The 55,074-nt window shown below is 68.4% G+C and carries 53 protein-coding genes and 2 pseudogenes (1 of these 55 only partly in view); 35 read left to right on the forward strand and 20 right to left on the reverse strand.

Annotated features, from left to right (window positions below; genetic code table 11):
• Positions 1-201: 201 nt before the first annotated feature.
• Both D7Y15_RS10570 and D7Y15_RS10580 read left to right on the forward strand, forming a co-directional pair.
• The gene (locus D7Y15_RS10570) at positions 202-2,538 is read left to right on the forward strand and encodes an RCC1 domain-containing protein (protein WP_121752470.1); all 2,337 of its coding nucleotides are present in this window, start codon (positions 202-204) and stop codon (positions 2,536-2,538) included.
• Between the two features lie 210 nt (positions 2,539-2,748).
• Positions 2,749-4,884, forward strand: coding sequence for a WD40 repeat domain-containing protein (locus D7Y15_RS10580; protein ID WP_121752471.1), 2,136 nt, complete (start codon positions 2,749-2,751; stop codon positions 4,882-4,884).
• On the opposite strand, the gene D7Y15_RS10585 is transcribed toward D7Y15_RS10580, so the two are convergent.
• Entirely contained in the window at positions 4,881-6,125 is a 1,245-nt protein-coding gene (locus tag D7Y15_RS10585; RefSeq protein WP_121752472.1) for a hypothetical protein, read from the reverse strand. The two genes, D7Y15_RS10580 and D7Y15_RS10585, sit on opposite strands and share 4 nt — an antisense overlap.
• 129 nt (positions 6,126-6,254) lie before the next feature.
• Here D7Y15_RS10585 and D7Y15_RS10590 point away from each other — a divergent pair, with 129 nt between their 5' ends.
• The 3 genes from D7Y15_RS10590 (at position 6,255) to D7Y15_RS10600 (ending at position 9,477) form a co-directional block, all read left to right on the forward strand.
• Positions 6,255-7,388 (forward strand): sensor histidine kinase, encoded by a 1,134-nt coding sequence (locus D7Y15_RS10590; RefSeq protein ID WP_120580545.1) that lies wholly within the window; start codon positions 6,255-6,257, stop codon positions 7,386-7,388.
• Entirely contained in the window at positions 7,385-8,185 is an 801-nt protein-coding gene (locus D7Y15_RS10595) for a LytTR family DNA-binding domain-containing protein (RefSeq protein WP_121752473.1), read from the forward strand. Before D7Y15_RS10590 ends, D7Y15_RS10595 begins: the two co-directional genes overlap by 4 nt.
• A gap of 131 nt (positions 8,186-8,316) precedes the next feature.
• Positions 8,317-9,477, forward strand: a complete 1,161-nt coding sequence (locus D7Y15_RS10600) for a serine hydrolase (protein WP_121752474.1) — start codon at positions 8,317-8,319, stop codon at positions 9,475-9,477.
• A 3-nt stretch (positions 9,478-9,480) separates the two neighbouring features.
• Here D7Y15_RS10600 and D7Y15_RS10605 read toward each other — a convergent pair whose 3' ends face one another.
• Entirely contained in the window at positions 9,481-10,374 is an 894-nt protein-coding gene (locus D7Y15_RS10605; protein ID WP_169824472.1) for a LysR family transcriptional regulator, read from the reverse strand.
• Between the two features lie 104 nt (positions 10,375-10,478).
• Here D7Y15_RS10605 and D7Y15_RS10610 point away from each other — a divergent pair, with 104 nt between their 5' ends.
• Positions 10,479-11,084: a glutathione S-transferase family protein gene (locus tag D7Y15_RS10610; protein ID WP_120580549.1), complete on the forward strand. Its 606-nt coding sequence runs from the start codon at positions 10,479-10,481 to the stop codon at positions 11,082-11,084.
• Between the two features lie 4 nt (positions 11,085-11,088).
• Here D7Y15_RS10610 and D7Y15_RS44665 read toward each other — a convergent pair whose 3' ends face one another.
• Entirely contained in the window at positions 11,089-11,229 is a 141-nt protein-coding gene (locus D7Y15_RS44665) for a hypothetical protein (RefSeq protein WP_158629035.1), read from the reverse strand.
• Positions 11,230-11,270: 41 nt separating this feature from the next.
• On the opposite strand from D7Y15_RS44665, the gene D7Y15_RS10615 reads away from it, so the two are divergent.
• Genes D7Y15_RS10615 through D7Y15_RS10640 form a run of 6 tightly spaced genes read left to right on the forward strand, consistent with a single transcriptional unit; the run spans position 11,271 to position 14,032 of the window.
• A complete protein-coding gene (locus D7Y15_RS10615; protein WP_120580550.1) occupies positions 11,271-11,609 on the forward strand; it encodes a helix-turn-helix transcriptional regulator in 339 nt (112 codons plus the stop codon).
• Positions 11,606-12,172: an SRPBCC family protein gene (locus D7Y15_RS10620; protein WP_120580551.1), complete on the forward strand. Its 567-nt coding sequence runs from the start codon at positions 11,606-11,608 to the stop codon at positions 12,170-12,172. Before D7Y15_RS10615 ends, D7Y15_RS10620 begins: the two co-directional genes overlap by 4 nt.
• An 11-nt stretch (positions 12,173-12,183) precedes the next feature.
• A complete protein-coding gene (locus tag D7Y15_RS10625; protein ID WP_121752503.1) occupies positions 12,184-12,600 on the forward strand; it encodes a DoxX family protein in 417 nt (138 codons plus the stop codon).
• Positions 12,597-13,028, forward strand: a complete 432-nt coding sequence (locus D7Y15_RS10630) for a DUF1801 domain-containing protein (RefSeq protein ID WP_121752476.1) — start codon at positions 12,597-12,599, stop codon at positions 13,026-13,028. The genes D7Y15_RS10625 and D7Y15_RS10630 overlap by 4 nt, the downstream gene beginning before the upstream one ends.
• A gap of 51 nt (positions 13,029-13,079) precedes the next feature.
• Positions 13,080-13,574 (forward strand): hypothetical protein, encoded by a 495-nt coding sequence (locus D7Y15_RS10635; protein WP_120580554.1) that lies wholly within the window; start codon positions 13,080-13,082, stop codon positions 13,572-13,574.
• A gap of 11 nt (positions 13,575-13,585) precedes the next feature.
• Positions 13,586-14,032: a hypothetical protein gene (locus D7Y15_RS10640; RefSeq protein WP_120580555.1), complete on the forward strand. Its 447-nt coding sequence runs from the start codon at positions 13,586-13,588 to the stop codon at positions 14,030-14,032.
• A 33-nt stretch (positions 14,033-14,065) separates the two neighbouring features.
• On the opposite strand, the gene D7Y15_RS10645 is transcribed toward D7Y15_RS10640, so the two are convergent.
• On the reverse strand, positions 14,066-14,827 hold the full coding sequence (locus D7Y15_RS10645; protein ID WP_121752477.1) for an SDR family oxidoreductase: 762 nt from the start codon (positions 14,825-14,827) through the stop codon (positions 14,066-14,068).
• 163 nt (positions 14,828-14,990) lie between these two features.
• On the opposite strand from D7Y15_RS10645, the gene D7Y15_RS10650 reads away from it, so the two are divergent.
• On the forward strand, positions 14,991-15,719 hold the full coding sequence (locus tag D7Y15_RS10650) for an AraC family transcriptional regulator (RefSeq protein WP_233604885.1): 729 nt from the start codon (positions 14,991-14,993) through the stop codon (positions 15,717-15,719).
• Positions 15,720-15,733: 14 nt separating this feature from the next.
• Here D7Y15_RS10650 and D7Y15_RS10655 read toward each other — a convergent pair whose 3' ends face one another.
• Positions 15,734-17,638, reverse strand: coding sequence for a bifunctional UDP-sugar hydrolase/5'-nucleotidase (locus tag D7Y15_RS10655; protein WP_121752479.1), 1,905 nt, complete (start codon positions 17,636-17,638; stop codon positions 15,734-15,736).
• Positions 17,639-17,709: 71 nt separating this feature from the next.
• Here D7Y15_RS10655 and D7Y15_RS45625 point away from each other — a divergent pair.
• Positions 17,710-17,963: pseudogene (locus D7Y15_RS45625) on the forward strand (IS5/IS1182 family transposase); the annotation flags it as partial.
• An 18-nt stretch (positions 17,964-17,981) separates the two neighbouring features.
• Here D7Y15_RS45625 and D7Y15_RS10665 read toward each other — a convergent pair.
• Positions 17,982-19,412 carry an SH3 domain-containing protein gene (locus D7Y15_RS10665; RefSeq protein WP_233604886.1) on the reverse strand — a complete coding sequence of 477 codons (1,431 nt, stop codon included), beginning with the start codon at positions 19,410-19,412 and terminating at the stop codon, positions 17,982-17,984.
• A gap of 319 nt (positions 19,413-19,731) precedes the next feature.
• On the opposite strand from D7Y15_RS10665, the gene D7Y15_RS10670 reads away from it, so the two are divergent.
• Positions 19,732-21,579: a M48 family metallopeptidase gene (locus D7Y15_RS10670; RefSeq protein ID WP_121752482.1), complete on the forward strand. Its 1,848-nt coding sequence runs from the start codon at positions 19,732-19,734 to the stop codon at positions 21,577-21,579.
• A gap of 318 nt (positions 21,580-21,897) precedes the next feature.
• Complete coding sequence (locus tag D7Y15_RS10675) at positions 21,898-23,088, forward strand: hypothetical protein (RefSeq protein WP_121752483.1); 1,191 nt, start codon at positions 21,898-21,900, stop codon at positions 23,086-23,088.
• Between the two features lie 876 nt (positions 23,089-23,964).
• Here the strand turns inward: D7Y15_RS10675 and D7Y15_RS10685 are convergent.
• The gene (locus D7Y15_RS10685) at positions 23,965-24,600 is read right to left on the reverse strand and encodes an O-methyltransferase (RefSeq protein ID WP_233604887.1); all 636 of its coding nucleotides are present in this window, start codon (positions 24,598-24,600) and stop codon (positions 23,965-23,967) included.
• A gap of 52 nt (positions 24,601-24,652) precedes the next feature.
• On the reverse strand, positions 24,653-25,414 hold the full coding sequence (locus D7Y15_RS10690; RefSeq protein WP_158629036.1) for a siderophore-interacting protein: 762 nt from the start codon (positions 25,412-25,414) through the stop codon (positions 24,653-24,655).
• Positions 25,415-25,512: 98 nt separating this feature from the next.
• On the opposite strand from D7Y15_RS10690, the gene D7Y15_RS10695 reads away from it, so the two are divergent.
• Positions 25,513-26,406 carry a helix-turn-helix transcriptional regulator gene (locus D7Y15_RS10695; RefSeq protein WP_233604888.1) on the forward strand — a complete coding sequence of 298 codons (894 nt, stop codon included), beginning with the start codon at positions 25,513-25,515 and terminating at the stop codon, positions 26,404-26,406.
• Between the two features lie 150 nt (positions 26,407-26,556).
• Entirely contained in the window at positions 26,557-27,579 is a 1,023-nt protein-coding gene (locus D7Y15_RS10700; protein ID WP_120575049.1) for a deoxyhypusine synthase family protein, read from the forward strand.
• A gap of 67 nt (positions 27,580-27,646) precedes the next feature.
• Here the strand turns inward: D7Y15_RS10700 and D7Y15_RS10705 are convergent, their stop codons facing one another.
• Positions 27,647-28,915 carry an SBBP repeat-containing protein gene (locus tag D7Y15_RS10705; protein ID WP_233604889.1) on the reverse strand — a complete coding sequence of 423 codons (1,269 nt, stop codon included), beginning with the start codon at positions 28,913-28,915 and terminating at the stop codon, positions 27,647-27,649.
• 169 nt (positions 28,916-29,084) lie between these two features.
• On the reverse strand, positions 29,085-29,999 hold the full coding sequence (locus D7Y15_RS10710) for an NmrA family NAD(P)-binding protein (RefSeq protein WP_121752486.1): 915 nt from the start codon (positions 29,997-29,999) through the stop codon (positions 29,085-29,087).
• A 115-nt stretch (positions 30,000-30,114) separates the two neighbouring features.
• Here D7Y15_RS10710 and D7Y15_RS10715 point away from each other — a divergent pair, with 115 nt between their 5' ends.
• The gene (locus D7Y15_RS10715; RefSeq protein WP_217275937.1) at positions 30,115-30,657 is read left to right on the forward strand and encodes a TetR/AcrR family transcriptional regulator; all 543 of its coding nucleotides are present in this window, start codon (positions 30,115-30,117) and stop codon (positions 30,655-30,657) included.
• A gap of 88 nt (positions 30,658-30,745) precedes the next feature.
• Here D7Y15_RS10715 and D7Y15_RS10720 read toward each other — a convergent pair whose 3' ends face one another.
• Positions 30,746-33,676 carry a PQQ-dependent sugar dehydrogenase gene (locus tag D7Y15_RS10720; protein ID WP_121752487.1) on the reverse strand — a complete coding sequence of 977 codons (2,931 nt, stop codon included), beginning with the start codon at positions 33,674-33,676 and terminating at the stop codon, positions 30,746-30,748.
• Positions 33,677-33,876: 200 nt separating this feature from the next.
• Here D7Y15_RS10720 and D7Y15_RS10725 point away from each other — a divergent pair, with 200 nt between their 5' ends.
• Positions 33,877-35,616: a hypothetical protein gene (locus tag D7Y15_RS10725; RefSeq protein WP_121752488.1), complete on the forward strand. Its 1,740-nt coding sequence runs from the start codon at positions 33,877-33,879 to the stop codon at positions 35,614-35,616.
• 29 nt (positions 35,617-35,645) lie between these two features.
• Positions 35,646-36,038 carry a GFA family protein gene (locus tag D7Y15_RS10730; protein WP_120575055.1) on the forward strand — a complete coding sequence of 131 codons (393 nt, stop codon included), beginning with the start codon at positions 35,646-35,648 and terminating at the stop codon, positions 36,036-36,038.
• Between the two features lie 28 nt (positions 36,039-36,066).
• Here the strand turns inward: D7Y15_RS10730 and D7Y15_RS10735 are convergent, their stop codons facing one another.
• Positions 36,067-36,456, reverse strand: coding sequence for a TetR/AcrR family transcriptional regulator C-terminal domain-containing protein (locus D7Y15_RS10735; RefSeq protein ID WP_158629037.1), 390 nt, complete (start codon positions 36,454-36,456; stop codon positions 36,067-36,069).
• Here D7Y15_RS10735 and D7Y15_RS10740 point away from each other — a divergent pair.
• Positions 36,433-37,425 carry an NAD(P)/FAD-dependent oxidoreductase gene (locus tag D7Y15_RS10740; RefSeq protein WP_121752489.1) on the forward strand — a complete coding sequence of 331 codons (993 nt, stop codon included), beginning with the start codon at positions 36,433-36,435 and terminating at the stop codon, positions 37,423-37,425. The genes D7Y15_RS10735 and D7Y15_RS10740 overlap by 24 nt on opposite strands.
• Before the next feature lie 46 nt (positions 37,426-37,471).
• Here D7Y15_RS10740 and D7Y15_RS45630 read toward each other — a convergent pair whose 3' ends face one another.
• Positions 37,472-38,158: a hypothetical protein gene (locus D7Y15_RS45630; protein WP_233604891.1), complete on the reverse strand. Its 687-nt coding sequence runs from the start codon at positions 38,156-38,158 to the stop codon at positions 37,472-37,474.
• A gap of 261 nt (positions 38,159-38,419) precedes the next feature.
• Here D7Y15_RS45630 and D7Y15_RS10750 point away from each other — a divergent pair, with 261 nt between their 5' ends.
• Positions 38,420-38,881, forward strand: a complete 462-nt coding sequence (locus D7Y15_RS10750) for a hypothetical protein (RefSeq protein ID WP_233596689.1) — start codon at positions 38,420-38,422, stop codon at positions 38,879-38,881.
• 90 nt (positions 38,882-38,971) lie between these two features.
• Here the strand turns inward: D7Y15_RS10750 and D7Y15_RS10755 are convergent, their stop codons facing one another.
• On the reverse strand, positions 38,972-40,078 hold the full coding sequence (locus tag D7Y15_RS10755) for a helix-turn-helix transcriptional regulator (RefSeq protein WP_120575057.1): 1,107 nt from the start codon (positions 40,076-40,078) through the stop codon (positions 38,972-38,974).
• Between the two features lie 226 nt (positions 40,079-40,304).
• Here D7Y15_RS10755 and D7Y15_RS10760 point away from each other — a divergent pair, with 226 nt between their 5' ends.
• The 3 genes from D7Y15_RS10760 to D7Y15_RS10770 all read left to right on the forward strand — a co-directional run bounded on the left by D7Y15_RS10760 (position 40,305) and on the right by D7Y15_RS10770 (position 41,975).
• Positions 40,305-40,805, forward strand: a complete 501-nt coding sequence (locus D7Y15_RS10760; protein WP_139915017.1) for a hypothetical protein — start codon at positions 40,305-40,307, stop codon at positions 40,803-40,805.
• Between the two features lie 141 nt (positions 40,806-40,946).
• Positions 40,947-41,387, forward strand: coding sequence for a hypothetical protein (locus D7Y15_RS10765; RefSeq protein WP_199745913.1), 441 nt, complete (start codon positions 40,947-40,949; stop codon positions 41,385-41,387).
• 3 nt (positions 41,388-41,390) lie between these two features.
• The gene (locus D7Y15_RS10770) at positions 41,391-41,975 is read left to right on the forward strand and encodes a class I SAM-dependent methyltransferase (RefSeq protein ID WP_121752490.1); all 585 of its coding nucleotides are present in this window, start codon (positions 41,391-41,393) and stop codon (positions 41,973-41,975) included.
• A 137-nt stretch (positions 41,976-42,112) separates the two neighbouring features.
• Here D7Y15_RS10770 and D7Y15_RS10775 read toward each other — a convergent pair whose 3' ends face one another.
• Positions 42,113-43,012 (reverse strand): LysR family transcriptional regulator, encoded by a 900-nt coding sequence (locus tag D7Y15_RS10775; RefSeq protein WP_121752491.1) that lies wholly within the window; start codon positions 43,010-43,012, stop codon positions 42,113-42,115.
• A gap of 145 nt (positions 43,013-43,157) precedes the next feature.
• On the opposite strand from D7Y15_RS10775, the gene D7Y15_RS10780 reads away from it, so the two are divergent.
• The 3 genes from D7Y15_RS10780 (at position 43,158) to D7Y15_RS10790 (ending at position 45,676) form a co-directional block, all read left to right on the forward strand.
• Positions 43,158-44,078, forward strand: a complete 921-nt coding sequence (locus D7Y15_RS10780) for a pyridoxal-phosphate dependent enzyme (protein WP_121752492.1) — start codon at positions 43,158-43,160, stop codon at positions 44,076-44,078.
• A gap of 90 nt (positions 44,079-44,168) precedes the next feature.
• On the forward strand, positions 44,169-44,765 hold the full coding sequence (locus D7Y15_RS10785) for a carboxymuconolactone decarboxylase family protein (protein WP_120575062.1): 597 nt from the start codon (positions 44,169-44,171) through the stop codon (positions 44,763-44,765).
• The gene (locus D7Y15_RS10790; protein WP_121752493.1) at positions 44,762-45,676 is read left to right on the forward strand and encodes an RNA polymerase sigma-70 factor; all 915 of its coding nucleotides are present in this window, start codon (positions 44,762-44,764) and stop codon (positions 45,674-45,676) included. The genes D7Y15_RS10785 and D7Y15_RS10790 overlap by 4 nt, the downstream gene beginning before the upstream one ends.
• Before the next feature lie 11 nt (positions 45,677-45,687).
• Here the strand turns inward: D7Y15_RS10790 and D7Y15_RS10795 are convergent, their stop codons facing one another.
• A complete protein-coding gene (locus D7Y15_RS10795; RefSeq protein WP_121752508.1) occupies positions 45,688-46,266 on the reverse strand; it encodes a TMEM175 family protein in 579 nt (192 codons plus the stop codon).
• A gap of 69 nt (positions 46,267-46,335) precedes the next feature.
• Positions 46,336-47,208: an aldo/keto reductase family oxidoreductase gene (locus tag D7Y15_RS10800; RefSeq protein ID WP_121752494.1), complete on the reverse strand. Its 873-nt coding sequence runs from the start codon at positions 47,206-47,208 to the stop codon at positions 46,336-46,338.
• Positions 47,209-47,313: 105 nt separating this feature from the next.
• Between D7Y15_RS10800 and D7Y15_RS45635 the strand changes: the two are divergent.
• Positions 47,314-47,487, forward strand: a pseudogene (locus D7Y15_RS45635) (LysR family transcriptional regulator); the annotation flags it as partial.
• Between the two features lie 51 nt (positions 47,488-47,538).
• On the forward strand, positions 47,539-48,216 hold the full coding sequence (locus D7Y15_RS10805) for a LysR substrate-binding domain-containing protein (RefSeq protein ID WP_233604893.1): 678 nt from the start codon (positions 47,539-47,541) through the stop codon (positions 48,214-48,216).
• Between the two features lie 3 nt (positions 48,217-48,219).
• Here the strand turns inward: D7Y15_RS10805 and D7Y15_RS10810 are convergent, their stop codons facing one another.
• Positions 48,220-49,293, reverse strand: a complete 1,074-nt coding sequence (locus D7Y15_RS10810) for a DUF3592 domain-containing protein (protein WP_121752496.1) — start codon at positions 49,291-49,293, stop codon at positions 48,220-48,222.
• 128 nt (positions 49,294-49,421) lie between these two features.
• On the opposite strand from D7Y15_RS10810, the gene D7Y15_RS10815 reads away from it, so the two are divergent.
• The 3 genes from D7Y15_RS10815 to D7Y15_RS10825 all read left to right on the forward strand — a co-directional run bounded on the left by D7Y15_RS10815 (position 49,422) and on the right by D7Y15_RS10825 (position 51,260).
• Positions 49,422-49,664 carry a hypothetical protein gene (locus tag D7Y15_RS10815; RefSeq protein WP_121752497.1) on the forward strand — a complete coding sequence of 81 codons (243 nt, stop codon included), beginning with the start codon at positions 49,422-49,424 and terminating at the stop codon, positions 49,662-49,664.
• Between the two features lie 13 nt (positions 49,665-49,677).
• Positions 49,678-50,706: a hypothetical protein gene (locus D7Y15_RS10820; protein ID WP_121752509.1), complete on the forward strand. Its 1,029-nt coding sequence runs from the start codon at positions 49,678-49,680 to the stop codon at positions 50,704-50,706.
• A 212-nt stretch (positions 50,707-50,918) separates the two neighbouring features.
• Positions 50,919-51,260, forward strand: coding sequence for a hypothetical protein (locus D7Y15_RS10825; RefSeq protein WP_120575070.1), 342 nt, complete (start codon positions 50,919-50,921; stop codon positions 51,258-51,260).
• Positions 51,261-51,287: 27 nt separating this feature from the next.
• Here the strand turns inward: D7Y15_RS10825 and D7Y15_RS10830 are convergent, their stop codons facing one another.
• Positions 51,288-52,766 (reverse strand): FAD-dependent monooxygenase, encoded by a 1,479-nt coding sequence (locus D7Y15_RS10830; RefSeq protein WP_121752498.1) that lies wholly within the window; start codon positions 52,764-52,766, stop codon positions 51,288-51,290.
• 468 nt (positions 52,767-53,234) lie between these two features.
• Positions 53,235-54,578 (reverse strand): PQQ-dependent sugar dehydrogenase, encoded by a 1,344-nt coding sequence (locus D7Y15_RS10845; RefSeq protein ID WP_120575073.1) that lies wholly within the window; start codon positions 54,576-54,578, stop codon positions 53,235-53,237.
• A gap of 160 nt (positions 54,579-54,738) precedes the next feature.
• Here D7Y15_RS10845 and D7Y15_RS10850 point away from each other — a divergent pair, with 160 nt between their 5' ends.
• On the forward strand, positions 54,739-55,074 hold the start of the coding sequence (locus D7Y15_RS10850) for a DUF2911 domain-containing protein (RefSeq protein ID WP_121752510.1). It continues 522 nt past the right edge of the window; the window shows 336 of its 858 coding nt (coding positions 1-336); the start codon lies at positions 54,739-54,741; its stop codon lies off the right edge, out of view.

Here is a 55,074-nt window from a genome sequence, read left to right on the forward strand (position 1 = left end):
TATTACCAAGCCATTCCCATGATGAAGGAGGAGCGATTGCGGCCTCTCGTCGAGCGCTTCGCCGAACTCCTCCACCAGCACCCTGTCTTCAAAGAAGCGCTCGGTTTCATATGAGGGGATGGCTCAGGTTCCGACCCGGAGCCGCAGTCCCAGCCGAAATCCCCCACGCTCGTCGAGAGCACACAGTCCGCCGTCAACCTGATGGCCAACGAGGCGGTGACGTTCCACGTCGCCGCGAAGGATGACGCCCAGCGGGCCCTGGGCTTCAGCTGGGAGGCCAGCACGGGTGTCCTGGAGCAGCCGCAAAGCACCGCGACGACCAGCGACGTGCGCTGGAAGGGCCCGGAATGTCTGCCCGCTGGAACGCGCGCCAGGGTGACGGTGACCATCACCAATCATGTGGCGCCCGCCATCACGCGGAGCTTCGCGCTCTCCGTCGTCGCGTGTCCCGCGGCGCCGGCCGTCGCCGCGGGCCGCTACCATTCGCTGGTGCTCCGCCCTGACGGCACGGTCGTGGAGTGGGGCCTCTCGTATCTCCGCTTCGACGGAGCCGCCCGCCCGGTGCCCGGACTGACCAACGTCCGGGCCGTGGCGGCGGGAGGCGACCATGCGCTGGCCTTGCGCGCGGACGGCACCGTCTGGGCGTGGGGGGGCAACAGTGCTGGACAACTTGGGGATGGAACGGAGACCTACCGCTCCACGCCGGTGCGGGTGGTGGGGCTGACGGAGGTCCTTGCCGTCGCCGCGACTGGCTACTCCTCGCTGGCCCTGTGCAAGGACGGTACGGTCTGGACGTGGGGGGATAACAGCGACGGCCAGCTCGGCGATGGAACGACGGAGGGACGTCTCACCCCCGTGCAGGTGCCGGGGCTGGCACGGGTCACTGGCATCGCCGCTTCCAGGGATCACTCGCTGGCCGTGCTCGCGGATGGGACGGTCCGGGCATGGGGTAACAACTCCTCGGGTCAGCTTGGCAATGGAGAGTTCAACTGGGAGGTCGGCAGCCTCCTCCCGGTGGCGGTGCTCAAGCTGACGGACGTGGTCTCCGTCGCCGCGAGTTATGGGCTCTCGTTCGCCGTGCATTCGGACGGCACCGTGTCGTCATGGGGCACCAACGTGGATGGGGCCCTGGGCGGTGATTCCCGGAGGAACGGACACATTCCGGGCAAGGTGCCGGGAATGACCGATGTGACCACCCTCTCCGCGGGCACCTTCTACGCGGTGGCCCTGATGGGGGATGGCACCGTCCGGGGCTGGGGAACCAACGACTCCGGCCAGCTCGGGGATGGGACGTACACCCGCCATGCTCCCAGGCAGGTGTCGGGCCTCGCGGGCGTCGCGGCCGTGGCGGCGGGTGACGAGCATGTCCTGGCCGTGCTCTCCGACGGGAGCCTGCGGGCCTGGGGCGACAACCGGTACATGCAGCTCGGCATCCAGCCGGAGACCGTGAATCGCGGCGGACCCGTGCAGGTGCCGGGGCTGACGGAGGCGAATAGCGTGGCCGCGGGTGAAGCCCATTCCCTGGCCCTGCGCGCGGATGGCACGGTCTGGGCCTGGGGCGACAACCGCGAAGGCAGCCTGGGGATTGGCGCCGCGCACGGCGGCAGCACGACGCCCGCCCAGGTGCCAAACCTCTCCGGCGCCAGGGGCATTGCCGCGGGCTGGGGCCTCTCACTGGCGGTGCTCTCCGATGGCACCGTCATGTCGTGGGGGGCCAGTAGCTTCGGGCAACTGGGGGTCGAGTCCTCGTCATACGGTTTTGCCCCCGAACCCATCACCGGGCTGAGCGGCGTCACGGCCGTGTCCGCGGGTCGCTGGTATGCGCTGGCCCTGCGTGAGGACGGCACCGTCTGGTCGTGGGGGTACAACAGCCAGGGCCAGCTCGGCGACGGGACGACCGCCGGACGCTCCACGCCGGGGCAGGTGGCGGGACTGACGGGAGTCGTCGCCATCGCCACGGGCGCAATCCACGCGCTGGCGCTGCGTGAGGACGGCACCGTCTGGGCATGGGGGGACAACGACTTCGGGGCCCTGGGGGATGGAACGAACACCTCACACGCCATGCCGGCGCAGGTGCCGGGCCTGACGGGAGTCGTCGCCGTGGCCGCGGGGAAATACCACTCCCTGGCCCTGCGCGAGGACGGCACCCTCTGGGCGTGGGGGTACAACGGCCAGGGCCAGTTCGGCGACGGGACGACTCTCAGCCAGTGGTCCCCGGTGCGGGTTCCCGGCCTGGCGGGAGCCCAGCGCATCGCCGCGGGTGACGGCCACTCGCTGGCCGTGACGAACGGAGGCCCCCTCGTCACCTTTGGGAGCAATGCCTCCGGGCAGCTGGGGCTGGGCGAGGGAACCGGGAACCAGTCGCGCGGAGAGATCGCCTCGCTTCGCGATGCCCGCGCCATCGCGGCGGGCAGCGCCTACTCCCTGGCTGTCACGCGCGCCGGGACGGTCTGGGCCTGGGGCGCCAATGTCGCGGGCCAGCTCGGCAATGGCGAGGCGGCGAACAGCCCCCGGCCCATCCCGGTGACGCTGCCGTAGGCGCTCAATCGAGCGGAGGCCCTCTCCGAGCTCATACGCGCGGGTCCGTCGCGCCTCGACGCCCGAGGGCCAGGTTCGCGCCTACATCCAGTGCAAGCTGGAGCAGCAGCGCCGGAAGCCGTTGGGGGAGCGCATTGAGATGTGCTTCACGGCGGGGGTCGTAGACGGCTGAATGAGCGGTATCCTCGCGGGAAGGAGTGATCCAGACCGATGCCAGAGTCCTTCGCGAACCTCACCCAGCTGGTCCAATGCTCCGACGCGGAGCTCGAAGCGTTGGTGGAACAGGCTGACTTCGGAAACTTCGAGCCTGGCCGGGACCTTCCGCCGCTGCGTGAACGGCTGCTCCGGTTGGAGCGCGAGCGCGGCCTCACGGAGGTCCACCGGCTCTTCTCCGAGAAGGTCCTGGCCGCGGGGGCACGGCTCGTGGAGACCCCGCGATACATCGGCGTGCAACACAGCTTCGCGCTCAGTCCGGATGGACGCCACCTCGCCATCGCGAGCGGCCGCCTCGACAAATTGCCCGGCGGAGACGTACGCATCTGGGAGCTGGCGACGGGGCGCGTGGTCGACGCCGTCGGGTTCGAGACGACGCAGGTCGGCTCCACGGGGGATCCCTCCTGCCTCCAGTGGTCGCCGTCAGGGGAGTGGCTCGGCGTCAACCTGGACGATGTCGTCGTGGGCGTGCTGAGGGCCTTCGCCGGAACCCCGCCTTCGTTCACCGCCGACGTCACCCGGCGCTGGGGCTCGCCGCCGGGGGCGGCTGTCATCAATCCCAAGACCGTGGAGAACAAGGGGCACCTGCCCGCATGGTGCTGGTCTCCGGATGAAACCCAGCTGTTCATCTCCACCCCTGGCCCGGACGGCGCGCTGGGCTGCATCATCCCGTTCCGGGAAGGGGCCAGGGTCAACGAGGACGGTGAAGGGCTTCGCTGGTGCCCGGCCCGGTTGGACGGACGGCCTTCGAAATCGCAGCCGCATGCCTGGGTGCGGTGGAGCCCGGATGGCTCCCGCATCCATGGCTATTGCAAATACGAGTACGTGTCCGAGCCGCACCCCGACTCGGGCCAGGACGCCCATCCGTCCGCCTCCGTCATCGACGTGGGGAGCGGCGACCTCCAGTACCGCTTCGATGAACTGAAGCTGCCGGTGGCGTTCTCGCCGGACGGCGCCCGCCTGGCCTACGGTGAGGAGCCGTCCCGGCTCGCCAACGGACACACTGGCCGCACGGTGTCCGACCTGAGCAAGGACTTCGGTGCGCGCATTCTCTCGGTCGCGGAATACGTCTGGTCCCGCGACGGCCGGCGTCTGGCCGTGCTCCTCAACGGCTACGAGTTCCCGCAGGTCCTCATCTTCGAGAACGGCAAGTTCCTGTGCCAGATGGACCTGAAGCGCCGTTCGTTCGGGTTGGCCCTCAAGAGCGGCGACCTGGGCCGCTGGGCCTGGTCGCCGGATGGCTCCATGGGCGCATGCCTGCTGCGCGAGGGAGGCATGGCCGAGCTGTGGAAGCGTGAAGGACTCAAGGTCGAGCTATGGAAGGTGGGGTCCTCGCCCAAGATGCTCCGGCGGCTCGAGGGCGCCAACGGCATCGACGGACTGGCCTGGGGCGCGGACGGCATGCTCGTGGGAGCGGGGCCCCATGCCATCGCCTTCTGGGACGTGAACACCGGAGAGCAGCGCTCCCGCTCCTCGTTGGAGTTGGAGCCGGGCCGCGTGCCGCCCCCGAGCGACTGGAACCCCTGGCCGGACGAAGTCGCACGGTTCATTCCGACCGAGCGCGGCTGGGACTTCACGCGAGCGCAGCCGGACGGCACCGTGGAGTGTCCTCCGGGTTCGCGGGAGAAGCTCGAGCCCCGGCTGATGTTCTCGGTGGGGGGACGCCATGCCTGGCCCTGGCGCTGGGCCGAGGGGACCCCGCATGCGCGCTGGGATTCCGGGGCACTTTCGCTCGTCGAGCCCCAGGCGGAGGCCGCGTTCGAGGAGCGGCGCGTCCCCGTGCCCGAAGGCGAGACGCTGGCGGCGAGAGACGCCCGGCACGGGACGTGGGGATTCCTGAAGCAATACGAGGCCCCCACGCGGCCCCTGGATCATTACAGGGCCGACCCGGTGTTCACGCACGGTCCCGCCATCAGCCGCGCCAACCTCACGCCGTATCTCGGCAAGGGGGTGATGCTGCGCCAGACGCAATATGGGACGTGGTACGCGCTCGGGGCCCTGCTCGAGGTCTCCGACGAGGGAATCCTCATCCACCCGCGCGCTCCCATCGGCTCGTACCGCGAGCGGCTCCTGTCCTTCCGGGACATCCTCTGGATTGGACCGGCGGTGCCGCTCGACACGCCGGAGGGCTAGTGCCAGGTGCCCGCGCCGAAGCCCCAGCCGAAGTAGCGGCGGGACACGTCGGCGAAGCCGCTGACGCGCCACGAGGTGTCGGGCGAGAACAAGCCGAAGACGGACCATTGGAACAGCCGCAACTCCGCGCTGGCGGTGCCATGAAGACGAGGCCCGACAGTGTCGAAGCGGCTGGGCTCCAGGTAGCTGCCCGCGCGCAGCTGCAGCCGGTTCTCGAGGGGCTCCAGCTCGGCGCCGACGCGGGGTGAAATCGAGAGGTGCCGCCCGGAGCGCTCCAACTGCTGCGACAGGAAGGAGTCGAAGCCGATGGCATTCGGCACGGAGCCGCTGATGAGCACGGATCCGGTCAGCAGCAGCTTCGAGCGTGGCAGGGCCCTGTAGCGTTCCGCGCGGTCCGGGCCCCACGGCATCTGGAGCGGGCGGTCGCCGAACTGCCAGGCGACGCCCGCTTCAATCTCCCAGGGGAGCCGGACGGAGGCGGGCAGGTAGAGGCCGGCGACCTTCACGTTGCCAGCCTCGTCCGCGGTGGTCGGGCCGCCAGGGGTGAGCCCTCCCTGGACGGGAGCCCGGAGGGTCAGCGCGGCACGCATTGGCAGCCCCATGGGCGTCCAGAGGGCACCGGCCTCCACGTTGCCGCCGAACATGCTGGCGAGCTTGTTGTTCGCGTCCTCGGCGGTGTTGATCTCCAGGGTGACCGCGCGCAGCCCCAAGCCCACCGTCAGTTCGCCATCCAGGAAGCCGCGAGCGAGCTGGAACTGGAAGCGGGTCATGCTCAGGTTGAGGAGCCGTCCATTCGCGTCCTGTCCCAAGGCATAGGTCTGCAGCGACGCGGCGCCGCCCAGTCCCCAGGGGCCCCACTGAATCAGTCCGCCAATCTGGGTGAAGATGAAGTCGTCATTGGCGAAGCCCACCGAGCCGTTGTTGTCGAAGTCGCTGGCGCGCAGCGAGCTGGGAAACGTGAAGGCCAGCGACAGGTCGTAGTCGACGTGCTTGGACGAATAGAGCGAGCGCACGGCCGGAGCCGCCGTGTTGACGCTGATGCCCTCGACGCCCTCGGCGATGGGGGCATACGCGCCGGCAAGGCCGGACACCCGCACCGGCGCCAGCACCGGGCCCTGGTACACGTCGATGGCGTAGTTCGAGCTGGTGAGCGGTGGGGTGTCCGCGAGCGCCACACCGCTGGAGAGCATGACGGCCACGGCCGCGAGCCGGGCGAGGGAGGAGGGACGGGGAGAGGCCATGGCGGAGCGAGCTCCCGCGAGAATACATGGCCCCTGGCGAGGCGCCGTCGTCCCGTTCGCTGCAACCCGGAGCCCTTTGGCTGCACCCGTCCGGAAGTGGACCCGCTTCGGGCGTAGACTCCACCGGCCGTGGAATCCACCTCTCCCGCCGCGCCGTCCGTGCTGCTGCCACTGCTGCGTCGCGTGCCGCTGCTGATGCTCGTCTGCGCGGTGCCGGGCGTCGTCACCGCGCTCCACACCTGGGTCTATGCCCAGGCCCGGGAGCCGGGCTACCCGCTCAGCCGGGCGCTGCTGGTGCAGGTGCCGCAATGGCAGTACTGGGCATTCGCCACGCCCTTCATCCTCGCGCTCGGACAGCGCTTCCGACTGGAGCGCGGCGTCTGGCCCCGGAGCCTCGCGGTCCTCCTGGCCGCGCTCGTCGCGGTCATGGTCCCCTACGTGAGCATCATCTACTTCGCCGCCCGGGCCACGGGAGAGACGTGGCTGCTGGAGAGCACCTGGGCGCGGATGCTGCCCTTGATGATGGCCAAGTACAGCGTCCTGTCCCTGCTCATCTACGGCGGCATCCTCGCCATCGGTTACGCCGTGGACTACCACCGCCGCTTCCGCGAGGGAGAGCTGGCCCAGGCCCACCTGGAGACGCGCCTCGCGCACGCGCAGCTGGACGCCCTGCGCGCGCAGCTCCACCCGCACTTCCTCTTCAACACGCTCAACGCCATCTCCGTGCTGGTGCGCAAGCAGGACACCGCCGGCTCCATCCGCATGCTCACCGGCGTCAGTGAGCTCCTGCGCATGGCCCTCCACACCACGGGCCGCCAGCAGGTCCCCTTCCACGAGGACGTGGACTTCCTGGAGCGCTACCTCGACATCGAGCAGACCCGCTTCCAGGACCGGCTCCAGGTGGTGCGCGCCATCGACCCGGCCACCCTTGGCGCGCTCGTGCCCAGCCTCATCCTCCAGCCCCTGGTGGAGAACGCCATCAAGCACGGCATCGCCACCCGCTCCGGTCCGGGACGCGTGGAGCTGCGCGCCGCGCGCGAAGGAGCCCGGTTGGTGCTGGAGGTGCTCGACGACGGCCCCGGGCTCGCACCCGGCTGGGACCGCCAGGACGGACGCATTGGCGTGGCCAACGTGCGCGACCGCCTGCGACAGCTCTACGGCGACCGCCACGTCTTCACGCTGGAGAACCGCGCCGGGGGCGGCGTGCGCGCCCGCCTGGAGTTGCCCTTCCAGGCCGCCGTGCCGGAGGCGCTCGGGGCATGAACGCGGCCGCCGCCATCCGCACGCTCGTCGTGGATGACGAGCCCCTGGCTCGCGAGGGCCTGCGCCTGCTGCTGGCCGCGGATCCGGAGGTCCGCGTGGTGGGCGAGGCCGGCAATGGACCGGAGGCGGTGCGCCTCATCCGCGAGCATCGGCCGGACCTGGTCCTGCTGGACGTGCAGATGCCGGAGCTCAACGGCTTCGAGGTGCTCGCGCGGCTGGATGCTGGCGAAGTGCCCGCCGTCATCTTCGTCACCGCGTATGACCAGTACGCGCTGCGCGCCTTCGACATCCACGCGCTCGACTACCTGCTCAAGCCCTTCCGCGACGACCGCTTCCACGACGCCATCGGCCGCGCCAAGGCGCAGGTCCGCATGGCGCGGATGTCCGACCTCAGCCAGCGGTTGATGTCCGTGCTCTCCACCTACGGCGAGCGAGACAGCACGCCCGCTCCGCCGCCCACGCCGCCCGAGCCGTGGATGCGCCGGCTGGCCATCCGCGACGCGGGCCGGGTGGTGTTCCTCGACGTGGACGAAATCGAATACATCGAGGCCGCTGACTACTACGTGCAGATCCACGCGGGCGGGAAGGCCTACCTCCACCGCGAGACGATGCAGAGCCTGGAGGAGCGCCTGGAGCCGGAGCGCTTCATGCGCATCCACCGGTCGGCCATCGTGAACGCGCGCAGCATCCGCGAGCTGCGCAGCGAAGGTCGCAGGGACCTGGTCGTGGTGCTCACCTCCGGCGCGGAGCTGCGAGTCGCTCGCAGCCACCGCGAGAAGTTCCAGCACCTGCGCTGAAAGTCGCGCTGCCCGTTCGCCGCACGGGCGGACCGGTTCGCCGCGAGGCAGTCCCCGCCGGCTGAACACTTTCCCCGCGAGCCATTCGCGCGGGCACGGTGCCGTCCGCTCACTCCCCACGGAGGCACTCCATGCCCGCGTCATCCGCCCTGGTCCCGCGCCAGAGCATCCTGAGGTTGTCCGCCCTCGTCCTGGGCACGCTGTTCGCGGTGGCACCCGCGAGCGCCGCGCCGAACGCGTCGTATCCGCTCCCGCCTGCCTCCTCGCGCCATGAAGCACAGGTCCAGCAGGCCCGGGCCTTCGCCCAGAAGTTGCTCAAGGACTTCCAGCTGCCGGGCCTCTCCGTGGCCGTCGCGCATCGCGGTCAGGTCCTCTGGTCCGAAGGCTTTGGCTACGCGGACCTGGAGCAGGGCATCCCCGTCACCCCGCTGACCCGCTTCCGCGTGGGCAGCGTGTCCAAGGTGCTCACCGCCGCCGCCGTGGCGCGCCTGGTGGAGGAGGGGAGCTTGAACCTGGATGCCCCCATCCAGAAGTACGTGCCTGCCTTTCCCGTGAAGCCATGGCCCATCACCACGCGCCAGCTCACCGGGCACCTGGCGGGCATCCGTCACTACCTGGACCGGGATGAAGCCATCTTCCAGGAGGCAAGGCACTTCAGCAGCCTCACCCGGGCCCTGGGCCTCTTCCAGGACGACGCGCTGCTGTCCGAGCCCGGAACGGCCTATGCGTATTCCAGCTATGGCTTCAACCTGGTAGGCGCCGTGGTGGAGGGCGCCGCGCACGAGGAGTTCCTCCGCTACATGCAGCGCGCCGTCTTCGAGCCGCTGGGCATGCGCCACACCGGGGCGGATCATCCCTACCAGCTGATTCCCCACCGCACGCGCTTCTATGCGAACGGCCCGGAAGGCAGCCACCAGCATGCCGCCCACGTGGACAACAGCTACAAGTGGCCCGGCGGCGGCTTCCTCTCCACCGCCGAGGACCTCGTCGTCTTCGGCTCCGCGCACCTCCAGCCCGGCTTCCTGCGAAAGGAGACGCTGGCCCTCCTCTTCACCTCGCAGAAGCTCAAGTCAGGCAAGGAGACAGGCGTGGGCCTCGGCTGGCGCATCGGTGTCTCCGCGCAGGGACGGCGCATCCTCCACCACCGGGGCGCCATCGAAGGCGGCCGCGCGATGCTGATGCTCTTCCCGGACTCCCAGCTCGTCGTGGCCCTGCTGGGCAACACCTACGCGGACTTCGCGGAGGAGCAGGCCGCGCAACTGGGGGAGATCTTCATGACCGCGCCCCGGTGAGCCCTACTTGCGCTTCCGGCCACGGGACTTCGATGGCGCCGGCTCGGCCAGGGTGGCCAGGGCATCCACGAAGAGCCGGACCTTGGGGGGAAGGTTCAGCCGGCTGGGATAGACGACGTGGATGGGCCGCATCGACGCGGGCCGGGGGCCGAAGAGGACCTTCAGCCGGCCGTCCCGGATGGCCTCCTGGCAGAGGATGTCCGGCACCCGCGCGATGCCGACCCCGGCGATGGCCGCATCGCACGCGAGCTCGCTGTCGTTCACCATCAGGACCGGATCGATCCGGGACTTCACGCCCTCGGCCTCCCACGTCTCGAACGCACTGAATCCAATGCAGCGCGCGGCCCCAAGCTCCCTGGCGGCCGGGATGCCGTGCTTCGACAGGAAGCGGGGGCTCGCCACGAAGCGGACCGCGCCCTCTCCCAGCTTTCGCGCCACGAGCGACGAATCATTGAGCGGGCCGATGTGGATGGCGACGTCGAACCCCTCTTCGATGAGGTGGACACGGCGGTCCGCCAGCACCAGCTCCACCCGCGCCTGGGGATAGCGGCCGAGGAACTTCGAGATGACCGGCGTGAGATAGCGCCGGCCATAGAGCACCGGCGAGGAGACCCGGATCAGGCCGGTGGGATCCGCCTTGCCCTGCTGCACCTCGCTGTTCGCTTCCTCGATGAGCGCGGCGATGGCGGCGCAGCGCTCGGAGTACGTCACGCCTGCCCCCGTCACGCGCAGTCTCCGCGTGGTCCGCTCCAGGAGCCGTACGCCCAGCCGCTCCTCCAGGTGGCGGATGCGCTCGCTGACGGTCTGCTTGGTGATGCCGAGCTTGAGCGCCGCGCGGGTGAAGCTCTCTTCGCGGACGACTGTCGCGAAGAGGAGCATGTCGGCCGGTGGAATCATGGCCGTCAAGATTAACCTGACAATGAGTTCGTCTGGGGCCGCATTGTCCGGGCACTCCGGCGGACGCATGGTGTGGCCTCACGCAACCCACAGGAGTGCCACCCATGAAGCTCTACTTCGCCCTCAGGACCCGAGCAGTCCGTCCCCGCTGGCTGCTGGAGGAACTCGGCGTGCCCTATGAGCTGGTCAGGCTCGACCTGGCCCGGCAGGAGAACACCACCCCTGAATACCTGGCGGTGCATCCGCTGGGAGACCTCCCCGCCCTGGTGGATGGGGACGTCACGCTGCTCGAGTCCCTGTCCATCTGTCTGCACCTGGCCGACCGGTTCCCGGAGAAGCATCTGGCGCCGCCGGTGGGGAGCGCGGAGCGCGGTCCTTATTACGGCTGGATGGTCTTCGCTGAGTTGAGCCTCGACCCCCTGGTGATGGAGTTCTACCGGGACGCGCAGTCGCCGGTGGCGCGCGAAGTCCCGGAAGGGGAGGCCGCGAAGCTCAGGACCCGGCTCACGGCCGCTCTCGACCTCATCCAAGAGGGACTCGGAGGCCGTGAATTCCTCGTGGGTGAGGCCTTCACCGCCGCCGACGTGGTGATGGCTTCCATCCTCCACCTGGCGAACACGCTGATGCTGCTCGACGGGTATCCGGAACTGGTGGCGTACGTCAGGCGCCACTCTCAACGCCCCGCGGTGCGCAGGGCGGTCTCTGGGTGATCCGCTACCAGGTCTTCGCGACCGCGAGCGCCTCGTTGAAGTCCAGGCCGTTGACCCGCATCACCGCGAGCCAGTTGGTGAGCGGTGGCGAGGCGCGGTGAGCGGTGGGGACACGACCGCACGCCTGCTTCCCAGGAGGTGTCATATGAATTGACAGGTATATGGCTTGATGGGTATATACGACCCATGGATTCAACGTTCGCGATCATCGCGGAGCCGAACCGCCGGGCCATCCTCAGCCTGCTGGCGGCGTCGGAGCACTCCGTCGGCGAAATCGAGCACCAGCTGCGGATGCCTCAGACGTCGGTGTCCAAACACCTCCGCGTGCTGCGCGACGCCGGCTTCGTGGAGTCGCGCGTCGACGCTCAACGGCGCGTCTATCGCATCCGGCCGGAGCCGCTCATGGAGGTCGATGAGTGGCTCACGCCATTCCGGCGCTTCTGGACGCTCCACGTGGACGCGCTCGAACGCCATCTCGACCGGATGGACCAGGAACCCGAACCCAAGAAGGGAAAGAAACGATGAGCCACCGTGCGAAGTACACGCCCGGCCCCGCGGCCGGAGCCAGTGTCCAGAAGGCAGGCGACAAGTGGACGCTCGTTCTCGTCCGGGACCTGCGTCATCCCCCGGCGAAGGTGTGGAAGGCGCTGACCGACCCCGCGCACCTGGCTGAATGGGCGCCGTTCGACGCGGACCGGAACATGGCCAGCGTGGGGCCGGTGAAGCTCTCCACGGTCGGTGCGCCGACGCCCATGGTCGCCGAGACCACCGTGAGGCGGGCGGAGGAGCCGAAGCTGCTCGAGTACAGCTGGGGGCAGCAGGACCTCCGCTGGGAGCTGGAGGCGACGGGCGTTGGCGGCACCCGGCTCACGCTCTGGCACAACATCGACCGGGGCTTCATCTCGTGGGGCGCCGCGGGCTGGCACATCTGCTTCGACGTGCTCGAGCAGCTCCTCTCAGGCGACCCCATGGGGCGCATCGTGGGGCCCGATGCGATGCAGTACGACTGGCAGCGCTTGAACTCCGAGTACGCGGAGCAGTTCGGGGTCCAGAGTCCCACCTGGAAGGCCAGCAACTCGAAGGAGTGAAGGAACACCCCATGGAATCGACCCTGCCGAAGCCGGCGCTCGTCGCCGCCAGGACGTCCCCCAAAGCCGTGACCATCACCTTCTGGATCGCCACCGCGCTCTTCTGCCTGGAGATGGGCTTCACCGCCTACGCGCAGTTGAACCTGCGGGATGCGGCGGAGGGGTTCACCCGGCTCGGCTTCCCCAGCTACTTCCGGGTGGAGCTGGCGTGGGCCAAGTTTCTCGGAATCCTGGTGCTGCTCGCACCGGTGCCGGCGCGCCTCAAGGAGTGGGCCTACGCCGGCTTCGCCATCAATCTGGTCTCGGCGCTCATCGCCCACTTCGCGGTGGGAGATGGCCCGGAGGCGTGGGCCTTCGCTGCGGTCACCGGCGTGCTCTGGGTGCTCTCGTACGGCTCCTGGCGCAGCTTGCAGGCGGGGCGGGCATGAAGAAGGCCGTCGCGACGGAGTCCGCGTCCAAGTTGATTGACCAGCGGATCCAGGACCTGGGGGACTGGCGTGGGAAGACGCTCGCGAAGGTGCGCGCGCTCATCCACGCAGCGGACCCCGAGGTCGTCGAGGAGTGGAAGTGGATGGGGACCCCTGTCTGGTCCCACGACGGCATCATCTGCACGGGCGAGTCGTACAAGGCCGCCGTCAAGCTGACGTTCATCAAGGGGGCCGCGTTGAATGACGCTTCAGGGCTCTTCAACTCCAGCCTCGACGGGAACGTCCGGCGCGCCATCGACATCCACGAAGGCGACAAGATCAACGAAGCAGCCTTCAAGGCGCTCATCCGCGCCGCGGTGGTGCTCAACCTCGAAGGCAAGAGCAAGCCGAAGGCCTCGCGCGCGAAGCGCAAGCCAACTCCGAAGTAACTGTGAGAGGCTTACCGGACGGCCGCATCCCCCTCCGCAGGAGAGCCTCCGATGCTTCGTCCCGCTGTCCGGAAGCCTTTCATCCCGTTGACCCTGGCCACCGTGCTGATGGCGCTCGGTGTCCTGCTCATCGCGCCGCCCGCCTGGGCGGAGAAGCCCGCGAAGCCCACGTCCCGGCCCGCGGACCGGCACTACATCCGCAAGGTCGACCAGTCCTCCGTCGCCAAGGACAAGAACACCGTCATCGAGTCGCGGGTCGATGTCAGCCGGGATGTGAAGGACATCAACGACGGCAAGGCCAAGAAGGGCAGCGATTCGGGGACCGTGACCTGGACGCTTGGCGGGCGGACCTATGGGGCCCACGACAATGGTACGCTGTATCCCATCCGTGGCACCGGGTTCCATGAGCTGAACCGCTCGGCCTTCAAGGCATTGGGGGTCTACAACAAGTTTGACGACACCCCGCGCGCCAAGGAGATCCTGGACAAGATGGGCACGTCCCAGGGCGACAGGAACGCCGCGCTCAAGGCGCACAAAGCGGGTTGAGAGGGAGAGCCATGCAGCCGGAAAGACAGGTTGTCGGATTCATCGCGCGGGGCGCCGTGGAGGAAGGACGCCTCTTCGACAGCATCGGCCGCGCGCTCGGTCTCCCTCCCGAAGGTGTGGCGCGCTTCGACGTGGACGGCCCCTCGGATGCGGCGGTGCTCGTTGAGACCGCGCTCCGGTCCAAAGGCTTCCGCACGGATGTGACCCTCTACGTCGATGTCTCCCGCACTCGAGAGTCCTCGGGGCTCACGTCGGTGGAGGTGGCCACCCGGGTCGCCGCACTGCTTGGCGAGGAGCTCCTTGTCTCTCCTCCCGCGGACGACCCGGCGGTCGCCACCTCCTGGTTCCTCGTCACGCCCGAAGGCAATCGCTTCCGGGCCAGTGAAGCCTCTTCCGGCCATGACGAGGACGACGAGGACTCCGTCGATATCGACCGGGCCTCCCTGCGTCCCCTGTAGTGGGCGCGGGTGGACCGGGTTGGGGAGCCCGTTTCACCACGGGATGACGCCCTGGTCGTCCGAGTAGGTGCCCGTGGGGCCGTCCGGTCCGAGGAGCGCCATGCGCACGGGCGCGCGCGCGGCCTGCTCGACGGTGCGGGTACCCTGGAAGTTGTTGAGGTCCGTGGCGGTGAAGCCCGGGCACACCGCGTTCACCTTGATGCGGGTCGACTCCAGGTCCAGGGCGAAGGCGAGCGTGATGGCGTTGAGGGCCGACTTCGACGACGAGTAGACCCCGTACATCGCGCGGTACGGGTTCGCCGGGTCCGAGTTGTTCGTGAGCGAGCCGACCCCGCTCGAGACGTTGACGATGCGCCCCGCCGGCGCTTCCCGAAGGAGCGGGAGCATCGCTTGCGTGACGGCGATCACTCCGAACACGTTCGTCTCGAACACCGCGCGGAACTCGTCGAGCGGCGCGACGGTCGCACGGCCCGCCTTCGCGCGCTCCGCCAGCGGCTGGCCCGGCTTGGGCGCCTGCCTGCCCGAACGGGCGATGCCCGCGTTGTTCACGAGCACGTCCAGGCGACCCAGCTCCTGTCGGATGCGCTCCGCCGCGGCGGAGATCGACTTCGCGTCCGTGACGTCGAGCGCGAGCGCACGGGCGTCACCGGCGATGGTCTTCGCCGCCGCCTCGCCACGGGCGAGGTCACGTGAGCCGACGAGCACCGTGAAGCCGTGCGCGGCGAGGTCCTTGGCGATCCGCAGGCCGATGCCCTTGTTTGCCCCGGTGACGAGGGCGACTTGTTTGTCGTTCATGCCCGGGGAGATACGGGGGCAGGTGCCACGCGCGCTTGGCGCTTCTTGGCGGAGATTTCGTGCCAAGAAACGCCAAGCCAGGGCCGCCGGAGCTCCTTACACTGAGGGGATGTTCACCCTCGACGCGATCCCGGTCTCGGTCCCTGGCCTGCGGGCCGTGCGCATGACGACCGACCTGCTTCGCGTCGGCATGAAGGAATTCCACGCGTCCATGCGCATCGAGCGCGGGCGCAGCGAGTGGTGGGGGCGTGGCCGGGTCTGGACTGGCGGGCCCGGTGAGATCCACCTGAAGCAGCCGGGCGACGTGCACCGCGACGTCGCGCACGACGGGACAATGACCTACCAGGCCGTCGTGCTGCCCGAGCGCGACATCGAGCGCATCCGCCATGAGGGGAAGGTCGTCGCGCATCCCCACTTCATGCTCGGCGACGAGCGGGGCCTTCCCTTCCAGCGTCTCCACGACGCGGTCGCCGCGGGCGCGGATCGCCTTACGCTGGAGGTCGCGGTGGTCGAAGCCGTGGAGGCGTTCACGGTCTTGAGGGGCGCCACGCCGGACCACACGCGGCCGGTGCGACGGGCGATGGAGTACCTCCGCGAGCGCGTGGGGGACGCCATCACGCTGGATGACCTCGCGGACCATGCCGGCTACGACAAGTTCCATCTCTGCCGCGCGTTCCGCGCCCAGGTCGGGATGCCGCCGCACGCGTACCTCACGCACCTGCGCATCGCATGGGCGAAGGTGTTGCTCGAAAGCGGCCTCCGGGCGTCGGAGGTCGCGACGCGCGTCGGCTTCTACGACCAGAGTCAGCTGAACCGCCACTTCCGGCGCATCGTCGGAACGACTCCAGCGCGATACGCGAGCACGAGGCCGGAGTGGCGCATCCAGGCGTAGCCGCTCGATGAGCCCTAGGGCAGCAGGGTGATGCGATTGAGCGCGGGGGCGGGCAAGGGGCTCGCCATACTGCTGTGTGCCTTCAGGTATGCCTCCAGCGCGTCGCTGTCCACGGCGCCACCCAGCCGGTTCGTCCCCTCGGCGAACACCGGGAAGCCATCACCCCCACTCGCGAGGTAGTTGTTCGCGGTGACGCGGTACTCCGCCGTCGGGCTCACTGGCACGCCGTTGATCCGGATGGACGCCGGGTCGACGCGGCTTCCGATGGGCGCCGACGCGCTGAACGCATAGGTGAAGCCCGCCGACGGAAGCAGCATGAGGGTGGCTCCCGACGGCCGCCACTGCCGCTCCAGCAGTTGCTCGATTTGCGCGCCCGTCAGCGTCAGGGTGACCAGGCTGTTGCCGAACGGCTGCGTGGTGAAGGCCTCGCCGTAGGTGACCTCGCCCTGGGCGATGTTCGCGCGCATGCCGCCCGGGTTCATGAAGGCCACCTGCGCCCCACCCAGGTTCGCGGGCTTCGTCGCCTCCAGATGCGAGTCCGCGATGACGAAGCCCAGGGTGGACTGGCCCGCGGAGTCCGTCTGTGTCCTGAGCGTCTGCGACACCCATCCGATGACCCGGTTGGCCCTCGGCGTGACGAGCTCCTGGTACCTCGTCACCAGCTCCTTCACCGCGCCGACCTCCTGCACGTCGCGAGTGACGATGACGTTGTTCGCTCGCGCCTCCACGACGTCGCCCGTCGCCTTGCTCAACGTCAGGTCGATGTCCGTGACGAGCTGCCCCATCGACGAGGCGCTCGTGACGACCTTGCCATCGATGACGCAGTTGTAGGCCTGATGCGTGTGGCCGCTGACGATGACATCCACCGCGTCGTTGAGGCCCTTGGCCAGGCCCACGATGGCACCTGAGATGAGGCCGTCCGCACCCGCGCCCTTGCATTCGTTCACCAGCGAGCCCGAGGTCGGAATTCCGCCCTGGTGCACCACCACGATGATGGCTTCGACGCCCTGCCGCCGCAGCTCCGGCACCAGCGCGTTCACCGTCTGCACTTCGTCCTTGAAGGTGAGCCCCGCCACGCCCGTGGGTATGACGCTTTCCGGCGTGTCCTCCAACGTCATGCCGATGAAGGCCACCTTCACGCCCTCGAACTCGCGCACGTCGTAGCGGGGGAACAGCGTGCGGTCCACGCCCGTGGCCACGTTGGCCGCCAGGAACTTGAACTTCGCGCCCGGGAAGCCATCCCCGTCCAGGCAGCCATCCACCGGGTGGCAGCCGCCCGACTGCATGCGCAACAGCTCCGTGCTGCCCTCGTCGAACTCGTGGTTGCCCACCGCGACCAGGTCCAGGCCAATCAGGTTCATTGCCTCGACGGTGGGCTCGTCGTGGAAGAGCCCCGACAGCAGCGGGGAGGCGCCGATGAGGTCTCCCGCCGCTACCACCACCGTGTTCGGATTGGTGGCCCGCAGGGCCGCGATGTGCCGGGCGAAGTACGTCACGCCGCCCGCGTTCACCCGCACCGGTCCACCGTCGGGGGCCACGCCCGTCAGAATCTGGCCCGCGGGCTCCTCGAGCTGCCCGTGGAAGTCATTGAACGCGAGCACCTGCACGCTCACCGTGGTGGGACCCGCGTCGGGCGTCCCCGAGTCGGGCATCCCCGAGTCGGGCGTCCCCGCGTCCGTGCCGGAATCCGGGGGCGGCACCTGGACGGAATGCTGCTCACAGCGCTTGTCCTCGCAGACCCACGCCGTGTTCGAAGCCGGCGGTCCCTTGTCTTCACGGCAGTCGGCGGCGTCCTGGCACTCGTCACCTCCGCAGCCGCCATGGACGAAGAGGAACATGCCGGTGACGAACGCTCCGGCGAGCAGGAAGACGCTGGGACGCGCTCCTTGAAGTGACGAGCGCGGTGTGGCTTGTGGCATCGACGGAACTCCAACGAACAGGGAGGGGGAACCTACTCTGGTTCGTGGACGATGGCGCGACTTCATGGCGGCACGGCGCATCCGGCAAGGGGCGCAGCGTCACGATGAGCGGCTCCATCAGGGCCTTCGCTCACGTCTGCAGTCGCGCGCGGGCCGCGCACAACTCCGCGAGCGTGTCGGCGTCGAGCATCGCCTGGCTCATCTCGCCAACCGCAAGGGCCCGAAGGCCTGTTACAGAGGCACGCGCCGCAACCTCTTTGACCTCAGGCGACTCTCGGTCGTCCAAAACCTCGAGGTCGCCGCGCGTTATCAACTCGCAGCGTGACCTGACCTGTTCGGCGCTCTAGGGCCGCGTGACGTGCACGAGGCTCGTCATCGCGTCCACGTACAGGGTCGTGTCGTCGGCGTACAGCGGCAGCAGCGGGGTGACCGACACCTGGTTGAGCTTCGTCTTGCGGACCTGCTGCGTGGCCGGGTCCTTGAACACGGCATACGGGACATCCTGGATGACGTAGGGCTCGCCGTTCACGTGGCCGATGATCATCAGCACATGGCCGGGGACGACGACGAGGTCACCCACGTCCGCCTGCTCCAGCGCGCGCACCCGTTCGGCGTGCGAGTCCTGTGCCGTGAAGAGGCGGTGTTTCAGCGCCGCGCTCTTGCCCTGCATCCCGGAGTTGGGCGGAAGCAGCAGCCCCATGCTGCGGTACACCTCGCTGGTCAGGCCGCTGCAATCACGCGCATTGAACTGGTGCCCCCAGCCGTAGCGCTCGCCGAGGAACTTGAAGGACTGGCGGAGGATGTTGGCGCGGGTCAGCGGCAGATAGCCGGGCGCGGTGTCGGCGGTCCGGCGCAGCAGGGCGCTCCGGAAGGCCAGTGAGCCGTCCTGCTCGCGCACCGGCAACTGCACCGGCCACGAGGCATAGCTGCTGGCGCCGTTGACGGGCTCGCCGGGCGCCACGTCGGCCCGCGGCAGCGCGACCCCCATGTCGAGATCGAGCTCGGACACTCCCGGCGCTTCCGGCGTGAAGACCGTGCGCACCTGATCACCCGTGACGACGCGCCCGGGCGCCTTCGCCACGTAGGAGAACACCGCGTCCGCCGTGCCTTCCGCGATGTCGCCGCGCTTGACCCACGCGGGCCCCTGCGTCGTCTGGACGAACAGCCATTGCTGGTCCGCGCTCTGGTGCGCGATGGCGACCGGCTCGCCCGGGAACAGGACGCCGGCCTGAAGGCTCTCGTAGTCGCGCAGGTCTTCCGAAGCGAAGAATCGCTGGCTGGAGGGCAGCGACCGCAGGTGCGTGCGCCGCACACTGAGGCCATGGCGCGCGGTGAATGTCTCAGGGATGCGCTCGGCCGCGGCGTTCTGGCGGAGTTCGCCGAGCATCGCCTCCGTCACCGGCTGGCCCTGTTCGTCGATGACCGCCTGGATGGGCGTCTGCTGCGCATCCCTGACCCAACCGGCGACCTGTGCCCGTGTCAGCGTGGCCGGGATGCCCTTCAGGTCGACCAGGCCGCCCTCCGGGCCGAACGCGCGCAGGCGCTTCGCCGCAACCTGGTCGGCATCGAGCAGCACCGCATCGGGAGACGGCGCGCGGCGGATCCAGAACTCAGGCGACAGCATGTCTTCGCTGAATGCCGGCACCCCGGACGAAGACACCGCGAGCGCGGACGGCGTGGCGCACGCGCCAAGGCTGGCTGCGGCCCCCATCACCGCGAGCGAGAGTGCCCGCATGCGCCACGTACGACGAGAAGGGAAGGCCAGGCGGCTCATGGGTTCTGCTCCCGCTTGAGGGTCGGTTGCTCTCCTATCGGGAGAACGAACTCTCAGTGGGGGCTATTTCGCAGGGTGGAGCAATCAGGGGGACTCCAGAAGGTGGCCGAGATCGCGGTCCACCACGGTGAATTCGGGGGACTGGTAGCGGACGCCGAGGTGTCTTCGAAGGCGTGCACGATGGCGCGCCTGGCGCCCATCCCGTGCATGCGCCCGAGCCATGAGGTGCTCCATGGCTTCGAGTCGGCCATGTCGCGATGGAGACGGAGCAGGGGATGGGGCGGAGCGCGCGCCGCGCTATGCTGCGTCACCTGTCCCCATGGCCTCTTCTCGCAAATCCCCTGGTTTCGTCCGCAGCCTCGTGTTGCCCGCGCTGCTGCTCTTCGCCCTGCCGCTGTTCGGGCTCTGGTTCTCCGGTCATGCCTCCGACCGCTTCGACGCGCAGGTGTTCGAAGTCATCGAGAAGCAGATTGGACGCGACACGGAGTTGAGCGCGGAGGATCGCCAGGAGGCGCTCGCCTTCTACCGCGAGGTCCCCGCGTCGGCGGCCTGCACGAGCGACAGCGAGGACCTGGCGCGCTACCGCAACAGCCTGGGCGAAGCGTGCTCGGACGCGAAGCAGTTCGGGTGGGCGTACCTGGCCTCCTGGGTCCTGCTGGCGCTCGGGCTTGCCTCCACGGGGGTCGCGCTCCTGTGCGGCCTGGCTGCGTTCATCTCGCGTCCCTTCCAGTACGGCAGCTTCGTGGTGGGCTGGCTCGTGCTCCGCATCACCAGCGCGCTCCAGGTGCTGGGCCAGGGTGTGCTGCTGGTGTGGCTCTCCTACTGGGTGACCGCGCTCTGGGCCAATCGCTACTACCCGAAGCTCATCGGCATCATGGCCCTCCTGGCGGCGGTCGCCGTCTTCCTGGTGGTGGTGGCCATCTTCCGCCGCCCGCCCATGGACTTCGACGTGGAGGCGGAGGAGGTGCCCGAAGCGCGCGCCCCGGAGCTGTGGGCCTGCGTGCGCCGGCTGTGCGAGCGGCTCCAGACGACGCCGCCCGACCACATCCTCGCGGGCATCGACACCAACTTCTTCGTCACGGAGAACGACGTGCGCGTGGACGGGCGCATCCTCTCCGGCCGCACGCTCTTCGTGAGCCTGTCCCTGCTGCGCCTGCTGGAGCGCTCCGAAGCGGAGGCCGTGCTGGCGCACGAGATGGGGCACCTGCTGGGCGGCGACACGGGGCACGGCAAGCGCCTGGCGCCCATGCTCTCGCACTTCGGCCACTACCTGGAGACGCTGTACGAGGGCGGCGTGACGCGCCCTGTCTTCTATTTCATGGCGGCCTACCGCGGGCTGTTCGAGCTGTCCCTGGGCCGCAGCCGTCGCGCCAGCGAACTCGCGGCGGACCGGCTGGCGGCGGGTGTCACGTCGGGGCAGGACATCGCCCGCTCGCTGGTGAAGGTGGGCGCGTACTCGAGCTTCCGGGACCGCGTGGAGGCGAAGCTCTTCGCCCAGGACGAGCAGCACCAGTCGGTGGGCATCTCCCAGCGGGTCGCGCACGGCTTCTCCGAATACGCCCAGTCCGAGGCGGTGCACGACGACCTGCAGGGCGCCGTGACGCCCCATCCGTTCGACTCACACCCGCCGCTGGGCGCGCGCATGGAGAACGTGGGCGTCCACCTCAAGCCCGCGGACATGGCGCAGGTGCTCCTGGAGCCCGTGGAGTCCTCGTGGGCGGAGGCCTTCGAGGACGCGGAGGCCATCGAGGCGCGGCTGTGGGGCGCCTACGAGGCGCGCTTCTCCCAGGCCCATGACCTGGCGCTCGCGTGCCGTTACGAACCGTCCACGGACGAGGAGCGGCAGCACGTGGAGAAGTTCTTCCCGGCGCTCGTCTTCGAGGGCAAGGAGGCAGGCTACGAGGTGCGGATGGACTACGCGCAGGTGAGCTGCTCGGAGTGGGAAGAGCCCGTCGAGTTCGAGCGGATCGCCTCCGCCTCCACCGCCGACCGCATGTTCAAGAAGTACCTGGACCTGAAGGTCACCGGCGAGGGCCGCTTCAAGGGCGGGCGCTCCATCTGCTTGAGCAAGCTGAAGGAGCAGGACGCGGTGCTGGCGGCCTTCGAGCGCTACCTGGGACGACACCGGTTCATGAAGGCGCACCGCTCGGACTCGCGGGCCGCTTGAGCAGGAGCTCCGCCCGCTGGCGTCACGTCGCCGGCGGGCGGGTGCGGTAGAGAACTCCGTTCGCGAGCTCGAACGAGGTGCCGGCGGGAAGCGGGGGCCCCGGGCGGCAAGCGCGGGCCCCTGGTGACTGGCGCCATCCTCCTGGTGACCGCGGTCACCAGCCTGCGGGCTCCTCCCGTGAAGCCCCTTCCGCCAACTCGTTGAAACCACAGGCGGGCATGAGGCCACACCGGTCGACATGGGCCCGGCATGCCGGGTGCAGTAGGGCAGGGCATCGCTGTACTGCTCCCCCTTCGACGCACTCCTGAGGTTCCTGCCATGGCCCGTCGCATCGGTTCGTCCCTGCCCCGCACCTCCAGCCTCCCGACCTCCACGGTGTCTCAGCCGAAGCCCCCGGCGCGCGCGTCGACGCTCCCCGCCTCGACGACGGCCGCGAAGCCCACGGCCACCAAGCCCACGGCGACGACGGCCACGGCGAACACGGCGACGGCCACCAGGCCCACGGCGACGACGGCCACGGCGAACACGGCGAATACGGCGAATACGGCGACGCCGCCGAAGCACGCGGGTGCTCCCGAGGGCGGGCCCACCTACAGCCCCTGGGAGATGACCTCGGGCGCCTCGGACGTGGCGGTGAGCGGCGGTGACAACAAGCTCACGGCGCCCGCGGCCGCGAAGCAGACCATGTTCATCGACAAGCCGGCCACGCCCTACCAGAAGGACACCTTCGGCGGCGGCAAGCTGAGCGCCAACATGGGTTCGATGCAGGCCTCCACCACCAGCCACAGCGGCGGTGGCGTGCACCACTACTCGGCCCAGGCCGAGGTCCAGGGTCCCAACGCCTCCTTCGGGATGCAGAAGACGCACGCGGGCCGGCTGGGCGTGTCGAGCGCGCAGCTCACTGGCGAGGCCAACAGCTTCAAGGCGCAGGCCCAGGCCGGCGTGTCGGCCGACACGGGCTCGCACGCCTACACCGCCGCGCTGACGGCCAAGGCGGAGACGGGCGTGGGTGTCACGGCGAGCGCGAGCCACGACTTCAACCGGCACGTGGGCGGCTACGTGAAGGGTGAGGCGAAGGCCGGCGCCTCCGCCTTCGCGGAAGGCGTGGCCACCCTGGACCCGAAGACGGCCACGGGAATGGTCTCCGGGCAGGTGGGCGCGGGTGCCACGGCGGGCGCGTACGCCACGGCGGGCGGGCACGTGGGCCGGGTGCACGGCTCGGTCACCGCCGGCGCGGTGGCGGGCGCGTCGGCCCAGGCGGGCGGCAAGTTCGGCCTGGAGAATGGCTTCCTCAAGCAGTCCGCGGACGTGAACACCGCTCTGGGCGTGGGCACCCACGTGAAGTCGGACGTGGCGGTCGACCTGCGTCACCACATCAAGCCGGGGATCGCGTCGGGCCTGCGCCCCGCCCTCGGCACCGCGATGGGCGTGCCCGCGCCCGCGATCGCCATCGAGCCCGAGAAGTCGGGCATCGAGAAGCTCTTCGCCAAGGCCTTCGGCAAGGAGTGACAGTCCTCCCATGCCCAGGCATGGGTGGCGCGGTCTCCGGCGGCTTCGACCTGCTCGAAAGCCGCCGGAACCTTTATGCCGATGCTTTCGGATTGGGCACCTGCCGAGCGACACCAATCTCTGGAGTCAGGCGCGCGGGCACCTGGGCGCAGCGCGACCACGGGTACTACGACGAGAGCTCCTGGGACCGCACCGCGAGCAATCCCAGACACCAATGTCTGTGAGGCTTCATGCGGTGACGGGCACGCCACTCCGCCACGCGACGCAGAACAGGCGCTGGACGTAGCTCGCGTCCAGCGCCTGCTTCCAGTCCGGTCCAGCGACCTCAACCGAAGCGAGGGCTAGTTACAGGGCGCGCCGCAGGTGCCCGCCCCACGGGCCTGACATGCCGCCGTGTTGATGCAGAACAAGCCATCACCCGTGCAGCACCCGAGCAAACGCGAGGACTCGTCCGTGGTCTCGTCCGGAACCGCGCTGCTGGGGCTGGTCGAAACGAGCACGGCCTCGTTCGGCACGACCTCGCTCGGGGCGAGCTGAGAGGAGGAAACAGCCATTCCCACCACGAAGGCAAAACTCAGGGCAACTCCGGAAACAAGCGTCCGCAGCATCTGATGCTCCTTGGGTTGAGAGGCGTCCGGGATGGTACTCCCAGCGTGTCCCGCAATCCAAGACTCCGAAGTCTGGCTTTGTTTTGCGTTCAGGGTGTTGAGTGTGGATGTACTTTGGTGGGTGAATGCAAATGACACGCTGCGAAGTCAGGTCTTGCCGTAGCGGCGGAGGGCCTCGTCGAATTCAATCCGGCGTGCGCGCAGCAGTGCACTTGCCCGCGGGTGAGCAGCCACAGGTGTGGCTGGATACGCACTGGCCTGGCCGCGCCTACTGCCGGACCGAGTACTCGGTGCCCGAGCGGAAGGGCACCGTCATCGACGCGAAGCCGTGACGCGGGTCGCGCACCCAGGTGACGTAGTCGCGGTAGTCGGCCTTGAAGACACCGACGTTGTCGGTCACCACCACGGCGCCCGGACGCAGGGCCGGGGCGACGAGCTTGAGCACGTCGAGCGCCCGCACGGGGAACCCATCGTTGAGCATGAAGTCCACCTCGCCGAGGTCCGCTCGCAGCGTCTCCGTCGCGTCACCCACGCGAATCTCCGCGAAGGACGCGAGCCCCGCCTCCTCCAGGTGCGCCTGCGCGCGCCGCGCCTTCTCTGGCAGGAGTTCAGTCCCGATGACACGGCCGCCGCCGTTGTCGCGCACCGCCGCCGCCAGCCACAGCGTCGAGACGCCAAAGGACGTGCCGAACTCGACGACGGTCCTGGCGCGGAGCGCCCGCGCCGTCAGGTAGCAGAAGGCGCCCTGGGCGCGCTCGATCGCAAGGTACTTGTCCGCGAAGGCGTGCTCGGTGCCCGGCTTGTCGATGGGGCGGCCGAGGAGCATTCGCGGCAGCTGTGGCAGGAGGTGGAGGAGGACGCCCGGAATCTGCCGTTCGGCCTCTCCGTGGAGTCGCCGCAGCACGGCGCGCACCCGTTCGTCGGGCAGGACGGACAGGGAACCCCTGTCATGGTCATTAGCGCTGAACACCGGAGAATCCCTTTCGGCCTGGCGCCCAATAGGCGACGTTGGTGACCTGCTTCGCGGAGATGCCTGCTCGCCGCACCGCCTTGTAGAGGCGCTGGATTGACGGAGCCTTCCCGGTGAAGACACACCGCGTCCGCGGTTCGGCGAGCAGCGCACGCATGAGTTCGTTCTCGATGCGATCGAGGTGAACAGCCTCCGGCTCGCGCGCGGTCAGCGTCACACCGGTGGTGACGCCAATCCGTTCGAGTGCGATGCGCGAGGCTTCGGTGGATTCCACCTCGAACGAGAACGCCACCTCCCGGATTCCCTCGGGTGTCGCTCGAAGCGCGGCCGCGGTGCTGAACGAGGTTTCGTCGCCGAAGAAGAACAACGGCCGCCCGACGGATGCGAGGTCCAGCGCCGAACGTGGACCCACGAGGAAGAGCGGCTCTCCCATGGTCGCCGACGCGAGCCAGTTCGACGCGATGCCCTGGCCGTGAACGAACCCGAGAAACGTGGCGGTGCCGGTTCGAGGCTCGAAGGAGAGCGGTGTGTACGCCCGCCCGGCCAGGCCGGCGAAGCCGATCTGGATCATGTCGCCGGGCGTCCAGCGGCGGCCTTCAAGGTCTTCTCCCTCAATCGTGACGAGGCGGAACGCATCTCCCACGGACTCGACTTCGCGAACCCTGGCGCGGCGCGAGACGAGGCGATGGAACATGGACTCGACGACGCCCGAAGGCGCGGTGGCTGGCGACGGCATGCGGGAGACCATAGGGAGTCGCGCCCCTGGCCGCATTGCGCAATCAGGACAACTTGTTTATCAAAACGGTCATGGCGGCGAAGCGGCGGAAATCGAAGGCGACACGGCCCGTGGATCCGACGAGCTGGACGTTCAGCGGAGACGTCCAGGTGGCGAACGGGCCTCCTGGCGCGGTGGCTTCGCTCGAGGCACTCGGGAGCCGGTTCACGCTCGATGCGCGTGGACGGTTGAAGACCGCGGTCGAGCGGCCGGCGAACGCGATCGGGATCCGCATGGCGAGCGGGGGGATCGAGAGCGAACCCCACGCGCACCGCGAATCGCAGCTCATGTACCTGGTGCGCGGAGAGATGATCTGCGAAGCGTCGAACGCCCTCTGGATCGTCCCGCCGCAATCCGCGCTGTGGATCCCCGGGGGCGTGACGCATCGGATCCGGGGTCGCGCGCCGCTCGAAGGCTACAGTGTCTTCCTCAAGCCGCGCTCGGCGCCGAACCTTCCGAAGGATTGCTGCGCGGTGTCGGTGACGCCGCTCTTCCGTGAGCTCCTGCTGCGCCTGGCGGCGCGCCCCGCGCTCTACGACCTCAAGGGGCCGGACGCGCGCCTGGTGGCCGTGCTCCTCGACGAACTGGCGACGGTCTCCATCGAGAAGCACCGCTTGCCGATGCCGAGCGACCCCCGGCTCCGGCGTCTGGTGGACGCGATGGCCGCCGAGCCGGCGATTGGCGTGACGACGAAGACGTGGGCGAAGCGGATCGGCGTCAGCGAGCGCACCTTGAACCGCGTCCTCGTCGAGGAGACGGGCTTGAGCTTCGGCCGCTGGCGCCAGCAGCTCCACATCATCCTGGCCATCCAGAAGCTCTCCCGGGACGCGACCGTGCAGAACGTGGCGCTGGACCTGGGCTACGAGAACGCGAGCAGCTTCGTGACCATGTTCCGCAAGGCGCTCGGGACGTCGCCCGCGCGGTACATGGCGAACCGCCTGGCCGCGCCGGTGGGGAAGCGATAGCCGCAAGCCCCCTTCCGTGGTACCCAGCCGGCAGCCACTTGACGCTCCGATGGCGGTGCGACGTTCTGTCGCGACCGTAGGGTGTCCTCGGGTGGCATTCCGTCGGCTGGCGCCTCCCGGGTCATGACCCCGTTGTTTCTGGAGGCCCCCATGTCCACGTCCGAACTGCCCGTCCTCGAGTTCATCCTCACGAACTACAAGAACTTCAACGCCCGCGCGACGCGCGACGCGCTCCTGTCCTACTGGGAGCATGTGTCGAGCGGTGGCCGGATGTTCTGGAGCGTCGCGGGCGCGATGTCGTCCGCGCAGCTCGGCATCACGCTCGCGCCCGCCATCCGCTCGGGACTGATTCACGGCCTGTCGGTGACGGGCGCCAACCTGGAGGAGTCGCTCTTCCGGCTCGTCGCGCACACGGCGTACAAGGACTTCCCCGAGTACCGCTACTTCACCAAGCAGGACGACACGAAAATCCTCGAGCAGCGGATGCGCCGGGTCACCGACACGAGCATCCCCGAGGACGAGGCGTTCCGGGCGGTGGAGAAGATTGTCGTCCCCATGTGGAAGAACGCCTCCGCGAAGGGCGAGCGCCGCTTCTGGCACGAGTACTTCTACGAGCTCATCCAGGTGCTGGAGCCCGCGGCATACGAGGGAGACCCGGAGGCCTGCTGGCTGATGGAGGCGGCGAAGCGCAAGCTGCCCATCGTCGTCCCGGGCTACGAGGACTCGACGTTCGGGAACATCTTCGCGTCCTACGTGAAGACGGGCGACTGCAACGCGAGCATCGCCAAGTCCGGCATCGAGTACATGGCCGACTTCTACGACCGCTACGAGGAGCTGTCCGCGGGCAAGGGCGTGGGCTTCTTCCAGATTGGCGGCGGCATCGCCGGTGACTTCCCCATCTGCGTCGTGCCGTCGACGAAGTACGACATGCAGAAGCCCGTGAAGCCGTGGGCCTACTTCTGCCAGATCAGCGACTCGACGACGTCCTACGGCTCGTACTCGGGCGCGACGCCCAACGAGAAGATCACCTGGGACAAGCTGACGGAGACGACGCCGATGTACGTCATCGAGTCGGACGCCACCATCGTCGTCCCGCTGATGCTCCGCGCGCTGCTGGAGTGCCAGGGCCATCCGGAAGCGGCGAACGCGCTCATCGCGAAGCACCGGCGCTAGCCACGCGCGAACCGCGGCAGGGCCCAGAACGCGTTGGGCCCTGCCGGGCTTTCGTCAGAGGCCTTGCTCAGAAGCGGGCGAGGAAGGCGTCGTTGCTACCGGCGCTGGTGTTGCCGCCAAGGCTTCCGCCCGTCTGTCCCGCGACGTAGGCGTTGCCGGAAGCGTCCACGGCCACGCCGCGGGCGACGTCCTGGCGCGAGGTGCCCAGGGTCTGGGTGCCCAGCTTCGTGCCGAGCGCGTCGTAGCGGGTGAGGAAGGCATCGGAGGCGCCCGCATACGGGATGCCGGCGAGCCCGCCCGTGTAGCCGACCACCTGCACGACGTTGTTCGAGGAGACGGCGACGCCGAACGCGTAGTCGGGCTGCCCGCCTCCGAGCATGCGGCTCCAGTCGCGGTTGCCGGCGCTGTCGTAGCGGGCGAGCAGCACGTCGATGGTGCCGTTGTTGGTGTTGCCGTCCAGGCCGCCAAACGTTTCACCAACAATGTAGACGCCGCCATCGGGGCCCACGGCGACGCTCTTGCCGTCATCCAGGTCGCCCGCGTCAATCTGCCGGACCCACTGCTGGGCGCCCAGGATGTTGAGCTTGAGCAGGAAGATGTCGCTGTTCACCGGCGAGGTGGTGCCGTCGAGGCTGCCGTAGGTGTTCCCGACGATGTAGACCTCGTGGGTGGGCGTGACGGCGATGCCGCGCGCCATGTCGCTCGCGGAGCTGCCGAACTGCTGGAGCCAGTACGGGTTGCCCGCCGTGTCATAGAGCCCGGCGATGATGTCGTAGTTGTTGGGGTTGCCGCCGTTGGCGAAGCTGCCGCCGGTGTAACCGGTGAAGTAGAGGGTGTCGTCCGCGCCAATGGCGATGCCCGTGGCGAAGTCATCCATCTGCGTGCCGTTCTGGCGCAACCACAGGCGGTTGCCGGCTGCGTCATACTTGGCGATGAAGAAGTCGATGCCGCCCGCGTTGGTGTAGAAGTCGAAGCCACCGAAGGTGGTTCCAGCCACATACGCGTTGCCGTCCGCGTCAGTGGCCACGGCGGTGGCGCGGTCCGACCCGGTGGTGCCGAGCTGGTGGACCCACTGGAGGTTGCCGGCGGTGTCGTACCGGGCAATGAACGCGTCCTGACCGCCGGCCTTCGGGTCGGAGCCGAGCTGGCTGGTCGTCTGACCCACCACGTAGACGCTCGAGCCTGACACGGCCACGGCGTTGGCCTGCTCATCCAGGTTGGCGCCGAGCTGGGCCACCCAGGAGGGGGACGGAACCTGGGCCGCGGCGACGGAGGGGACGCCCGCGGCGCCGACGACGCCCGCGAACCCAAACATGCTCAAGAGAAGGTGTTTCATCACGAACTCCATTTCTCAGTGGGGGGAACAGCACCGCGGCGTCAGGGAGGGAAATCTGACGTCACGGCACTCTTGCAAGACCACGAGAAACGGGCGCGCGGAAGATGGGTAATTAAAGACACACATGCGACAGTGTCTGGCTTGAGCACGAGCGTGACACATGGACGCGTCATGTCATTTCACGACGCAGCCGCGCCCAGGCCTCGAAGCTCATGGGTGAAAGGCCGTAGGAGCGCGCGATTTCAGGCCGAGCCAGCACCGGGGCGACGTTCATGTACGTCATGCCTTGAGCCACGCCGGGATGCAGGCCGGCCGCGACGGCCTCTTCGATCGTGGAGGACTGGACCACGTACTCCTTGCCGTCGACGCGCGAGAGGACCTCGGTGATTTGAGGGAGCGTGAGCACGTCACCCGCGAGCTCCAGCGTCACGCCATGGAACTTCACGGGATTGTTGATCGCCGCCGCGGCCGCCTTCCCGATGTCCTCGGGGGCGATGAGCCCGATGGGCTTGTCGGCCCTGACCACCGTGAGCAACCGGCGCCCGTCGACGAAGCCGGAGGGATCCAACATCGCGTGGTCCATGAAGGTGGCGGGCAGGAGGAGGGTCCAGTGCTTGAAGCCCGCGGTGCGGACCAGGTCGCACGTGGCCAGCTTGTTCTCCCAGTACTCCTCGTGGAACTTCCAGCGCCCCTCCGCCCAGCCCTCGACGTCGCGGTGGGCGCCGACGCCGGTCGTCGCGGTGTGCACGAAGGTCTCGACGCCCTCGGCAAGCGCGGCCTCGACGAGGTTCTTCCCTTGCTGGCGCTCCTTGCTGAAGTCGACGCCGGTCGCGGAGACGATGGGTGACTGCATGGAGAAGACCGCCCGCGTCCCGGCGGAGGCGGCGCGCAACGACGCTGGATCGTCCAGGTCCCCGACGACCACCTCCGCGCCAGCCGCCGCGAGGGCCCTGGCGTTCGCCGCCTCTGGATTGCGCACCAGGACGCGCACTTTCGTGCGGCCCTCGGCCAGCAACGCCCGGGCGGTGGCGCCCCCCTGACGTCCTGTGGCGGCGGTGACGAGAACGGCATCGTTTCGGCTCATCGGCGGCTCCTTGATAAGTGGGGGACCCCACCGTTTATTGTTCGTGTTAAATACGGAGGGGCCCCCCGTTTGTCAAAGAGAAGGGTCTCGTGAGGAGGAGTTCGCCGTGGAGCAGATGAAGCGGTTGCGCGCGGACGGGCAACGCAACCGGGAGCGGATTGTCGCCGTCGCCGCGGCGCTCGTCGCCAAGGAGGGCGCGCAGGTGTCGCTCGAGGAGATCGCTCGGAAGGCGGGGGTCGGTTCGGCGACCCTGCACCGGCATTTTCCGTCGCGGCAGGCGCTGCTGGAGGTCGTCTTCCGCGACGGCGTCGCGCAGCTCTGTGCGCGGGCCGCCGCGCAACCGGGCAAGGCGCCCGCCGCAGAGTTGGCGGACTGGCTCGAGGAGGTGACGGTCTACACCGCGACCCACCGCGGGCTCGCCGCCGCGCTGCTGGCCGGCCCGGATGGCCTGTCCGCCGAAGACATCTGCTGCACCGACATGCTGCTCAAAGTGCTGAAGGTCCTGGTGGCGCGGGCGTCATCCGTGGGTGCGCTTCAAGCGGGCGCCACGGCACAGGACCTGATGATGCTGGCGAACGCGATCGCCGTCGCGAACGAGAATGATCCGGTCACCGCGCGCCGGGTGCTGCGCCTCGCGCTGACCGGCATCCGGCGCTGAGGGCGGTCGAGGGCGAGCGGGCCCTGGGGGCGCATGCGACGGCACGCCCCCAACGCGAAGACCCGCGGGCGGTGCTGGAGGCCTTCGACTACGGACCCGATTGGGGGCAGGTCGCGGGCTCGAGGTAGAAGGCTTCCCACGAGCCCGTGTCGGTGGGATTGCAGATGCCTCCGTTGCCGCCATTGCCGCTCTGGATGGGAGCGCCGGGGGTGTTCTCCTTCCAGTTGCGCGCGGTGCCTGTCGTCGATTCGAAGCCATAGCGATTGCGGCCGCCGAAGACGCCGCATGCGTGGCGGGTGAACGACTCCGCCGTGCCGAGCGAGGCATTCAGGGTGAGCTGATCCGCGACCACCGCCAGGTACGCGCCGCTGGTTCCCTTGAGCTTGTATTTCGCGCCACTGGTGACGAGCTCGAAGACCTCGCCACCGGTCTGCGTCGTGCCGAGGGCAGCCACCTTGCCCGCGCCGTCGACGGTGAGCCACTGGTCGGTGCGCTCACTCTGGATGCGGAAGCAGCCCGCGCTGCCGCTGGCCTCGGTATGGCAGGTCGCATCGCAGCCATCGCCCGACTGGGTGTTGCCATCGTCGCACTGCTCGCCGCTCTCGACCGTGCCGTTGCCGCACACGGGGCCGCCGCCGCTGCCCGGGCAGGAAACCGGTTCGAGGTAGAAGGCCTCCCAGGCCCCACCATCGGCCGGATTGCAGGCGCCGCCATTGCCGCCGTCACCACTCTGGATGGGCTCGCCCGGCGCGGTTTCCTTCCAATGGGGCGCGCTCCCCACGGAGGCCCGGAAGCCGACGCGGGTGCGCCCGCCGTAGCCGCAGGCCAGCTGGGTGAACGACTCCCCGCTGGTGAAGTTGGCGCCCATCGTGAGCTGGTTCGCCACCACCGTCAGGAACGCGTCTCCCGAGCCCTTGAGCTTGTACTGGGTGCCGCTCGGAACGAGCTGGAAGACCTGCCCGCCGGCTTGCGTCGTGCTGCCGGCGATGACCTTGCCCGCGACGTTGACGGTGAGCCACTTGTCGGTGCGCTCGCTTTGAATCTGATAGCAGCTCCCGCCCGAGGTCTCGACGAACCAGGCGGTGTAGGTGGCCGCGCTGCCAGGCGTGATGAAGGTGTGTGATTGCGCGCCTCCGTCAGACCACGACGAGAACGCCCAGAACCTACCGCCCGCATACTGCGGCGACTCGGCGCCCACGGAGCGGACGACACCGACCACACCCGTCGTTTCGTGCGGCGCCGCGACCGGCCGCCCGTCCATCAGGACCTGCAGGCCGCTCGGCACGCTGGTCACCGTGAGCGGGACCGTGACGGGGTGGACGTCGCGATACGTCGTGTGGGTGAGGCCAATCGAGTCGCGCACCGTGAGCCGCAGGCGATACCAGACATTGGCTGAGCTCTCGCCGATGCTCGGGACGGGCCAGCTCCCACTCGCGATGCCGGTGGTATCCGCCATGGCCGGGTGCGTGTGGGTGTCGTGATGGAAGGTGATGTTCCAGGTCATCGCGCTCGGAGGCAGCGCGCCATCCTCCAGGTCGCTGGCCGAGCCGGAGAACGTCAGGTTGGTGGAGGCGATGTAGGTCGCGCCCGTGGCCGGCGTCACGATCGTGGCCACCGGCGGCTTGTTGGACGTCACCGTCAGCACGGCCTCGGCGCTGGTGGCCGAGCCAAGCCCGTTGGTCACGACCGCGCGGAAGCGCGCGCCGCTGTCGGAGAGCTGCGCGGCGGTCAGCTCGTAGCTCGGCGAGGTCGCGCCAGCGATGTCCACGCCGTTGCGCTGCCACCGGTAGGTGAGGGGCGGCTCGCCGCTCGCCGACACCGTGAAGGTGGCAGGATAGCCGACCGATACCAACGTGCTCGCCGGCTGCTGCGCGATGCTCGGCGGCAGCGAGGCCGTGTAGGCGATGCGGCCTACCTGGCCCGAGCCGCGCGCCAGGTAGTAGAGCGCGCCATCGGGCCCGACATCGAGGTCCACGGGTCCCGCGGCGGCCGTCGCGAAGAGCGAATTCGCACCGGTGTTCGGGTCGATGCGCGCGATCCAATTGTTGGTGTAGTCCGCGAAGAAGTACTGACCGACATACGCGCTGGGAAAGGCCGAGACGGGTGGATTGTAGAAGGCACCGCCAGCGATGCAGTTGCCGGCGGCCGTGCCGGAGCCATGCGGGTACGCATAGAACGGCTGCGTGAGCTCCGGCCGGTTCGTGAAATAGCCCTCCGTCATCGGCCAGCCGTAGTTGGCACCGGCCTGGCCGCGGTTGATCTCTTCCCAGCCGCCTTCGCCCACGTCGTTGATGAACAGGATGCCCGTGCCGGGTTGAACGTCGAAGGTGAAGGGGTTGCGCAGTCCCATCGCCCAGGTCGCCTTCGCGAGCCCGGTGGCGGTCGCATAGAACGGATTGTCCGTGGGGATGCTGCCGTCCGGGTTGAAGCGCAGCAGCTTGCCGAGCGGCGTGTTCAGGCTCTGCGAATTGGAGGAGACCGCGTTCTCTCCGACGGAGACATAGAGCTTGCCGTCGAGTCCGAAGCGGACCGCGCCGCCGTTGTGGTTGGCGGCGTCGAGCGTCGGAAAGTCGGCGAGCACCAGCTCGCTTCCGGGAACCACCACGTTGCCGTTGGCGGTGAAGCGGCTGACCCGGTTGTGGATGCTGCCGGCGACCGACGTGTAATAGACGTAGAGATAGTGGTTGCTGGCGAAGTTGGGATCGAACGCGACGCCCATCAGCCCACGCTCGTTGTCGTTGTCCACGGCGAGCGTCATGAACGGAGTCGCCAGAAGCTGGCCGTTCACGACGACACGCAGCGAACCATTCTTCTCCGAGATGAACAGGCGCCCGTCAGGCGCGAAGGTCATGGTGGTGGGGCCCTGGAGGCCACTGACAAAGACCGAGTCGGCGAAATTGGCGTCTTGCATGACCGCGGCCGCTCGCGCTTCCGCCAGCTCCGGGGGGGGCTGCGTCGAGCAGCCCACGAGGAGGGAGAAGACCGCGCACACGACGGCTCGTACATTCGTTCCTGTCATCGCTGCTCATCCCGGTCGAACTGCGGGTGGTGATTCCCGCTTTTACACTGAAGTCCCGTTCGGCCGGGGCCGATTCAGCAGTTCGGCAATGGATTCCCCCGGCCATCGTCATGAGTGCAGCGGATATCGCGGCATGCCTCAGGGGGGAGGCTCACATGGACAGTGTTTCTCGTTTCCAATCGGGTCAGAACGGTATCCGCGTGTCTTCGGTTTCGGAGCCGGCGTCGCAGGCAACGACGTCCCAGGACTCCACCGCCGAGCGCACGCTCCGGGAGCTGTTCTTCCACAGCAGCTTCGAACCGCGGTCCCGCCCCTCGACATCCTCGTCCTACAGGGCCCTGGCCGAGAGCACGCCTCCTCCGGACGTGTCCAACCCGTCCGTGGCTGATTGGCAGGCCTGGTGCGAACAATTCAAAGGCAATGCGGAGGCCGAGCTCACCCGCAAGCGCGGCACCACCCTGCCGGACCCCGCCGCCGACCAGGCGATGCATGGTTCCCGCTCGCCCATGTATGCCGCGGGCCGCTCCACCGTTCCCGGCAACGAGAACGTCCCCGCCTTCTTCCAGGACTTCCCCGCCACCGGCGAGCGGCAGATGCAGCTCTACACCTTCTGCCGTCCGCCTCCAGGCCAGTCCGTGAAACCCGAGGACCGCAACCAGTGGGTGTCCTTCGAGGTGCACGGCGACATCTGCAAGGCCTACTCGGACAACACCTTCACCCATGGCCGGCAGGGCACCAACTCCCGCCTGGGCTACCCCAACTCCGGCCTCGAGGACGCCGTGAAGACCCGTCCGCCCTTTCTCGATGATCCGATGGTGAAGGCGTTCCGTGACGCCCGGGTCGCCTCCGGCAAGCCCGACGCGGTGCCCTTCCAGGAGTTCCAGAATGGCTACCTCGCCGACCTTGGCGGCAAGGTGCAGGCCTTCTCCAAGGATGGACAGCGCCTGGGCACCACGTGGCCCGGCGGGGACATGACCGCGGCGCCGACGCAGGACCCAGGGGGCGTCCAGCAGCCCACGGGCCCCTACGGCACCACCGGCTCGTTGAACGGGGACACCTCCTTCGGCAACGCGACGGTGCAAATGGGCACCTCCGCGAGCCACGGCGGCGCTGTGACCAGCCTCGTCTACGACGGCAAGGAGTACATCAACAACAAGGACCATGGCCGGCAGATGCAGGTGGCCTTCTCCCTGGACGGTTACAACGAGGCCCTGATGCCCACCGAGGCGGGGAGCCACCGGAACGGCACGGAGCCCATTTCCACGACGCAGGTGGTGGGCTACGGCGCGCAGCTGGGCCACATGACCAGCACCGTGCATCCCGCCTACTGGCTGGAGCCGGGAGAGGAGGCGGGCCCGTACAACGGCGTTTCCCACGCCAAGAACACGACCCTGGTCTCCGAGGATCTCATCACCAAGGACATCACCGTCGGCGTGGGCGGTCACGACAACGTCATCCAGTACGACAGCCACATCCACCTCGCCGCGCCCCACGACACGGCCTACGTCGAGGCCCCCACCACCTACGTCAACCGCGAGTTCGAGAAGCACTACCGCTTCGACCCGGCGACGGGCGAGTCGCGCGAGTACCCCCGGGTGCACTCGGAGGACCCGACGCCGGGCGGCTTCAAGGATGAGGCGGGCAACGTGCCGCTCATCGTCGCCACGGAGGACGGCAAGCATGCCATGGCCATCTGGTCGCCGGACGAGGCGCTGCCGGACCTCCAGTACCGCCTGCACCAGTTCGACCTCAACAACCCCACGGACGACTGCTCCAAGCTCAGCGTCACCTTCGGGATGTCGGGCGGCGTGCCGGAGGACATCAAGACGCGGAGCTACGTCATCGTCGGCACCGTGGAGGAGGTGAAGGCCCGGCTCGCGGAGCTGTACAATCAGAACCCCACCGGCGTGGAGCGCAAGTGGCCGGAGGACATGCGCTGACCGAAGCGGGTGTCGAGAGGAGGTCGTCCATGCATCGCGGTTCCTGCTTGTGCGGCGCGGTCCGCTTCACCGTGGAGGGCGAGCTGCCCGCCCCTGACGCCTGCCACTGCACCCGGTGTCGCAAGCACTCGGGCCACTACTTCGTCTCGACCGACGTGCCGCGCTCCGCCGTCACGATCGAGGGCGCGGACAAGGTCGGCTGGTTCCAGTCGTCCGAGAAGGCGCGTCGCGGGTTCTGCTCTGTCTGCGGCTCGTCGCTGTTCTGGGATCCGCTTCAACGCGATTGGATGGGAATCGCGTTGGGAGCCTTCGACACGCCTACCCACACCCGCATCGCCGTCCATGTCTACATGGCCAACAAGGGCGACTATTACGACGTGGCGGACGGGGTGCCGCGGTTCGACACGATCCCGCCAAAGTAGGTTCCCGCGGACGCCATGGGAACCGCCTTTAGCGGGAGGCCGCGATCCCCTTCAGGATGAGATCGATGCCGGCCAGGAACTCGGCGAGGTCATCGTGCCCGGGCAGTTGGGCGGCGAGCTTGCGGGTGAACGGATACTCATTCGCGTCGAGCTCCTTCCACCGGGCCGACACCGTGTTGAGGAACTCAACGCGGTCCACGGACGGATCGAGCATGCGGCCGTTCGCGGCATTCTGGATGCTCACGCCGACGATGTAGCTCATCAGCGTCGACCCCGCCGTGAACCAGGCTCTGTCTGAAAGCCCCATCGCCTGGAACTGGTGCCCGATGCGCTCGAAGATCCGCAGCATCGGAGACTCCCACGGGGCGCGAGAGAGCTGCGCGCCCACCCACGGATGCGCATCGACCGTCTCGAACACCGCGACGGCGAGCCCGCGAAGCGATTCCTGGGGCGTGGCGGAGGCGGGGACTTCGGGCAGCGCGCGGGCGATGACGACGTCGGCAGCGGCGTTCGCCCCGAGGTGCCGCGCGGCGAACTGCGGCGCATCCTCCTCGACTCGCTGCCTGACGGCACCGTGCAGTGGGGACGCAAGGTCACGTCTATCCGCTCGCTCGGCGGCGGGCAGCACACGCTGACGTTCGCGGATGGGGCGAGCGTGACGGCGAGCCTCGTGGTGGGCGCGGACGGCGCCTGGTCGAAGGTCCGGCCGCTGCTGTCCGACGCGAAGCCCGCGTATGTCGGCACCTCGTTCGTCGAGACCTACCTGCTCGACGCCGACGCACGCCACCCGGCCAGCGCGAAGCTCGTCGGAGGAGGAGCCCTCTACGTCCTCGCACCCAGCAAGGCCATCCTCGCCCACCGCGAGCCCCACGGCGTCCTGCACACCTACGTCGCGCTCAGCCGGCCGCAGGAGTGGTTCACGGACATCGACTTCTCCGACCCGAAGGAGGTGAAGGCTCGAGTCGCGGCGGAGTTCGACGGCTGGGCGCCAGATCTCACCGCGCTGATCACCGACGGTGAGACAGCCCCCGTCCTCCGGAAGATCCATGCGCTCCCGCCAGGACATCGGTGGACTCACGTGCCCGGTGTGACACTGCTCGGCGACGCCGCGCATCTGAACCCGCCCGACGGTGAGGGCGCGAACCTCGCGATGTACGACGGCGCCGAGCTGGGCAAGGCCCTGGCCGCGCACCGGGGCGACTTCGATGCCGCGGTCGCCGAGTACGAGGAGGCCATGTTCCTGAGGAGCGTGGATGCCTCAGCCGAGGCCGCGAGGATCCACACGCTCTGCTTCAACGATGACAACGCACCGCATGGGCTGATCAACCTGCTGACCGGCGGCGCCGCACCGGTCCGGGAGAGCACGTCATCCCGCGGGCAGTCCTGATGCCTGAGGTGCCGTGTCATTCCGGAAGTCTTGGGTTCCACCTGGGCTACGGGATGAAGGTCGGGAGAGCCCGCCCCTTCATCCAGGCGTCCATCATCCCGTCCTCGAGCAGCTTCCCGACGACGTGGTAGCGCGACACCATCGCCGGGGAGGTGAGCGCGTCCTCGCAGACGACCTTGGCTTCGCCCAGGTAGGACGAGTGACACATCCATACCTTCGCGCTGTCGTTCCAGAGGAACCCGACGTGGTAGTCGAGTCCGACGACGTAGAGCCCGGCACCGGCGTGACTCACTCCGTCGATGACTTCGGACACAGGACGGTCGCGAAACCGCCAGGTCTTCAGCGCGGGTGCCAGCGTCTTCACGATGTGCTCGGCGGGCTGTTGGGCCATCCGTACGCGCTCGATTCGGAAGCCCGCGTCCCGCAGTACGGTGGAGACGAAGTAGCCACAGGCAATGCTCCCTGTTCCGGGAGTCTGGCTGTGGCCATAGAACTCCCAGGGCGTGCCGTACCAGGCCGGCATCAGCTGCCGGGTGATGGCATCCAGTACGGTTGAACGGGCCTCGTCCCGCAGGGATGTGCGCTTGACGCCGGGCTGGTGCCACCGTGTGCCGAAGTCCTGTCGTCGGGCCTCCAACCCGGCGACCACCTCGGCATAGGGACGCTCTGGACTTGGGGGCTCGGGCTCCGCGTCGACAGGGGTCAGGGCGAGGAGCAGCAGGATGGGGACCATGCGCCTGTGGACGTCTGGGCCCGCACGGGGGTTCCCTGTGAGATGAATCAGAGCCGGCGCAGGAACGCGATCAAGTCGCTCTTCTGTTCAGGAGTGAGGGACTCCGGTGGGCCCTGAAGCATCCCGTCAAAGGAGTTCGAGCGCGACAGCGAAACCAGGGTCTGGGTGGGCGAGGGGCTCGCTGCGGACGGTCGCGGCATCCATGCGCCTGTGGCTCGCGAGCAGGCCCGCCGCTTGCGCGTCTCCGGAAAGGATGTGGCCGTGGCCGCCATCGACGCCGACAGGGCCCACGGCAATGAGCGCGAGGCGCAGATGGCCCAGCACCTGCTGAACGCCCGATCGGAGCGTCCCCAGGCCTGGACGCTGGTCCTCACGGGCAGCGTCCACGCGCGCACCACGGAGGCGAGCTGGGATGGCGACTTCGAGCCCATGGGCGCTCGCGTGGCACGTGTCCTGCCCTCGGTGCGTGTCCTGGACGTGGGCTTCCAGCGAGGCACCCAGTTCGCCTGCCGCTACAACGTCTGGAACGAGGGCGTGGAGTGCAACGTCTTCGGCATCAGCCCGGCGCTCGAGGCATGGCAGTCCTCCAAGCAGGCCGAGGGACTGAAGCTCTTCACGTCCCAGCAGCCTGACGGATTCCATGGCCGGCTCTACCTGGGTTCTCTGACCGCATCGCCGCCCGCGCTCACCACCGTCAACCCCGTGCCCTCGGGGCCTCGATGAAACTCCCGGAACGACTGACAGGTCTCAGCGCGGGAGGGAGCTCCTCGCGCCGATAGAGGCGAGGCTGGTGGCGCGTCCGACACGGGGAGCCTACCCTGCTGCCTCGGCGCTCTGCTCCTGCGCGAGGAGGATCAGCTTGGCGCGGCTGGGCACGGCCAGCTTGACGAAGACCCGCTTCAGGTGCGTCTTCAACGTGTTCAGCGAGCTTCCCATGTCCTCCGCGATGGTTCGGTTGTCCCAACCATTCAAGACGCGCTGAACCACGTCCAGCTCGCGAGGGGTGAGCCGCTTGCGCCACTCGGTGGGAACCTGAACGCTGTGAGACACCTCCTGGAACAACAGCGCCCAGGGCGTTCTCCCGGGATGGGCTGGCAACGGGAGGAACGTCACCTTCAAGCTCCGCCCCAGCCGCCGGAACGTCAGGACGTCCTGCCCGGCGAGCATCCGCTGTCCGGAGCGACTGAGCCGCTCCAAGGCGTCCAGGAGGACCTGGGGCAGGCCGAAGCGGCCACAGGGCTCATCCGGGAACCAGCGATGGAGCAGCGCCGTGGAGCGGGGCGTGCGCATCAGCTCGATGGCCGGTGGGCTCAGCACGATGCTCTCAAGCCCTGTATGGCGGAAGAGCTGGTCCAGGAGGTCTCCCTGACGGACCAGGTCTCCCAGCATGAGACAGTTGCGAACCGTTCTGGCCAGGATGGGCGTCAGGCGTTGAAGAAAGGCCTGCTCCTGCTCCGAGAAGGCCTTCCGGTTCTCCCGGTACAGGGTGAAGCCGCTGTGCCAGCCCAGCCCCATGTCCAGTGACACAGACAGGATGCGCTCCACCGGCATGTGCATCTCCCGGCAGTGCGCGTACATGGCGCTGTTCCTCATCTCCAGGCGCGACAGCATCTCGGACTCCCGCAGCACGGTGTTGGGCTGCTGGACCACCGCGGCGCTCACGAAGCACTCGTGTGAAATCTCCGGGTAGCGGTCAAAGAAGACCTGGGGCATGTCCTGGATCATGGGCCAGTCGTATTGACCGGGCTCACCGGGCCTGGACACGCAGAGCCCGCCAAAGTCCGCGGCCAGCACGCGCGACAGAATCCTGTGGGACTCGGAGAAGACCTCTTTCATGTCGAGTGAGCTGGTCAGCGCTGTCATGACATCCAACAGCACCTGCTCCCGCTGCATGGAATCCGGCTGGCCCTTCACGCGCATGACTTTCCTCCACGTCTGGATTCAAGCGTAAGCACGACGTTTGGGATGGTTTTACCATGCGGGACAGCGTCACCCCTATGGGTGATGCCCGCTTTCAACGGGTTCCCGTACTTTCCGCGAGATCCGTCGTCGAGTGGAACTCATGCGAATGCCAGTGACTGAACCGAGCTTGCCCGTGGGCAGGTGCTCACGGTGGTAACCCCGCTGTACGCCAAGGAGAGACTCAATGCGCAATCAACTGTTTGCATGCATTCTGGCTGTCAGTGTCATTCTGGTTGGAGGCAAGGCCGAAGCCCTTCCCGGCGGCTGGCACATGGGGGAGACGGGCAACAGGGTCATCCTCTACGATCAAAATCACGAGGCTGTCTGGGCTGGCTACTTCGATGAGGAAGGGAAGTGGCACGAGTCGACCTACACGCCCAGGGGCGACAGCTCGGGGGGCCAGGGCGAAACGATGGGCGACATCAATAGCTCGGCGGACTACGTCTTGGTGAACATCACGAGAAGGGTGGGAGGAATCGTCGTCTTTGACCCCACGAAGCGTGTGGTCGTCTTCGAGGTCCGTGGCGGTGTGGCGGCTGGGACAACCGTCAGGATTCCCGCGAACAGACTCAGCGACACCGTGCAACTGGTGGCCGCGGTCGACGACAAGGGGGCGGCACTCGACGTTGCGTTCTTCAAACGGGCGGTCTCCTGCGGCAGCAGGTCCTTCTGGGTCAGTCGCTAGCCCTCCGCGCAGTCAGCGCCCGGAGCTTCTCGGCTCCGGGCGTCCTGGATGGATGCCGGGTCTACAATGTGGGAAGAGTGCGGCCTACCCGAACGGCTCCCGGTGGATGACGCCGGGCCCTGCATCGGGTGGGAGCGTGCCATGTCGATTCCAGGAGCGATCGCTGTGTACACCTCGGGCTCGCACCCAGTGCCTCCCGTCGAGCAGGGTGCCATGGCAAGCACCCAAGTGGTGCGTTCACCGCTTGAGAGCGCCCTCCACTGGGTGGACACCCAGCAGCGTCCGGACGGCGCTCTCTCCATCACGTTCCGGGTGGTCACCTTTGAAGAGGAGGTGCTCACCCAAGTGGAGGAACAGGAATGGAATGTCGTGCCACCTTCCGCACGACTGGAGCCGGAACGTGTCCGGCACTTCCTCGGAGCGCTCGTCGAGGTGGTGAGCGAGGATTCGAGGCGGCTTGAATCGTCTTGGATTTCCGAACGGGACTCCCTGCGTCGCTCCGGTGCAAGGCAGCGTGAGAGCTTCGCGCGAATCCTGAGGGCGCACGTGGCCCGCGACTTCGGCTCCGATAGCGGAGACTGACGCGTGCACGAGTACGATTTGATCGCGGACTGGTATGCATCCCACCGCGCGGGCTCCATGGGCGTCCCGGAGGTGACGGCGCTCGCTGCCTCACTGCCGGCCGGTGCCTCGGTGCTGGACGTCGGCTGCGGCACGGGACTGCCGCTGACGCGGGTGCTGCTGGAGCATGGCTGCCATGTGATGGGCGTGGATAGCTCCCGCGAGTTGCTGGCGCGGTTTCAAGCGAACTTCCCCCACGTGCCGGTGAAGTGCGCGCCCATCCAGTCCTGTGAGCTTCAGGAGCAGGCGTTCGATGCCGCCATCGCGTGGGGCGTCTTGTTCCACCTGCGCCACGAAGAGCAGGAACAGGCAATCACCCATATCGCGCGGGCATTGAAACCTGGCGCCGCGTTCCTCTTCACCTCGGGCGACGCCCACGGCTCCATCGACGGCGAGCCGATGAATGGCGTCTCGTTCCGCTATCACTCGTACAGCGTCGACGGGTATCGCGACCTGCTGCGCGCGCACGGGCTCTCGCTGGAAGCGACGCACACGGACCCGGGCGGGAACGCCTACTACCTGTCGCGCAAGACGGGATCGGGCGGCTGAACGCCATCCGCGACGCACCGGCCGGAGGCGTTTGGATTGCGCCGTCCTGGGGAGTGAGCCGCGGACTGGCGCACGCTGCGTGCGGCAAGGCAGCCCCGCACGCGCTGCCGATGTCGCGACCTCCGGCGCGGTCCCGCTCATGCGTTGGCGGTCGCGCGCAGCGCCGCGAGGAATTGCTGCACGACCGGCGAGCCCGCCTGGCCGTCATACACGAATTCGACGTCGAAGCGGCCGTCGAGTTCGTCAAGCGCGACCAGTCGCACCGTGCTCGGGCACGTCGATGAAGTGCTCTCCGGCACGAACGCGTAGCCCATTCCAGCCGCGACGAGCCCGATGAGCGTCGGGATGTCGCTGCCGACTTGCGCGATGCGAGGCGTGAAGCCAGCCCGCCGGCACTGCTCGAGCAAGAACCGGTGATTCGCGGCGGACCGGAGCGGGTCGAACCAGACAAACGGCGCGCCTGCGAGTTCGGCCAGTTGACGGGGGGCGCGGAAGCGCTGGCCCGGCGTGGATAGCATCGCGAGCACGAACCGGTCGCGTAGCAGCCGCGTGCCTGACAGATGCGGCGCCTCGTCCTGCCGCCACGCCATGATGCCGCCATCAAGGTCGCCGTGTGCGATCGCGGTCGCCTGCTCGGCCGACAGCATTGGCGAGATGGACAGCATCACGTCCGGGCAGGCGTTCCGGAAGGCCTTGAGAACGTTCGACACCACAGGCAATGGGAAATAGTTCGGCAGCACGCCGAGACGCAGCTCGCCGAGTTGGCCAGCCGCGCTGCGCAGCGCACGTTCGCGGCTGCCCTGCAGCTCGGCGAGCATGCGCGTAGCGTCCTGCAGGAAGCTCACGCCGGCCGCGGTGAGCGCGATACCCGTCGAGCGGCGGATCAACAGCGGGGTGCCGATCGCCTCCTCAAGCTCGCGGAGCTGGCGGGAAAGCGCGGGTTGCACAATCCCGATTGCGCGGGCGCCGGCCATCACACTGCCGGCTTCGGCGACCGCCACGAAGTAGCGTAGATGGCGCAACTCGACCTGTCGCATGCAGTGTCTGTCCGTTCCGTGGATATGCCTGGAAGGTATAGCATGCTGCCGTGAATGGTATTGGAAGGTATGGGTGGCCCGGTCTAGGTTGGCCTGCGTCGTGACACCTGTCCGCGCGTCGCGGACGTTTGCCGCACTTCTTCGCATGCCACTCCATATCCAGACTCCCTACCTCCGTTCGCAAGCCGCGTCCCGCCGGCTCGGCAAAGATGTCCTGCTCAAGCTCGAGGCGATGCAGCCGTCCGGGTCGTTCAAGCTGCGCGGCGTCGGTGCGGTATGCGACGCGCGGCGCGCGGCAGGCGCCCGTCGTTTCGTGTCGTCTTCGGGCGGCAACGCGGGCATTGCGGTCGCCTATTCCGGTCGCGAGCTCGGCGTGCCCGTGCTCGTCGTTGTTCCGGAGAGCACGTCCGCGCGCGCACGCGAGCTGATCCGTCTCGAAGGCGCGGAGTTGATCGTCCACGGCGCTTCGTGGGCAGAGGCGAACACGTTCGCGCAATCCGTGATCGGCTCGCACGACGCGTTCGTGCATCCCTTCGACGATCCCGTGCTGTGGCAGGGCCATTCAACGATGATCGACGAGATGGCGGCAGCCGGACCGAAACCGGACGCAGTCGTGCTTGCGGTTGGCGGCGGCGGGTTGCTGTGCGGCGTGCTCGAAGGGATGGCGCGCAACGGTTGGGGCGATGTGCCGGTCGTCGCGGCCGAGACCCAGGGCGCGGACTGCTATGCGCGTTCGGTCGCGCAGGGGCGACCTGTCGAATTGCCAGGGATTTCGAGCGTCGCCACGTCGCTCGGCGCGAAGAGGCCTTGTGACGCCGCGGTTGAGTGGGCGACGCGCCACGCGATCGACACCATCGTTGTGTCCGATGCGGCCGCAGTGGCGGCCTCCCTGCGGTTTCTCGACGAACACCGGATTCTGGTGGAGCCCGCGTGCGGGGCCGCACTGGCCGCGCTCGACTCGGCGTCGCCGGCGCTTGCCGCCGCGTCACGCATCGCGGTGATCGTCTGCGGTGGCGTCACGGCTACGGTTGAGCATCTGCGGGCATTGGGCGGCCGGGAGCGATGAAACGGTGGAGCCCTCTTCGAGGGATGTCACATCCCGCGGAGGACCGGTGTCTTCAGGCCGACGGCACCCGATGCTGACACCGGAGAAGACATGACCTCGACCAGGATTCCCCCGAAGGAGCTCACCGGACTCCATGGCGCCATGGCGAAGTTGTTCGCCAGCCGGACGTTCGGCCGGGTCCCCAAGTCACTTGGCGTGATGTGGCACCACCTGCCGGTGCTCAAGGCCAGCATGGGCTTCGGGCAGAAGCTCCAGAAGTGGGACCAGTGCGATGAGAGCCTGAAGTCGTATGCGCACATGGTGGTGGCTTCGCTGGTGGGCTGCTCGTTCTGTCTGGACTTCAACTACTTCATGGCCCACAACCAGGGGTTGGACGTCGCCAAGGCGCGGGAGATTCCGCGGTGGCGGGAGTCGGCCGTGTTCACCTCCCTGGAACGGGAGGTGCTGGAGTATGCCGAGGCGGTGAGCCAGACGCCCCCCACGGTGACGGATGAGATGGTCGCGAGCCTGCGGGCGCAGCTGGGGGCCGCGGCGCTCATCGAGCTCACCACGGTCATTGGGTTCGCCAACCTGACGACCCGCTCCAACACCGCCCTGGGCATCGAGTCGGAGGGCTTCGCCGCCTCGTGTGGGCTGAAGCCGATGGCCCAGCCGAGCGCAAGGCCGGGGGAGGCGTCCACGTCATGACGTCCTCTCCCGATGCGGCCGGCGCTCCGCCAGGCTCGGAGGACCTCTTCGTCACCCAGCGCAGCCTGCTCTTCACGATCGCGTACGAGATGCTCGGCTCCGCGGCCGACGCCGAGGACGTCGTGCAGGAGACCTGGCTGCGGTGGGCGGACATCGGTGATGCAAGCCGGGCGGAGGTGCGCGACCCGCGCAGCTACCTGGTCCGGATCGTCACCCGCCAGGCGCTCAACCGGCTGCGCACGCTCACCCGCCGCAAGGAGGAGTACGTCGGCCAATGGCTGCCCGAGCCGCTGCTCACCAGCCCCGACGTCGCCGAGGACCTCGCGCTCGCGGAGAGCGTTTCCATCGCGATGCTCACCGTGCTGGAGACCCTGACTCCGGCCGAGCGGGTGGTGTTCGTGCTCCGGGAGGTCTTCGACGTGCCGTACGACGAGATTGCCCCGGCGCTCGACAAGACGCCCGCCGCCGTCCGGCAGATTGCCCACCGGGCGCGGGAGCACGTGGCCGCGCGTCGACCCCGGATGCAGGTCGGCCGGGCAGAGCAGCAGGCGGTCCTGGAGCGGTTCATGGCCGCGGTCAACTCCGGCGATTTGAAGAGCCTGCTCGACGTGCTCGCGCCCAACGTGGTGCTGGTCGCGGACGGCGGCGGCGTGGTGACGGCGGTCCGGGCCCCGATTGTCGGCGGCGATCGCGTGGCCCGGCTCCTGTCCCGCTTCCCCACGCTCGCGCCTGGCGCCCGGAGTTCGACCATGTGGCTCAACGGAGCGCCCTCGCTCCGTGTCGACATCGATGGAAACCTCGACACAGCAATCAGCGTCGTCGTCGAGAGCGGCCGGATCACCCGGATCTATGCCATGCGCAACCCTCAAAAGATGGGCCGGCTCGGCGAGCAGGTGACGCTGAGCCGGTAGCGGCCTGAGGCCTAGCTTGCATGCGTCACCTTCTCGAAGCGGCGATCCGGCACCAGCCACATCAGCGCGGCCAGCACATAGATTGCCTCGGAAAAATGCCCGTTGAAGAAGGCGCTGACGATGCCGGCCAGATAGAAGAGCGGTGAAATCTTGCCCTTGAAATCGCGCCCGACCGCCAGGGCCAGCGCCGACTGCTGGCCTTGCATCACCACCAGGCGGGTTTGCAGCAGCCTCCATGCGAAGGCGCTCATCAGGAGCACGAAACCATAGAGCGCCAGCGGCACGGCCGAGAAATGGTTTTCGCCCATCCAGCCGGTGGCGAAGGGGATCAGCGACAGCCAGAACAACAAGTACAGGTTCGCCCACAGCACGCCGCCGGTGACATGGGCGATGGTGTGCAGGAGATGATGGTGGTTGTTCCAGTAGATGCCGATGTAGATGAAGCTGAGCACATAGCTGAGGAAGACGGGGATCAGCGGCCGCAGGTCGGCCAGTTGGCTGCCGTGCGGCACCTTGAGCTCCAGCACCATGATGGTGATGATGATGGCGATGACGCCGTCGCTGAACGCTTCCAGCCGGTGCTTGTCCATGCTGCCCCCCATGCACGCTTCGAGTCCGCTGGCCCAGGATAGGCGGAATGGGGGCCCGCTCGCATGCGGTCAGGTCCGCTCTGCAAGATGGTTCAAGGTGTCCATGTCCTCCGCGCTCAAGGTGAGCTCCGCACTGGCGAGGTTCTCCCGGAGGTGTGTGATTGACGACGTACCCGGGATGAGAAGCACGTTGGGGGACCGGTGCAGGAGCCAGGCCAGCGCCACCTGCATGGGTGTCGCGCCCAACCGCGCGGCCACGTCGTTCAGCGCGCTCGACTGCAGCGGCGTGAAACCGCCCAGCGGGTAGAACGGCACGTAGGCCGTACCCGTGGCGGCGAGCTGGTCGAGCAGGGCGTCGTCACTCCGGTGCGCCAGGTTGTAGTGGTTCTGCACGCAGACGATCTCGGCGACCTTGCGGCCCTCGGCGACCTGCGTCGGCGTGACGTTGCTCAAGCCGATGTGGCGGATGAGGCCTCGCTGCTGAAGCTCCGCGAGCGCGGTGAGCGGCGCCTCGATGGAGCCTTCCACCGGGCCCGCGGCGCTGAACATCGCACGGAAGTTCACGACATCGAGCACCTCGAGCCCGAGATTGCGCAGGTTGTCGTGGACCGCGCGTTCGAGGTCAGCGGGGGAGAACGCGGGCTCCCACGAACCGTTGGGCCCGCGGACCGCGCCGACCTTCGTGGCGATCACCAGACCATCGCGATACGGGTGCAGCGCCTCACGGATGAGCTGGTTGGTCACGTGGGGGCCGTAGATGTCACTGGTGTCCAGATGGTCGACGCCCTGGGCGATGGCCTCTCGCAGCACCGCGACCGCCGCCTTGCGGTCCCTGGGCGGGCCGAAGACGCCGGGGCCGGAGAGCTGCATCGCGCCGTAACCCACGCGGCGAACGGTGTGTGTGCCAATGCGATAGCTGTTGGAGATGTGATGGTGGGCCACGGCGAGGCTCCTTCGTTGTTCGAGGTTTCCCACTCGTTTACGCAAGGAATCACTGCGCGACTATCGGTGGCAATCCGCACAGGTCGTGCGAAAATCCGCACGGTGATGGATGACCTCTCTGATCTCACGGCGTTCCTGGCGGTCGCTCGCGAGGGCGGATTTCGCAGCGCGGCTCGCGCGTCTGGCACGAGCGCCTCCCGTTTGGGTGATGCGATCCGCCGCCTTGAGTCCCGTCTGGGCGTTCGCCTGCTCCACCGGAACACGCGCAGCGTGACGCCGACGGACGCTGGGGCGCGTTTGCTCGAACGGCTCACACCAGCGCTGGGGGAAGTGCGGTCCGCGCTGGACGTGGTGAACACCTTCCGTGACCGGCCCGCGGGGCGCTTGAGGCTCAATGTGCCCATCGCCGCCGCGCGCCTCATCCTCCCTCGCATCGTGCAGCCGTTCCTCGCGAAGTACCCCGACATCTCCATGGAGGTGACCGCCGAAGAGCGGCTCATCGACGTGGTCGCGGAAGGCTATGACGCCGGGATCCGCTACGAGGAGCGCCTCGAGCAGGACATGGTGGCGGTGCCCATCGGGCCACGCACGCAGCGTTACGCGGCGGCCGCCTCGCCCGCATACCTCGAGCGTCGGGGCCGGCCGAAGCATCCTCGCGAGCTGCTCGAACACGACTGCCTGCGCGGGCGCCTGCTGAGTGGACCGGTGTATGCGTGGGAGTTTGAACGTCGTGGAGAGACGATCCACGTCGAACCCAAGGGGCCGCTGCTCTTCAGCCTCAACACGAGCACCGACCTCGCCGTGGAGTCCGCGGTCGCGGGCGGTGGAATCGTCTATCTGTTGGAGGACTGGTTGCGCCCGTACATGGACCGGGGAGAACTGGAGCCCGTGCTCGAACGGTGGTGGCCGAGCTTCTCGGGGCCCTTCCTCTACTATTCAGGCCGGAAGCACCTGCCGGTGCCGCTGCGCACGTTCGTCGACTTCATCAAGTCGACACCGTGGAGCTGACATTCAAGACAGTCGCTGGCGGCCTGGAGGCCTGGCGCGAGGCTGCGCGGCGCGCCGTTCTTCCGGAGCCGCCTCGCCAACGTCGAGGTGCGTCCGCAGCCAGTGTGCCATGGCTTCCGCCTGCTCCTCGCGGAGGAAGGAGTCGATGGTTTCCCGGCGCGCTTCGCCGTCGGCGGTGACGTGTTCGAGCGTGAGAGGGTAGCGGTTGACGCTTCCCCGTTGGTTCCCGCGAACCGGCGGGTCGACGCGGATCGCCCGCACGTCGCGCCACCGTAGGTCGAGCCGGTGCTTCCGTCCGGAGACGGGCGGCAGGGAAAGACTGCGCGCCTGGACGTGGAGGCGCAGATCGTAGCGCCCGGCCTTCCGCCATGCGCTCGACAGCCGTCCGGTGAGCACACCGCAGGCGATGACGACCCCCCAGGCCCCCACGCCCACGATCGCCGGTGCGTTGTGTCCCCCGGTGACTCCTCCGAGCACGCCGCAAAGGAAGGCGGATCCACCCAAGGCCAGGAACACCCAGATGGTGGTCCCCATCTCCGTGAGCGTCACGCACTCGCTGCCGTCCTCCCGGACGAAGGTGGGCACGTGCGGCGGCTCTGGCCTCCAGCTTCGCGACACCATGATCCACGGCCAGATCGCCAGCAGATTGAAGGGCAGCAGGAACATGAGCATGAACAGCTCCGCGCTCCCGGGGCCCGGCTGCAACACCGCCTCCGATGGCTGAGCGGGGCGGTAGTACACGGGGATGCTGGCCCCCACGGGGTAGCGCGTCACCAGCGCCTCCACGGGCTCGAGGTCCCCCGTACTCCATGAGTACAAGCGGCGCTTGCCGCCCTCATGGGACTGTCCGGCGACGGAGTAGGTGTAGGCCAGCTTCAGGCGATAGGTGGTGCTCTTGTTCGAGCGCACCGTCTCCACCTCGCTCCGGGTGATGGTGCCCTGCACGGTCGGCCAGCTCGAGGACTGCGCCTGGAGGACCGCGGTGGATACGACAAAGAAATCCGCGGCCAACATGCCGGCTGTCAGCGGCAACAGGACCAGGAGCCACAAGGCGGAGGATGTCGCGCGAGATGACATGGCCCCAATCTACAGGGTGGCTCCGGAATGAACGAAGCGGCCTCTCCTTGACGCACTCCTGATGCCGCGAACAAATTCTGGCCGGGCACAGCGCCTTCCCATGGGCGGTCGAAGACGAGGGGTTCTCGGTGCGCATCCTGAAATGGCTCGTTGGTGGCGTGGCCTTGTTGCTGGGCGGGGCGTTCGTCTGGGGCAGGCAGCGGGTGTCGCGGGCGTGCGCGGCACGCGTCGAGGCCCTGGCGCCGTGCGCGGCGAACCAGCTCATCACCGGCGGGCCCCATGAGGAGAAGCTCACCGGAGGCACGCTGATGGCGGAGTTCCATGCGCGCCGGCCATTCGTGCCATTCGCCAATGCCTCAGGCGCAGCCTGATCGAGGACAGACCGTGGAAATCCGACACCTCTCCGCCCCCGCCTGGTCGGCGTTCAAGGCCTGGCTGCTCAAGTTGCACGGCGTTCCCATCTCCCACCTCCGGCTCCTGACCGGCGGCTGTCCGGCGGAGGAACTGCCCGCGCTCGCGAAGGAGCTCAAGCGCGTGCGGGCCGACTTCAAGAAGCGCCCCAACGAGGTCTCGGCCCCCGCGGATGAGCGCCTCCGGAAGGACTACGCGGCGCTCGGTGTGCCCTGGTCCGCGTGGAGCGAGGTGGCGAGCGAGGTCCAGCGCGACCTGAAGCGCAAGCGGTACGCGCGCTGGACGGGGGCGGATGCGCTCGAGTTTCCCGAGGGGCCTCCCGCCGGGGACCTGGTGACCGTCTTGTTGTTCGGAGGCGTGGAGCAGGCGCGAGCCCATCTGCTGCGCCGCGCGTCGCTCGCCGCGGGCTCGCTGGAGGCGCTGTGGTGCCGCTGGCTGGCGGGGGAGCCGCTCGAACCCGAGACGCTGCGCTCGTTCGCGGGCGCGCCGGAGCAACTCGCGGAGCCCCTCTACACTCCAGGCATCGAGGAGGTGCTGCCGCTGTTCTTCGTCGAGCCCGACCCCGCACGCGCCGAGCGGGCGCTGGAGGTCGCCTCGGCCCAGATGGGCTCGTCCCGGTCGCAACCGTTGATGGACTTCCTGCGCTCCCTGCTCGGCTTGTGGCGTCAGGACACTCCGGTGGAGGAGGTGAGGGCGCGCTTCGATGCGTATGTCGCGACCGTCTCGCCCTCCGACGTCGGCCATCTGACCGCGCCCGCCTATCTGTATGGCCGATACATCGAGGCACTCCCTCCGCACGCGCTGCTGGAACAGGTGGGCTCGCGTCTCGAGCGCATCGCCGTGCCGGCCAGGGTCGCCGATGTCCAGCCCGTCATGGAGGCCCTCGCCGCGCTCGAGGAACTGACGGCCATGGGCCTGGGCCTCCGCGTGGAGCAGCGGCCCGGGGATGTCCTCCTCTCCGCCCAGGATCCGGAGACTGGGGGAGGGGACGAGTTCTTGTAGCGCCGCCGTCTGCGATTGGCGTCAGCCGGAGCGGGTGGACTGTCGAGTTGATGCGATGCGCAGCGAGCACACTTCGAGAGTTGTCTTGAGGATAGAACGCATGGGGCCCCGTTGAGGGAGGCGGGCTGAACCCGTTCATCCACAACGTGGGGCCTGTATGCTTATCGAGGCGCGACATCTCCGGATGTCGCGCCTTTCCCTCAAGGAGCCCCATGTCCTTCTTCCGTCAGTTGTTCGCCGCGACCCTCCTCGCCGCCTCCGTGGCCTCCGCGGAAGCCCCGAACGCGAGCCACGAGGAATCCTCCTCCAGCCAGGCCATGCTCGGCCCCATCTGTCATGAGAGCATTTGCGACACGGACCAGGACTGCCGGAACTCCTGCCCCAGCGCTCGCACCGCGACCTGCGTCCAGAACACCTGCGAGTTCACCTACACGGGCGGTGGCGGTGGCCCTGGTGGTCCGTTCTGCACCGAGCAGATCTGCACCGAGAACTGGGAGTGCAGCTGCAACGGCGTCGCGGGCTACTGCGGCTCGGACTGGACCTGCCACTTCTGACGCCGGGCTAGCGGCAAGCGAAACGCGTTACGCGGCAAGCGCCGGGCCGAACCATCGGGTCAGGGCCTCACGCAGACCCTGACCCGTGCCCTCCCCGACCCACGCGACGTGTCCGTCCGGTCGGATCAGCACCGCGACGGGCGCCGTGACCGAGCCGAGCACCGGGAGCTCCCACGCCCCCGTGTAGCGCGCAGCGACGCACCGAACCCGGTCCGCCCAGGGCGTGCCGTCGAGCGTGCCGGGCTCGCCCAGGTCGAGCAGCACCGGCCGCGCGTCGTGCAACAGGTGGAACACGCGCCGGGGGCCGTCGGCGGTGACCAGGTCGAGGTCCGGCATGCGGCGCCCGAGCAGCGGGTGTCCGTCGCCCAGGTCGTAGCGGACGTCCAGCCCCGACATCATCGCCGCGTATTCCTTGCGTGGCCCGTCCATCCGCAGCAACTCAGACAGCGTCTCGCGCACGGCGTCCATGCGCGCGTCACCGCGGCTCAGCGCGGTCTGCGCCATGGTCTTGCGCAGCGCACGGGCCGCGACGGGGTGCCGCTCGGCCTGGTACGTGTCCAGCAGGTCCTCCGGTGAGACGCCGCGCACGACCTGGGCCAGCTTCCACCCCAGGTTCACGGCGTCCTGCACTCCGAGGTTGAGCCCCTGTCCGCCCATGGGCGAGTGCACGTGGGCCGCGTCACCGGCCAGGAGCACCCGCCGGTCCCGGTAGGACGCTGCCTGCCGCGTCATGTCGGTGAACCTGGAGAGGTACGTGGCGCCGCGCAGGCCGTAGTCCGTCCCGTGGAGCGCGACGAGTCCCTCGCGCAGAGTTTCGAGGGTCGGTGCGTCGCCCGTGCAGACCTGCTCCTCTCTCAGCACGACGCCCACGCGTCCGTCCTCCAGCTTGCCCATGGCGTAGGTGCCCTTCTCGTCCCGGCGGATGCCGAACGTCGGCGCTCCGGTCATCTCGACCTCGGCGATGAGGTAGCTGATGGACGCGTCCCACCCCGGGAACCCGATGCCCGCCTGCTTGCGGACGAGGCTGCGACCCCCGTCGCACCCGACGAGGTACTTCGCCCGCAGCGCACGGCCGTCGGACAGCGCGACGTCGACGCCGGTGTCGTCCTGCGCGAAGCCCGTCACCTCGCACCCACGGTAGATGGGCACCGCCAGCTGGGCCACCCACTCCGCTAGGATGCGCTCGAAGCGCTCCTGCAAGAGCGCGAGCCCATGGTTGTGACGCGTCGGGAAGTCGCTGAGGTCCAGGGGCGCCTGCCCGAACGCGACGTTCTGGACCGCTTGCCCTTGCGAGGTGAAGCGCTCGACGACCCCGCGCTGGTCGAGCACTTCCAGGCTGCGCGCGTGCAGGCCGCGCGCGCGAGAGCCGGCGACCTCCTGACTGGCGCGACGCTCGACGATGGCCACGTCCACCTGCGCCAACGCCAGCTCCGCCGCCAGCATCAGCCCGGTCGGGCCTCCTCCTGCAATCACCACCGCGTGCTGCGTCACCCTGTCCGTGTGCATCTCTCCGACCTCCCGCTCGTGGACCGAAACGGGCGATGGTGGAGCATGGCCGGGGGGGCTTGCGGCAACACCCGGGGTCTGGCATTTGCTGGCTGTGGAAAGAGCGGAGAGGGCTGCCGAGGCGAACCCGAGCCCGTGCCCGAATCAGGGTGGCCGTGGTTTGCTTTCAACCCGTCCCTGCGGGGTTGGGCTTGTCATCAACTCCTCACACGCCACGGCCCACGCACGCTTGCCGGGGTAGAACGCCTCGTGGAGGTACGCCCAACCGTACCGTCTTCTACAGTCGCCCCGAGGCAGCAGCCTCCATGCCGCCAATCTGGCGGACGGTGGGGATATCCAGACCGTGAGCTCGGGCAGCGCCAGGAACCTGGGGCTGGCCTGGATGCCCGCGGAGTCGCCACGGCGCCCCTTTCGCTCCCCGAGGTTTGATTCTCTCGGGGAGTGGGGAGCGCGTGGCCTACGGATGCTTCACTCCGGCGTGACCTTGAGCAGCTTGCCGTTGGTGGCGTCGGTGAGCAGGTAGAGGGCGCCTTCGGGGCCCTGCACCACCTCGCGGATGCGCGCGTTCAGGTTCTTGAGGAGGTGCTCCTCGCCCACCACGCGGTCATTGCGCACCATGAGCCGCACCATCGTCTGGGCGGCCAGGCCGCCGATGAACATGTTGTTCCGCCACTCGGGGAACAGGGTCCCGGAGTAGATGGTCATCCCGGAGGGCGCGATCACCGGGTCCCAGTAGTACACGGGCTGCTCCATGCCCGGAGCCTGGGTGCTCTGGTGGATGGGCGCGCCGGAGTACTCCTCGCCATACCCGATGGTGGGCCAGCCGTAGTCCTTGCCCGCCTCGGGGCGGTTCACTTCGTCACCTCCCTGCGGCCCCATCTCCACCGTCCACAGCCGGTTCTGGCTGTCGAGCGCCGCGGACAGGACGTTGCGGTGACCGATGGACCAGATCTCCGGCTTCGCCTCCGGGTTGTTCAGGTACGGGTTGTCCTGGGGGACGCTGCCGTCGGGATTGATGCGGACGATCTTGCCGAAGTGGCTCTTCACGTCCTGGGCCTGGACACGGCCCGCGAGGATGGAGCGCTCCCCGAGCGTGACGAACAGCTTGCCGTCCGGGGTGAACACCATCCGTCCCCCGGAGTGCAGCGTCGACTCGAGCGTGGGCATCATGCGGAAGATGACCTGGACGTTCTCCACGCGAGGCTGCGCTCCGTCCACCAGCCGCGCGCGCGCCACCGCCAGCCCGTTGCCGCCCGTGCGGGGCTCGGTATAGGTCCAGTAGATGCGCCCGCTCTCGGCGTAGTCCGGGCCCACCTCCACGTCGAGCAAGCCGCCCTGACCGCGCGCGTCCACGGCGGGCAGGCCGCTGACGGCGGGGGACTTCGCGCCCTGCTGCGTGACGATGTAGAGCGAGCCGGTGGCCTTCTCCGTCACCAGCATGCGCTGGTCCGGCAGGAAGGCGATGGCCCAGGGGTTCCTGAAGCCCGAGGCAATCTCGGTGACCTGGAAGGGCGTCTTCGTCTGGATGGCGGGGACGCGCGTCTGCCCGGGGAAGGCCGGCGTGTTTTCAGGCACGTTGGGCGGGCCCCGCGGAACCGGGGGGCCGCTGGGGAGCGGATCTTCCGGGGCGCCCGCGTCTTCAGTGACGCCCGCGTCTTCAGTGACGCCCGCGTCTTCAGTGACGCCCGCGTCCTGTGGGGGAACGCCCGAGTCCTGCTGCGTGACGCCCGAGTCCTGGGGTGTGGGTTCTGGATCCTCCTGGCAACCGACCAGGAGGGTGGCGACGATGAGGGACGTTGTCAGGATGCGCATGCGACTCACTCCAGAGGGGGAAAAGGAGGAAGGGTCGAACATCTCGTTCTTCGGGTCGACTGGGAAGGGCGCGTTACGCCGGGTGGTGGTGGTGGACATCCGACTGCGCGTCCCTACACTCCGCGGGCACTGCGACCCTTCGCGGGTCGGAAAGGACGAAGTGAAGACGATGAGGAACCCGCTTTTCGGCTGTATGGCCTCCGCGCTCATGACCCTGGCGGCGACGCCCGCGCTGGCTCAGCTCCAACTGCCGGCCCCCAGTCCCGCGGCGAAGGTGTCGCAGGCGGTGGGTGTCTCCGAAATCTCCGTCGAATATTCCAGCCCCGGAGTGAAGGGCCGGAAGGTCTGGGGCGAGCTGGTCCCCAATGACAAGGCGTGGCGCAGCGGCGCCAACGCGGCGACGAAGATCACCTTCAGCCACCCGGTCACCTTCGGCGACAAGGCCGTCCCGGCCGGTTCCTATGCCATCGTCAGCCTGCCCTCGCAGAAGGGCTGG

The organism is Corallococcus sp. AB030, from assembly GCF_003668965.1.
In the GTDB taxonomy this organism is placed as follows: domain Bacteria; phylum Myxococcota; class Myxococcia; order Myxococcales; family Myxococcaceae; genus Corallococcus; species Corallococcus exiguus.

Excerpts from the sequence above, each read along its gene's own strand:
- D7Y15_RS10690 (WP_158629036.1), bottom strand. The coding sequence starts at position 25,414 with ATGGTCTCCCGCATGCCGTCGCCAGCCACCGCGCCTTCGGGCGTCGTC.
- D7Y15_RS10675 (WP_121752483.1), top strand. The coding sequence starts at position 21,898 with ATGGCCCGTCGCATCGGTTCGTCCCTGCCCCGCACCTCCAGCCTCCCG.
- D7Y15_RS10710 (WP_121752486.1), bottom strand. The coding sequence starts at position 29,999 with ATGAGCCGAAACGATGCCGTTCTCGTCACCGCCGCCACAGGACGTCAG.
- D7Y15_RS10595 (WP_121752473.1), top strand. The coding sequence starts at position 7,385 with ATGAACGCGGCCGCCGCCATCCGCACGCTCGTCGTGGATGACGAGCCC.
- D7Y15_RS10610 (WP_120580549.1), top strand. The coding sequence starts at position 10,479 with ATGAAGCTCTACTTCGCCCTCAGGACCCGAGCAGTCCGTCCCCGCTGG.
- D7Y15_RS10720 (WP_121752487.1), bottom strand. The coding sequence starts at position 33,676 with ATGACAGGAACGAATGTACGAGCCGTCGTGTGCGCGGTCTTCTCCCTC.
- D7Y15_RS10755 (WP_120575057.1), bottom strand. The coding sequence starts at position 40,078 with ATGCGCGTGAAGGGCCAGCCGGATTCCATGCAGCGGGAGCAGGTGCTG.
- D7Y15_RS10825 (WP_120575070.1), top strand. The coding sequence starts at position 50,919 with ATGTCCTTCTTCCGTCAGTTGTTCGCCGCGACCCTCCTCGCCGCCTCC.
- D7Y15_RS10765 (WP_199745913.1), top strand. The coding sequence starts at position 40,947 with ATGTCGATTCCAGGAGCGATCGCTGTGTACACCTCGGGCTCGCACCCA.
- D7Y15_RS10620 (WP_120580551.1), top strand. The coding sequence starts at position 11,606 with ATGAGCCACCGTGCGAAGTACACGCCCGGCCCCGCGGCCGGAGCCAGT.
- D7Y15_RS10665 (WP_233604886.1), bottom strand. The coding sequence starts at position 19,412 with ATGAGCCGCCTGGCCTTCCCTTCTCGTCGTACGTGGCGCATGCGGGCA.
- D7Y15_RS10670 (WP_121752482.1), top strand. The coding sequence starts at position 19,732 with ATGGCCTCTTCTCGCAAATCCCCTGGTTTCGTCCGCAGCCTCGTGTTG.
- D7Y15_RS10630 (WP_121752476.1), top strand. The coding sequence starts at position 12,597 with ATGAAGAAGGCCGTCGCGACGGAGTCCGCGTCCAAGTTGATTGACCAG.
- D7Y15_RS10715 (WP_217275937.1), top strand. The coding sequence starts at position 30,115 with ATGAAGCGGTTGCGCGCGGACGGGCAACGCAACCGGGAGCGGATTGTC.
- D7Y15_RS10730 (WP_120575055.1), top strand. The coding sequence starts at position 35,646 with ATGCATCGCGGTTCCTGCTTGTGCGGCGCGGTCCGCTTCACCGTGGAG.
- D7Y15_RS10605 (WP_169824472.1), bottom strand. The coding sequence starts at position 10,374 with ATGATTCCACCGGCCGACATGCTCCTCTTCGCGACAGTCGTCCGCGAA.
- D7Y15_RS10600 (WP_121752474.1), top strand. The coding sequence starts at position 8,317 with ATGCCCGCGTCATCCGCCCTGGTCCCGCGCCAGAGCATCCTGAGGTTG.
- D7Y15_RS10640 (WP_120580555.1), top strand. The coding sequence starts at position 13,586 with ATGCAGCCGGAAAGACAGGTTGTCGGATTCATCGCGCGGGGCGCCGTG.
- D7Y15_RS10705 (WP_233604889.1), bottom strand. The coding sequence starts at position 28,915 with ATGAAACACCTTCTCTTGAGCATGTTTGGGTTCGCGGGCGTCGTCGGC.
- D7Y15_RS10780 (WP_121752492.1), top strand. The coding sequence starts at position 43,158 with ATGCCACTCCATATCCAGACTCCCTACCTCCGTTCGCAAGCCGCGTCC.
- D7Y15_RS10810 (WP_121752496.1), bottom strand. The coding sequence starts at position 49,293 with ATGTCATCTCGCGCGACATCCTCCGCCTTGTGGCTCCTGGTCCTGTTG.
- D7Y15_RS10650 (WP_233604885.1), top strand. The coding sequence starts at position 14,991 with ATGACGACCGACCTGCTTCGCGTCGGCATGAAGGAATTCCACGCGTCC.
- D7Y15_RS10625 (WP_121752503.1), top strand. The coding sequence starts at position 12,184 with ATGGAATCGACCCTGCCGAAGCCGGCGCTCGTCGCCGCCAGGACGTCC.
- D7Y15_RS10845 (WP_120575073.1), bottom strand. The coding sequence starts at position 54,578 with ATGCGCATCCTGACAACGTCCCTCATCGTCGCCACCCTCCTGGTCGGT.
- D7Y15_RS10645 (WP_121752477.1), bottom strand. The coding sequence starts at position 14,827 with ATGAACGACAAACAAGTCGCCCTCGTCACCGGGGCAAACAAGGGCATC.
- D7Y15_RS10775 (WP_121752491.1), bottom strand. The coding sequence starts at position 43,012 with ATGCGACAGGTCGAGTTGCGCCATCTACGCTACTTCGTGGCGGTCGCC.
- D7Y15_RS10700 (WP_120575049.1), top strand. The coding sequence starts at position 26,557 with ATGTCCACGTCCGAACTGCCCGTCCTCGAGTTCATCCTCACGAACTAC.
- D7Y15_RS10760 (WP_139915017.1), top strand. The coding sequence starts at position 40,305 with ATGCGCAATCAACTGTTTGCATGCATTCTGGCTGTCAGTGTCATTCTG.
- D7Y15_RS10570 (WP_121752470.1), top strand. The coding sequence starts at position 202 with ATGGCCAACGAGGCGGTGACGTTCCACGTCGCCGCGAAGGATGACGCC.
- D7Y15_RS10615 (WP_120580550.1), top strand. The coding sequence starts at position 11,271 with ATGGATTCAACGTTCGCGATCATCGCGGAGCCGAACCGCCGGGCCATC.
- D7Y15_RS10790 (WP_121752493.1), top strand. The coding sequence starts at position 44,762 with ATGACGTCCTCTCCCGATGCGGCCGGCGCTCCGCCAGGCTCGGAGGAC.
- D7Y15_RS10655 (WP_121752479.1), bottom strand. The coding sequence starts at position 17,638 with ATGCCACAAGCCACACCGCGCTCGTCACTTCAAGGAGCGCGTCCCAGC.
- D7Y15_RS10830 (WP_121752498.1), bottom strand. The coding sequence starts at position 52,766 with ATGCACACGGACAGGGTGACGCAGCACGCGGTGGTGATTGCAGGAGGA.
- D7Y15_RS10785 (WP_120575062.1), top strand. The coding sequence starts at position 44,169 with ATGACCTCGACCAGGATTCCCCCGAAGGAGCTCACCGGACTCCATGGC.
- D7Y15_RS44665 (WP_158629035.1), bottom strand. The coding sequence starts at position 11,229 with ATGACACCTCCTGGGAAGCAGGCGTGCGGTCGTGTCCCCACCGCTCAC.
- D7Y15_RS45630 (WP_233604891.1), bottom strand. The coding sequence starts at position 38,158 with ATGGTCCCCATCCTGCTGCTCCTCGCCCTGACCCCTGTCGACGCGGAG.
- D7Y15_RS10740 (WP_121752489.1), top strand. The coding sequence starts at position 36,433 with ATGCGCATCGACCGTCTCGAACACCGCGACGGCGAGCCCGCGAAGCGA.
- D7Y15_RS10580 (WP_121752471.1), top strand. The coding sequence starts at position 2,749 with ATGCCAGAGTCCTTCGCGAACCTCACCCAGCTGGTCCAATGCTCCGAC.
- D7Y15_RS10795 (WP_121752508.1), bottom strand. The coding sequence starts at position 46,266 with ATGGACAAGCACCGGCTGGAAGCGTTCAGCGACGGCGTCATCGCCATC.
- D7Y15_RS10585 (WP_121752472.1), bottom strand. The coding sequence starts at position 6,125 with ATGGCCTCTCCCCGTCCCTCCTCCCTCGCCCGGCTCGCGGCCGTGGCC.
- D7Y15_RS10635 (WP_120580554.1), top strand. The coding sequence starts at position 13,080 with ATGCTTCGTCCCGCTGTCCGGAAGCCTTTCATCCCGTTGACCCTGGCC.